Annotated in this window: 54 protein-coding genes, 1 tRNA gene and 5 pseudogenes (1 of these 60 cut by a window edge); 25 read left to right on the top strand and 35 right to left on the bottom strand. The window is 49.6% G+C overall.

What is annotated here, in order from left to right; translation table 11 throughout:
* Positions 1-178: 178 nt before the first annotated feature.
* From VSQ30_RS14340 to VSQ30_RS14245, 20 genes and pseudogenes are all read right to left on the bottom strand, one after another.
* Complete coding sequence (locus tag VSQ30_RS14340; RefSeq protein ID WP_334464747.1) at positions 179-358, bottom strand: DUF6440 family protein; 180 nt, start codon at positions 356-358, stop codon at positions 179-181.
* Between the two features lie 126 nt (positions 359-484).
* Entirely contained in the window at positions 485-1,222 is a 738-nt protein-coding gene (locus VSQ30_RS14335) for a LytR/AlgR family response regulator transcription factor (protein WP_334464746.1), read from the bottom strand.
* A complete protein-coding gene (locus VSQ30_RS14330; RefSeq protein WP_334464897.1) occupies positions 1,219-2,532 on the bottom strand; it encodes a sensor histidine kinase in 1,314 nt (437 codons plus the stop codon). Before VSQ30_RS14330 ends, VSQ30_RS14335 begins: the two co-directional genes overlap by 4 nt.
* A gap of 405 nt (positions 2,533-2,937) precedes the next feature.
* Positions 2,938-4,005, bottom strand: coding sequence for an FkbM family methyltransferase (locus VSQ30_RS14325; RefSeq protein ID WP_334464745.1), 1,068 nt, complete (start codon positions 4,003-4,005; stop codon positions 2,938-2,940).
* Between the two features lie 355 nt (positions 4,006-4,360).
* Complete coding sequence (locus VSQ30_RS14320) at positions 4,361-5,332, bottom strand: hypothetical protein (protein WP_334464743.1); 972 nt, start codon at positions 5,330-5,332, stop codon at positions 4,361-4,363.
* A gap of 67 nt (positions 5,333-5,399) precedes the next feature.
* A complete protein-coding gene (locus tag VSQ30_RS14315) occupies positions 5,400-6,503 on the bottom strand; it encodes a glycosyltransferase (protein ID WP_334464742.1) in 1,104 nt (367 codons plus the stop codon).
* 567 nt (positions 6,504-7,070) lie between these two features.
* Positions 7,071-7,622 (bottom strand): hypothetical protein, encoded by a 552-nt coding sequence (locus tag VSQ30_RS14310; RefSeq protein ID WP_334464740.1) that lies wholly within the window; start codon positions 7,620-7,622, stop codon positions 7,071-7,073.
* Between the two features lie 4 nt (positions 7,623-7,626).
* A complete protein-coding gene (locus VSQ30_RS14305) occupies positions 7,627-8,580 on the bottom strand; it encodes a glycosyltransferase family 2 protein (protein WP_334464738.1) in 954 nt (317 codons plus the stop codon).
* Positions 8,581-8,598: 18 nt separating this feature from the next.
* Positions 8,599-9,243, bottom strand: coding sequence for a NeuD/PglB/VioB family sugar acetyltransferase (locus VSQ30_RS14300; RefSeq protein WP_334464736.1), 645 nt, complete (start codon positions 9,241-9,243; stop codon positions 8,599-8,601).
* Positions 9,240-9,416: pseudogene (locus VSQ30_RS14295) on the bottom strand (dTDP-glucose 4,6-dehydratase); the annotation flags it as partial. The pseudogene VSQ30_RS14295 and the gene VSQ30_RS14300, both read right to left, overlap by 4 nt.
* Positions 9,417-9,472: 56 nt before the next feature.
* On the bottom strand, positions 9,473-10,501 hold the full coding sequence (locus VSQ30_RS14290; RefSeq protein WP_334464734.1) for a radical SAM protein: 1,029 nt from the start codon (positions 10,499-10,501) through the stop codon (positions 9,473-9,475).
* A gap of 30 nt (positions 10,502-10,531) precedes the next feature.
* Entirely contained in the window at positions 10,532-11,416 is an 885-nt protein-coding gene (rfbA, locus tag VSQ30_RS14285) for a glucose-1-phosphate thymidylyltransferase RfbA (protein WP_334464733.1), read from the bottom strand.
* Between the two features lie 10 nt (positions 11,417-11,426).
* Positions 11,427-12,533 (bottom strand): DegT/DnrJ/EryC1/StrS family aminotransferase, encoded by a 1,107-nt coding sequence (locus VSQ30_RS14280; RefSeq protein ID WP_334464731.1) that lies wholly within the window; start codon positions 12,531-12,533, stop codon positions 11,427-11,429.
* Complete coding sequence (locus VSQ30_RS14275) at positions 12,530-13,579, bottom strand: NAD-dependent epimerase/dehydratase family protein (RefSeq protein ID WP_334464729.1); 1,050 nt, start codon at positions 13,577-13,579, stop codon at positions 12,530-12,532. Before VSQ30_RS14275 ends, VSQ30_RS14280 begins: the two co-directional genes overlap by 4 nt.
* A gap of 2 nt (positions 13,580-13,581) precedes the next feature.
* Positions 13,582-14,277 (bottom strand): IspD/TarI family cytidylyltransferase, encoded by a 696-nt coding sequence (locus VSQ30_RS14270; protein WP_334464728.1) that lies wholly within the window; start codon positions 14,275-14,277, stop codon positions 13,582-13,584.
* Entirely contained in the window at positions 14,274-14,795 is a 522-nt protein-coding gene (locus VSQ30_RS14265; RefSeq protein WP_334464727.1) for an adenylyl-sulfate kinase, read from the bottom strand. The genes VSQ30_RS14270 and VSQ30_RS14265 overlap by 4 nt, the downstream gene beginning before the upstream one ends.
* Before the next feature lie 14 nt (positions 14,796-14,809).
* Positions 14,810-16,837 carry a hypothetical protein gene (locus VSQ30_RS14260; protein WP_334464726.1) on the bottom strand — a complete coding sequence of 676 codons (2,028 nt, stop codon included), beginning with the start codon at positions 16,835-16,837 and terminating at the stop codon, positions 14,810-14,812.
* 117 nt (positions 16,838-16,954) lie between these two features.
* Positions 16,955-18,625, bottom strand: a complete 1,671-nt coding sequence (locus VSQ30_RS14255) for a flagellin N-terminal helical domain-containing protein (RefSeq protein ID WP_334464724.1) — start codon at positions 18,623-18,625, stop codon at positions 16,955-16,957.
* 143 nt (positions 18,626-18,768) lie between these two features.
* Positions 18,769-18,945, bottom strand: a complete 177-nt coding sequence (locus VSQ30_RS14250; RefSeq protein WP_334464722.1) for a carbon storage regulator — start codon at positions 18,943-18,945, stop codon at positions 18,769-18,771.
* A 200-nt stretch (positions 18,946-19,145) separates the two neighbouring features.
* Positions 19,146-19,379, bottom strand: a complete 234-nt coding sequence (locus VSQ30_RS14245; protein ID WP_334464720.1) for a hypothetical protein — start codon at positions 19,377-19,379, stop codon at positions 19,146-19,148.
* Positions 19,380-19,815: 436 nt separating this feature from the next.
* Here VSQ30_RS14245 and VSQ30_RS14240 point away from each other — a divergent pair, with 436 nt between their 5' ends.
* Positions 19,816-20,214, top strand: a complete 399-nt coding sequence (locus VSQ30_RS14240) for a hypothetical protein (RefSeq protein WP_334464718.1) — start codon at positions 19,816-19,818, stop codon at positions 20,212-20,214.
* 300 nt (positions 20,215-20,514) lie between these two features.
* Here the strand turns inward: VSQ30_RS14240 and VSQ30_RS14235 are convergent, their stop codons facing one another.
* The 3 genes from VSQ30_RS14235 to VSQ30_RS14225 all read right to left on the bottom strand — a co-directional run bounded on the left by VSQ30_RS14235 (position 20,515) and on the right by VSQ30_RS14225 (position 22,225).
* Positions 20,515-21,561, bottom strand: coding sequence for a DNA cytosine methyltransferase (locus tag VSQ30_RS14235; protein ID WP_334464717.1), 1,047 nt, complete (start codon positions 21,559-21,561; stop codon positions 20,515-20,517).
* Positions 21,554-21,721, bottom strand: a complete 168-nt coding sequence (locus tag VSQ30_RS14230) for a hypothetical protein (protein ID WP_334464716.1) — start codon at positions 21,719-21,721, stop codon at positions 21,554-21,556. Before VSQ30_RS14230 ends, VSQ30_RS14235 begins: the two co-directional genes overlap by 8 nt.
* Before the next feature lie 258 nt (positions 21,722-21,979).
* Positions 21,980-22,225 carry a hypothetical protein gene (locus tag VSQ30_RS14225; protein ID WP_334464715.1) on the bottom strand — a complete coding sequence of 82 codons (246 nt, stop codon included), beginning with the start codon at positions 22,223-22,225 and terminating at the stop codon, positions 21,980-21,982.
* Positions 22,226-22,298: 73 nt separating this feature from the next.
* Here VSQ30_RS14225 and VSQ30_RS14220 point away from each other — a divergent pair, with 73 nt between their 5' ends.
* Complete coding sequence (locus VSQ30_RS14220) at positions 22,299-22,520, top strand: hypothetical protein (protein WP_334464714.1); 222 nt, start codon at positions 22,299-22,301, stop codon at positions 22,518-22,520.
* Position 22,521: 1 nt separating this feature from the next.
* Here the strand turns inward: VSQ30_RS14220 and VSQ30_RS14215 are convergent, their stop codons facing one another.
* Positions 22,522-22,908, bottom strand: coding sequence for a hypothetical protein (locus VSQ30_RS14215; protein ID WP_334462527.1), 387 nt, complete (start codon positions 22,906-22,908; stop codon positions 22,522-22,524).
* Between the two features lie 31 nt (positions 22,909-22,939).
* Positions 22,940-23,227: a helix-turn-helix domain-containing protein gene (locus VSQ30_RS14210; protein WP_201751309.1), complete on the bottom strand. Its 288-nt coding sequence runs from the start codon at positions 23,225-23,227 to the stop codon at positions 22,940-22,942.
* 191 nt (positions 23,228-23,418) lie between these two features.
* On the opposite strand from VSQ30_RS14210, the gene VSQ30_RS14205 reads away from it, so the two are divergent.
* A tRNA-Met gene (locus tag VSQ30_RS14205) sits at positions 23,419-23,495 on the top strand.
* Between the two features lie 101 nt (positions 23,496-23,596).
* Here VSQ30_RS14205 and VSQ30_RS14200 read toward each other — a convergent pair.
* Both VSQ30_RS14200 and VSQ30_RS14195 read right to left on the bottom strand, forming a co-directional pair.
* A complete protein-coding gene (locus tag VSQ30_RS14200) occupies positions 23,597-24,787 on the bottom strand; it encodes a tyrosine-type recombinase/integrase (RefSeq protein ID WP_334464711.1) in 1,191 nt (396 codons plus the stop codon).
* Positions 24,780-25,385, bottom strand: a complete 606-nt coding sequence (locus tag VSQ30_RS14195) for a helix-turn-helix domain-containing protein (protein ID WP_305117423.1) — start codon at positions 25,383-25,385, stop codon at positions 24,780-24,782. The genes VSQ30_RS14200 and VSQ30_RS14195 overlap by 8 nt, the downstream gene beginning before the upstream one ends.
* Positions 25,386-25,543: 158 nt before the next feature.
* Here VSQ30_RS14195 and VSQ30_RS14190 point away from each other — a divergent pair, with 158 nt between their 5' ends.
* The 4 genes from VSQ30_RS14190 to VSQ30_RS14175 all read left to right on the top strand — a co-directional run bounded on the left by VSQ30_RS14190 (position 25,544) and on the right by VSQ30_RS14175 (position 27,900).
* The gene (locus VSQ30_RS14190) at positions 25,544-25,696 is read left to right on the top strand and encodes a phosphatase (RefSeq protein ID WP_305117422.1); all 153 of its coding nucleotides are present in this window, start codon (positions 25,544-25,546) and stop codon (positions 25,694-25,696) included.
* Positions 25,696-25,881, top strand: a complete 186-nt coding sequence (locus VSQ30_RS14185; protein ID WP_305117421.1) for a hypothetical protein — start codon at positions 25,696-25,698, stop codon at positions 25,879-25,881. Before VSQ30_RS14190 ends, VSQ30_RS14185 begins: the two co-directional genes overlap by 1 nt.
* Complete coding sequence (locus VSQ30_RS14180; protein WP_334464709.1) at positions 25,878-27,278, top strand: DNA primase family protein; 1,401 nt, start codon at positions 25,878-25,880, stop codon at positions 27,276-27,278. Before VSQ30_RS14185 ends, VSQ30_RS14180 begins: the two co-directional genes overlap by 4 nt.
* 292 nt (positions 27,279-27,570) lie before the next feature.
* Positions 27,571-27,900 carry a plasmid mobilization protein gene (locus VSQ30_RS14175; protein ID WP_334464707.1) on the top strand — a complete coding sequence of 110 codons (330 nt, stop codon included), beginning with the start codon at positions 27,571-27,573 and terminating at the stop codon, positions 27,898-27,900.
* A gap of 135 nt (positions 27,901-28,035) precedes the next feature.
* On the opposite strand, the pseudogene VSQ30_RS14170 reads toward VSQ30_RS14175, so the two are convergent.
* Positions 28,036-29,249 (bottom strand): annotated as a pseudogene (locus tag VSQ30_RS14170) (IS256 family transposase).
* Positions 29,250-29,672: 423 nt separating this feature from the next.
* On the opposite strand from VSQ30_RS14170, the gene VSQ30_RS14165 reads away from it, so the two are divergent.
* Together VSQ30_RS14165 and VSQ30_RS14160 are read left to right on the top strand one after the other, a co-directional pair.
* A complete protein-coding gene (locus tag VSQ30_RS14165; RefSeq protein ID WP_334464706.1) occupies positions 29,673-29,924 on the top strand; it encodes an ATP-binding protein in 252 nt (83 codons plus the stop codon).
* Between the two features lie 3 nt (positions 29,925-29,927).
* Entirely contained in the window at positions 29,928-30,197 is a 270-nt protein-coding gene (locus VSQ30_RS14160) for an ATP-binding protein (protein WP_334464896.1), read from the top strand.
* Here VSQ30_RS14160 and VSQ30_RS14155 read toward each other — a convergent pair.
* The 4 genes from VSQ30_RS14155 to VSQ30_RS14140 all read right to left on the bottom strand — a co-directional run bounded on the left by VSQ30_RS14155 (position 30,118) and on the right by VSQ30_RS14140 (position 33,273).
* Positions 30,118-30,846, bottom strand: coding sequence for a hypothetical protein (locus tag VSQ30_RS14155; protein WP_334464704.1), 729 nt, complete (start codon positions 30,844-30,846; stop codon positions 30,118-30,120). The genes VSQ30_RS14160 and VSQ30_RS14155 overlap by 80 nt on opposite strands.
* On the bottom strand, positions 30,830-31,144 hold the full coding sequence (locus VSQ30_RS14150; protein ID WP_334464702.1) for a hypothetical protein: 315 nt from the start codon (positions 31,142-31,144) through the stop codon (positions 30,830-30,832). Before VSQ30_RS14150 ends, VSQ30_RS14155 begins: the two co-directional genes overlap by 17 nt.
* A 55-nt stretch (positions 31,145-31,199) precedes the next feature.
* On the bottom strand, positions 31,200-31,742 hold the full coding sequence (locus VSQ30_RS14145; protein WP_334464701.1) for a hypothetical protein: 543 nt from the start codon (positions 31,740-31,742) through the stop codon (positions 31,200-31,202).
* A gap of 145 nt (positions 31,743-31,887) precedes the next feature.
* Positions 31,888-33,273 carry an ABC transporter substrate-binding protein gene (locus VSQ30_RS14140; RefSeq protein WP_334464700.1) on the bottom strand — a complete coding sequence of 462 codons (1,386 nt, stop codon included), beginning with the start codon at positions 33,271-33,273 and terminating at the stop codon, positions 31,888-31,890.
* Positions 33,274-33,547: 274 nt separating this feature from the next.
* On the opposite strand from VSQ30_RS14140, the gene VSQ30_RS14135 reads away from it, so the two are divergent.
* Both VSQ30_RS14135 and VSQ30_RS14130 read left to right on the top strand, forming a co-directional pair.
* Positions 33,548-33,718 (top strand): hypothetical protein, encoded by a 171-nt coding sequence (locus VSQ30_RS14135; RefSeq protein ID WP_237076389.1) that lies wholly within the window; start codon positions 33,548-33,550, stop codon positions 33,716-33,718.
* 4 nt (positions 33,719-33,722) lie between these two features.
* Positions 33,723-34,559: an IS5 family transposase gene (locus VSQ30_RS14130; protein ID WP_334464697.1), complete on the top strand. Its 837-nt coding sequence runs from the start codon at positions 33,723-33,725 to the stop codon at positions 34,557-34,559.
* 190 nt (positions 34,560-34,749) lie between these two features.
* Here VSQ30_RS14130 and VSQ30_RS14125 read toward each other — a convergent pair whose 3' ends face one another.
* The 3 genes and pseudogenes from VSQ30_RS14125 to VSQ30_RS14115 form a co-directional block, all read right to left on the bottom strand.
* Positions 34,750-34,962: a type II toxin-antitoxin system YafQ family toxin gene (locus VSQ30_RS14125; RefSeq protein ID WP_334464695.1), complete on the bottom strand. Its 213-nt coding sequence runs from the start codon at positions 34,960-34,962 to the stop codon at positions 34,750-34,752.
* Positions 34,955-35,194 (bottom strand): hypothetical protein, encoded by a 240-nt coding sequence (locus VSQ30_RS14120; RefSeq protein ID WP_160644149.1) that lies wholly within the window; start codon positions 35,192-35,194, stop codon positions 34,955-34,957. Before VSQ30_RS14120 ends, VSQ30_RS14125 begins: the two co-directional genes overlap by 8 nt.
* Positions 35,195-35,565: 371 nt before the next feature.
* Positions 35,566-35,739: pseudogene (locus VSQ30_RS14115) on the bottom strand (tyrosine-type recombinase/integrase); the annotation flags it as partial.
* Positions 35,740-35,996: 257 nt separating this feature from the next.
* On the opposite strand from VSQ30_RS14115, the gene VSQ30_RS14110 reads away from it, so the two are divergent.
* The 14 genes and pseudogenes from VSQ30_RS14110 to VSQ30_RS14045 form a co-directional block, all read left to right on the top strand.
* Positions 35,997-36,521, top strand: coding sequence for a DUF5720 family protein (locus VSQ30_RS14110; protein WP_004056100.1), 525 nt, complete (start codon positions 35,997-35,999; stop codon positions 36,519-36,521).
* Positions 36,522-36,550: 29 nt separating this feature from the next.
* Entirely contained in the window at positions 36,551-37,423 is an 873-nt protein-coding gene (locus VSQ30_RS14105) for a DUF6017 domain-containing protein (protein ID WP_334464692.1), read from the top strand.
* 72 nt (positions 37,424-37,495) lie between these two features.
* Positions 37,496-38,479, top strand: a complete 984-nt coding sequence (locus VSQ30_RS14100) for a toprim domain-containing protein (protein WP_334464691.1) — start codon at positions 37,496-37,498, stop codon at positions 38,477-38,479.
* A gap of 16 nt (positions 38,480-38,495) precedes the next feature.
* Positions 38,496-38,777 carry a helix-turn-helix domain-containing protein gene (locus VSQ30_RS14095; RefSeq protein WP_160275319.1) on the top strand — a complete coding sequence of 94 codons (282 nt, stop codon included), beginning with the start codon at positions 38,496-38,498 and terminating at the stop codon, positions 38,775-38,777.
* Complete coding sequence (locus VSQ30_RS14090) at positions 38,778-39,587, top strand: DUF6674 family protein (protein WP_087418115.1); 810 nt, start codon at positions 38,778-38,780, stop codon at positions 39,585-39,587. It begins immediately after the preceding gene.
* Between the two features lie 29 nt (positions 39,588-39,616).
* Entirely contained in the window at positions 39,617-40,516 is a 900-nt protein-coding gene (locus tag VSQ30_RS14085) for a hypothetical protein (RefSeq protein WP_334464688.1), read from the top strand.
* A 30-nt stretch (positions 40,517-40,546) separates the two neighbouring features.
* The gene (locus VSQ30_RS14080) at positions 40,547-41,218 is read left to right on the top strand and encodes a hypothetical protein (protein ID WP_334464686.1); all 672 of its coding nucleotides are present in this window, start codon (positions 40,547-40,549) and stop codon (positions 41,216-41,218) included.
* Positions 41,219-41,327: 109 nt separating this feature from the next.
* Positions 41,328-42,635: an IS4 family transposase gene (locus VSQ30_RS14075; protein ID WP_334461212.1), complete on the top strand. Its 1,308-nt coding sequence runs from the start codon at positions 41,328-41,330 to the stop codon at positions 42,633-42,635.
* 77 nt (positions 42,636-42,712) lie between these two features.
* On the top strand, positions 42,713-44,047 hold the full coding sequence (locus VSQ30_RS14070) for an LPD1 domain-containing protein (RefSeq protein WP_334464685.1): 1,335 nt from the start codon (positions 42,713-42,715) through the stop codon (positions 44,045-44,047).
* A gap of 4 nt (positions 44,048-44,051) precedes the next feature.
* A complete protein-coding gene (locus VSQ30_RS14065; RefSeq protein WP_334464683.1) occupies positions 44,052-44,819 on the top strand; it encodes a hypothetical protein in 768 nt (255 codons plus the stop codon).
* 89 nt (positions 44,820-44,908) lie between these two features.
* Positions 44,909-45,514, top strand: coding sequence for a hypothetical protein (locus VSQ30_RS14060; protein ID WP_334464681.1), 606 nt, complete (start codon positions 44,909-44,911; stop codon positions 45,512-45,514).
* A 137-nt stretch (positions 45,515-45,651) separates the two neighbouring features.
* A pseudogene (locus VSQ30_RS14055) lies at positions 45,652-46,806 on the top strand (VirD4-like conjugal transfer protein, CD1115 family); the annotation flags it as partial.
* A gap of 241 nt (positions 46,807-47,047) precedes the next feature.
* Positions 47,048-47,182: pseudogene (locus VSQ30_RS14050) on the top strand (Maff2 family mobile element protein); the annotation flags it as partial.
* Between the two features lie 136 nt (positions 47,183-47,318).
* Positions 47,319-47,387, top strand: the start of a protein-coding gene (locus VSQ30_RS14045) for a Maff2 family mobile element protein (RefSeq protein ID WP_482558736.1). The gene runs 273 nt beyond the window's last position; 69 of the gene's 342 nt are visible here — the first part of the coding sequence; its start codon is at positions 47,319-47,321; its stop codon lies off the right edge, out of view.

Raw genomic sequence — 47,387 nt, 5'->3', positions numbered from 1 at the left:
AGATTTTCCGGGGCGTATTTGACGATGATGCAGCGGTTTTCCAGCGGCTTATATCCGGCCTCCTGGGTGAATTTCTGGACTTCTCTTGCCATGGTTATGTGCCTCCTATATCATTGCAATTCGTTTCGGTGCGGACAGGCGGAATAAATTCAATGTGGCGCTGTGTATCGCAGTTTTTTCAGCCCACGGGGGTGACGATGGGCTTGCCGTCGGCATCCACCAGGATGCTCATGCCGCAACCCGCAGTCAGTGCGGACGAGGCCAGCACATAATTCACGCCGGTCTGGGTGTCCACGATGATTTTCTCCGCATTGGTAACTCCCTGGGAGTAAACTTCCACAAAGCGGTCCTTTGCCATAGCGGTTCCCTCCTTTCGCATCCCGCCTGCCTGTGAACAGAAGAATAGCACAATGCGGCCCCGCTGTGGGCAAATCTTCCTAGACAGCACAAATCGTTCCTGAGCGGCAAAAACAAAGAGGGAGCCTCAAACGCTCCCTCTCAGTTTCTTCTTCAATTCGGCTTTTCCAGTTCGGGACAGCAAACACATGCTACCGCCCACCCGGACTTGATTTCCCTTTCCATCCACTGCCTCAATTTTGTCCCACGCCGCCAGAAAGGACCGGTGAACCCGGACAAATCGTCCATCCAGTTCCTTTTCCAGCTCGTTCAAACTACCCACGAAATCCAGACGGCTGTCCGCCGTATGAAGATATACATGGTGGGCTTTGGGCGCGGCCTCAAAAAACAAGATGTCGGTCAGGGGAATGTGGCGGGTTTCATCACCCGTTCGTAAAGAGAACATCTCTGCCGGGTCATGGCGCTCGTCCAATAAGCGGGCGTGGACCGCCTCCAGGCAGCGGGTGATGGCAGGGCCGATCTGCTCTCCCTCCTTCACGATGTAGTCGAATGCCTCCAAATGGTATTGGAAGGTTTTCCAGGCCAGATCGCCATAGCTGGTAATGTAGACCAGTGTGCCATGAGGATCCCGCCGCCGCAGTTCCCGCCCCAGCGTGAAGCCGTCCCACGCTCCATCCTTCAAATCCACGTCCAGGAAGTAGACGCCTCGGCGGCTGTTCTGGGCTGTTTCCAGCAGTTCCGGGGCGGCAGATGCGGCGCATACCACTTTCATGTCGTAGTTCTCCATGAAAATCTTCCACTCCAGAGCGGTTTTGAGCTGGTGGCGGACACTTTCTTCATCGTCACAGAGATAGATTGGAATCATGCTTTTTCCTCCACCGTCAATTCCTGGACAAATACGCCGTCCGCCCAACTTGTGGATGCTGCCGCATTGGAATAGACCGCCAACATCCGCTGGTAGCTGGGCAGCCCCAATCCCCGGCCCTCTCCCTTGGTAGAAAAGCCCTCCGTCCAAATTTTATCCGGGTTGATAGTCCCAGCGTAGGGGTTGGAAATCCGAAGGGACAGCCTGTCCTTTTGAGACAGCAGGATAATCTCCACCCAGGGCGTTTCCGTTTCCAAAGCGGCCTCGGCAGCGTTGTCCAGCAGGATGCCCAGACAGCGGGTAAAGTCCCATGGGTCTATTCCGACCCGCTCCACAGGGTAGAGTGCCTCCAGGCGGCAGTTGATACCCTGCTCCCCCATAGCGGCCAGCTTGGACAGCAGGAGGCTGCGCACCTGGGGAACGTGCACATTGCCGATTTGAGTGGATGCCTGAATTTTCTCTCCTATGCGCCGGTCAAAGCCCGTGTCCAGTTCCGACAGGGCGGCGCGCAGTTGGTCCAGCTCCCCCTCGTCCGCCTGCTCTGACAGCCCCGCCAGCAGGTTTTTGTAGTCGTGCCGGAAAGCCCGCACCTCCTGTCGGATGGCCTCCAGGTCCCGCTCGTAGAGTTGCTGCTGTGCGATGACATCCTGCTGGGCCGCTACCTTCCGGGCGGCGTCCAGCCGCTGGGCCAAATGGATCACCAGCCCCGCCTCCAGCGCCGCCATCGCCAGCACCAGCATAAAGTAGGGACCCAGATATTCCGGTTGAATCCCCGCCTGTAGGATTAAGAATGTTTCCATAGCCGCTTCCAGGGCGAAAAGAAACAGGGCCGTCCGGCGCTGGCCGAAGCCCTCCTCCAGCAGAAAGCGGAACCAGCGCCCGAAGCGCAGACGGTGCAGCAGGAGGGCTGAGATCGGAACCACAACCAAATACACCACCACTGTAAACTGGAGTTCGCTGTTCAGAAGCAGGATCTGGGATAGACAGGACGTGGACACTTGAAACACGCCTCCCATACATACGGCGGAAAAGGCCCTCCAGAATTCGGTTCGCCAGGCCCACTGGACCCAAAAGGTACACATCAGCAGGACGGCGAAGGAGCTTATGTAGTAGCGGACCAGCACGTGGTCGGGGATGAGCACATACAGGCCCACCTGTAGCAAGGAGGCCGCCAAGGGGGAGAGCAGCAAGACGGGCAGCTTTTTCAGTATCCGCCACCCCCGCACATCCATCATCACAAACAGGTAGACTGCCAAGGCGGCATGGGCTGCCAGAGAACCGACAAATGCGGTCAGGTAATCCTCCAGCATGAGCACAGAAGTCGCCTCCTTTCTGCGGACTATCATACCACAGGAAGGGAATTTTGTCCACGGATAAGCCAGCTCAGCAGTGTATCAACTCCGCAAAAATAATTTCCTCCACCTGGGCTTTGCAGCAATTCGTCAGTCCAGCCCAGCGCATGGGGTCACGGGCGCTAAAGTGTTAGGTAAACCCCGGCCTCCTTTGCCATCCCTGGCATCATGCTGTCCAACAGGTCTTAACGAATACTTCCGCTGCCTGACCCAGCAGGAAATACTAGCAAAGATTTTCGTGGCGGCGCAAAATGAAGAGAACTTACCTGCACAGGAAACATTCATGGTGTCTACACCGGAAGAAATCGAGAAATTTAAGGCTGAGACGTTTAGCAAATCCAGTAACGGCAAGCCCAGAAATAATTATATTACCGCATATAGTATCGTGGCGCACCAACCGTTTGAGTGATGCCGTATATATAAGTGATATTCAGGCACCAGAGATTTTATATACAAAGGTATTTTTACCATATCTTCAGGCTTATGATATATGCAAATTGCTAGCTTAGGCTTATATTTACGGATAGTGTTTTTTGCACCCTTTAGCGACTCTAATTCCGCACCTTCCACATCCATTTTAATAAATGTAACTCTATCATTTGGATCCACTATTTTATCAATAGCTTCTACTGGCACAACGCTGCCATCAACTAAATTTTGATTTATGTGAGCTGCTACATCCCCTGAAGCATCAAATAGTAAAGTATCTTTTTCACTCCATGTACCAATTGGAAAAATTTTTGCTTGTGAAAGGTGCATTTTTGTTTTAGTCTCTATGCATTTTTCAAAATTATTTGGATCAGGTTCGAAAGCATATATCGATTTTACACTTTTGCAAAATTGAGTAAATTGCAAAGAAGTTTGTAAATCAAAACACCCCGCGTCAATAAGAATCTCATCATCACCATATTGGAAAAAATCTTGTTCAAAATATTCTTCTTCATCCGCTTGATCCAGATATCCGTGATATCCATTTAATCGAAAAATCAAGTGTTCAGGATATTGGGCTTTTTGCAATATATCTAGAATCTCCTCTTCATATACGGTGGTACAAACGATAACACTCTTATCCTTGTTTTTCAATAATTCTTCTGGACATATAACTGGATATCCTAAATATCCCTTTTCTTGCTTTGATTTCGTTCCACTACAAAAACCAATAAATCTTTTGTCGTTTTTAACAAAAGGCAGGATATCACGCGCCACTTTGCCAGCGCCATACAAAATGATTTCTTGATTTGGGGACATCAGCATCAGCAAATCTTCCACCTTTTTCAAAACAGGAAGATGAGGAAGATAGTTTTTGACAATGTCATCTATATACATATAATCTCCCGTAATCAAATAGTTGAGCCGGTTTATGTACACATATCGAGACTCCTCATCCTCCAGCATTTGGTAGACACTCTGCAAATCTTTTAAAACATCCATTCTTTACACCGCCTGTTCTATAAGTTTATGTTAGCATGTCATCTTTAGTTCAATTTGCCTTAAAGTTCTATGTTTTTCATAAAATATTTGCATCAAAAATTATAACTATTATACCTGTACTCTTCGTCCGCTATGCGGAACATCAGGTTTTTGATAAAGCACGCCAGATAGTATTGCCGTAATTTGATATCCAAAAAATCTTCAAGAGCAAAATCCGTCCTCTTTCTGATTTCTACTGCTATTGCCTGTTCTATTCTGGGCCCCATCACCCGCCGGATATTGATATCGGCTACCGATTTGAGTTGTTCGGTGATGTCAATAAAGTTGACGTGATTATATATCACTAAATGAGAATCTACATCACTAAATGAGAATCTACATCACTATCAATATTCCATTTATGCAATCCTGCATATCCTTCAAAAAGCGCCTCTGAACAGCGATGAAAAAGGTGCAGCCTGCCGCCTTTTTTCAAAATATAAAGGCACTCCACAATACTCCTATACGGATCAATACAATGATCTAAGGCATTATCTATAAGAATCAAATCGCAGAATTCTTTTTCAAAGAATCCCGAAATAAACTCAAACAGTCCAAAAGAATGATCCCCTTTCTCGCCAGGAAAAAATTTTTCAACAATTTTGTTATAGAAAGGAGCCAGGGCATCAACTTGGAGCAAATTGATTCTTTGTTGCGTAGGGAGAATATTGCCATATTTTGAAACAAGTCCACACCCCAAATCCATGACAACAGAACCTTCTGTTAAGTCAAATTGATTTGATAATAGCATCGCATTTGTCAAAAATGGATGAATTCTCTCGGAACTTATAAAGTTAGTGTTTTTTAAGCGCTTTTGGCAATTCTTATGCTCCAGTCCCTCAGGGTTTGCCGCCGATAATAGCCAGTAATCAATTTCCTCTGAGAAATGATTTACCCATATCTCTGATTCTTTTTCAAAATCAACATTCCAAATATGTTCTCTGCCTTTAAAATTCTTTCTTGTTTTATCAAGCAGATCTTCCTGAAAACCTTCATCCTGCCAAGTGATAACTTCGATTCCGGTTGGAAAGTCCCAGGATATCCTATCTTGTATTTCTTTCAAATGGCATTTATGTATAACCCCAATTAAAATGCTGTCAACACGTTGCTTTTCGCACATTTCTTTTAACTCAGCAGGAGAAACAACCCTTTTCCCATTAACCGTCTTGTCAGCATACTTTTCGAAATTACTGCTGCAATATGCGACAACTTCGTATGGCATATTACATAAATCCGCAATGATCGCTTTGCCTACCTGCCCTGTTCCCCAAATAACACATCTTTTCATTTCTATTGTCCTTCCTTCACGCACGCCAATGTCGTTAAAATTACAAGCTTATTCTGCCAGCCTGCTTTTATAATTTTCCCAAATAAAGATCTTCCAGCACTTTTACCTGTTTTTTAATGTCATATCCGGCTGCCCGCACTACCTCAACCCCCTTCGGCCTAGATATAGGTTTGTCTATCATACGATCTAAGGCTTGTATCCAAGTTGGGATATCAAGGGGTAATCGAGTAATATTCTCCACTGTTTCGACTTCCTGCGTAATACGGTCCGATGCTAAACATGGAAGACCTGCGGAAGCTGCTTCTATAAGCGAGATGGGCATGCCTTCAAATAATGAAGGCAATAGATAACAATCCATGGCCTGCAAAAAATCCTGAATATTTTCTTGAAAACCCAAAACTAAAATGCTGTCTTCTAAATTTAATTCTTTTATATGATTTTCTATTTCTTGCTTTTTGGGGCCTTCGCCAATATACAAAAGCTTAGCATCCAAATGTTTATGATGAAACTCTCTAAATACTTCTAGCAGAAAATAAGGGTTTTTAGAATTCCAAAAGCCTCCTGTAGTGCCTAATACAAAAGAGTCAGAAATACCTAGTTGAGAACGCAGTTTTATTCTTGTATCCGAATTATATCCATATAATTCGACGTCAATCGCATTTTTAATCAGATGTATTTGTTTTTTCGGAATCCTTGTGCCAAACAGCCACTCACTTGCTTCTTTCGAGCACGCTAAAAAATCTGTAGCAACTTCTGGAGACAGTTTTTCTCTCAGGATAAAATGCCGCTTTCGCAATTCTTCTCGCCGGGTCTCTTCTTCTATCCCGGCTATAGACGTACTATGGGAATGCACTATTATCTTAGGTATACCAACTTCCTTAGCTTTTTCTTCTAACCAAAAGCCTTGCCAAAAACTTGTGTGAATATGAAATGCATCATACCCACTTGCTAAGATCTCTTTAACTACTTTATCTTTGTCAGGGCTTGATTTTTCCGGTAGATGCTGTATACCAAAGTCTCTCGCAGAAAACTGAGAAGGTATTCCAAGCTCATTGCCTCGTGTCAACAAATCAAAATGGAATTTCTTTCTATCTATATGTTGATAATAATTGAGCACAAATGAATGTACTCCACTGAATTTTGCAGAAGGCACTAAGTGTAATATGTTCAAAATACCCGCTCCCTTTTATTGTTTTTTATTTTTTTAACACATTTATGCGCAATTGTATAGGGAACACAAAGGAGCCATTTTATGGAAAGCACACTTCAAAAGAGTCTGAAGGTTCTTTTGAAATAGGCAGAAAAGCAGCAATAGCTGCACCGCCCAGCTTAAAAATCGTTAAATACCGATTTTTAAGTGTGTTTACTATAGGATGCTCTGCCCCGATATGTCAGATTGTATTCATACAAAATCACCAGGGCTTATTTGAAAACAGTTAGGGCTTGTTTGAAAAATTGTAAACGCCGTCTTTTTGCCCCAAACGGGCGGTTTCTGTGTTGAAAATCCTCGAAATACGACAGTATTTCTTGCGGTTTCCGCCTTGAAACCGCTCCCTTTGGAACAAAAATTCCGGTACTTCCTCTATTTTCAAACAAGCCCTAATTTGCCGAATCAATAGTTTTTTGCCGCCATACTTCACCATCTTTTCTTAGAAATACTCCATTCAATATTCCAGTGAAGATTGTGTTTTCCTGGCAGAAAAATCCCGCACTCTGCCCTTCGTTCTTGACTTCTGATTTATCTTGCAGGGCGGGATGATGTTGATTGTCCCACCCACTGCTTAACGCCATGCCTGTCCATTAGCCATTCTAAAACCTCTTCCAACATAACAATCTTTCCGAAGAATTCTTTTCCCGCCATTGCGGTTTTTTCTTCTGTTCGGACTAGATCGCATACCACCAAGCAATCTGCCGCTGGTAATTCATCTTCGCCCAGGCGGTAGACTGTCAGCCTTTCATGCACAGAACCCAGGTAGTCGGCCTCCACGCCATAGGCCGTAGTGACCTCATTTTCTTTTGCCAACTCATCTAGCAGATACCGCCCCTCCCGGCCCATGCCCAGGATAGCTACACACTGCAAATTATGTTCCGTGAAGTATTCGCTGAACCGCACCTCATTCTGTCTTAGCTTTAGTAAAATATGTAGGAGATCCCGCTCGTGGCTGGCCGTTGCCAGATCCACCTTTTGCTTGTGGTATTTCTTCAGCCACAGCTTTTTTACAAATGCTCCACCTGCGGTAGCACTTAAAACTGTGCCCAGAAACAGTACCGCCATATGCGATTTCTTCATGCTGTCACTCCATTTCTATCAGCGTTTTCAACACATACCAGATGTATTTCATAGGCTGATGGCTGTGGGCTATCATCTTAAATAAACACCGGAACCTCTTGCGCCCCGGTCTTTTTACACATTCCTCTACAAACCGGGCAAACCGGTATGGACTGCGCTTCCCAAAGTGTTTATTGCGTGGTAATTTTATTTTTTCTCTAGCCCAGCTTTCCAGTTTGCATGGGTACATGAACATATCATAGTGGCGATAAGGGTTTGCATGGTGGATAGAAAACCAGTTGTTTCTCCCTTTTTTGTCCACAAATCGGTAGGCAGAGAGTACTTCATTACTACAATAGAATGATCCATGAAAGAGTATAAACAGTAAAATGGTCTTATCGCATACCATGGGATGCGCCTTATATAAAATATTATATGTCTCTGGATTTACGCCAAGGAAAATATTCCGAAACATCATCGTTCCCAATTGACCCGGCAACTGCCAGCTTTCTGCAAAATCATCTAACTCAAATACTTTTTTATTCCAAGCGATATGGCAACTCCGTTCATAATCCGGCTTGCTGTTTTCGTCTACAATCAGACATTTACCGCAACAACCCATATACTCCGGCTGGTTCTCCAAAAAATCAAACTGCTTTTGCAGTTTATGGTTATCTACCCAGAAATCATCACCTTCCAATAAAGCGATGTACTTACCTTTCGCCTGACAAATCAAATCAAATAAGTTGTAACTTGCCCCCACATTCTCTTTTCGAAATGTCGGCTTAATGTTTGGATACAATTCTGCATATTCCCGGATAATATCAGCAGTTCCATCTTTTGACGCATCATCCCCCACTAAAACTTCATAGCACAAGCAAGTTTGTTGATTAAAAATACTCTCCAGGGCTTGTCTGATATAGTTTTTATGGCAATAACTCAGAAGAACAATAGTTACCTGCAAATCAGCCTTTTCCATTATGATAAATCCTTTTCTTCATTTAAATACTTTGCGAATCCCGTCTTGCTTGAAATTTTTTGCCGGCTGCCCCATGGCAATACTATCATCGGGAACTCCCTCTATAACAACTGCCCCCATACCTATGATAACCCTTTTTCCAATGGTTATCCTATCCCTGACAGAAGCCCCCAACCCAATAAAGACCGATTGTCCCATAGAAACTTTTCCACCGAGGGCAGCTTTACTGGCAAAGACACAATGGGAGCCTACAACAGAGTCATGACCTATAAACACGCCTGGCTCTATGTGAACATTATCTCCAACTGTCACATCACACCCAATGAAAGCGCTTTTCTGTATCATTACGCCTGTCCCAAGTTGAGCAGATGAACTCACATGGGAACCTGGGTGAACCAAGTTTACCAGAGAATAACCTGCTTTTTGGACTCGCAGAAACAGTTTTTTCCTATCACTTGGCTCCCCAATAGCAATGATTATCTCTGCACTTTCAGAAGAATATCGCTTTTGAAAGTGCACAAAAGGCATTCGCTTGACATTATGAAATATTCCAGGGACTGCTATATCGTCAATAAAAACAATTTCATTCCACTTTTTCAAAATCTGCGCTAACTCTTCAGCCTCACGGCCTACGCCACCTGATCCATATATTCCTAACGTCATCTTACCTCTCCGTACATCTTCTTATGATATTCTTGATACTCCCCGGAAACGATGTCCTCCCACCACTCCCGGTTCTCCGCATACCACCGAACTGTCCGCTTCATGCCGTCCTCAAACTTTGTCTCCGGCAGCCAGCCCGATTCATTATGTATTTTCTTCAGGTTTATGGCATACGCCTGCCGTATCCTTTGATGCCGACTACATTCATTCTCAATATCTCTTTTTTATATCATAAAAATTCAGAATGTACAACATCTTCAAAGAGCCTTTCTAATGTTCTATTAAATGCGTCATTTCTGCACATGTTCGGACACAGAGAACAATCTATATTCTCATAAACTTGCCTCATGCGTGCACTCCGAAAAATGTCTTCCAGGGATATTTGCTCATTAATCTCGCCTAAATAGTAGTCCTTTTCTTGCCGATGGTGTAGACAGGCAAAGACTTTTGCGTCGGCTGTTACAACCGTAGAAAAAAACATACCGTGGCATCGACTATAACTCCTTGTTCCTCCACTTTGCATTTCCTTATATTTTTGCAAAGATGCTCTCACTCCAAAATCAGGCGTTTCATATTTCTCCTTGATTTGTAGATACTTCTCTGTGATATCAAATAAATTTCCTGTAAATGGTCTAAACTGTGCAAAATCCGCTCCGCATCTCTTGACCAAATCCACAAAGTCGCTCATCTCTTCTGCAGTATCTTCGCTCGTTAAAAACCCCACACCGAAACTCACTTTGCTATGGCACGCCCTTTTAATTCTTGAAAACATTTCTATATTTTTCTTCGTCTGTTCAAAAGCACTGCTTGGCATACCATGTGTTTTCTGGTACATCTCAGCACTAGCTGCATCCAGACTAATTCTAAAATACTCACAATTATCTGCAATAAGCTGAGCTAATTCTTCTGTTAAGGCCAATCCATTCGAATTTATTCCAACCTTTAAACCGTGTCGCCTTAATTCTATCAGAGCATATATAAAGTGTGGGCTAATCAAAGGTTCACCGCCACCAGATAAAATTACTCCTTTACAGTCCATTGCAGACAAGCTTTGGATTACTAAATTAATCTGCTCTTGTGACAATTCTGCACCATTTTCCTTTACGCCACAACAACCAGGACAATTATTGTTACACCTATTAGTCAAATCCAATTCCGTAACAATAAGAGTTTTATGTCCATTAAGATAGTAATCAATTTTATCTGTATATTTCAGTATTTTTTGCTCTGAGTTAAAGTTGTTTATTACAGTATCCACTATGCTTGCCTCCTCATTCTTTGTCAGTTCCTAATTTATAAAGAATCCTTGTGCTACCCGAAAGAGATGCTGACCATAAAGTGATTTTCCATATAAATTTGCTGCATCAACTAGTTGGTTATGATTTATCCATCCAGCGTAATAGGCAATTTCTTCCGGCGCGGAAATCACAACCCCCTGCCGGTTCTGCACTGTCTCCACAAAGATGGCGGCTTCCATCAAACTGTCCACTGTGCCTGTATCCATCCAGGCAAACCCCCTGCCCAGCACCTGGGCCTTCAGCCTGTTTTCCTGCAAATACAGCCTGTTTAAGTCCGTGATTTCCAGCTCCCCCCGGGCCGACGGGTCCAGCTTTTTTGCCAGCTCTGAAACCCCGCTGCTGTAAAAATATAACCCGGTTATGCAGTAATTGGATTTCGGATTTTCCGGCTTTTCCTCTACGGAAACTACGTTGTGATGGGAATCAAATTCCACAATCCCAAACCGCCGGGGATCCCGGACATAGTATCCAAAAATGGTTGCAAAACCGTCATAAGCATTCTTTACAGCCTCGTCCAGATTCTTGCTGAACCACCCGCCATAAAAGATGTTGTCCCCCAGAATCATGGCACATGGTTCGCCGTTCAGGAAGCTTTCCCCAATGAGAAACGCCTGGGCGATCCCTTCCGGTTTTGGCTGCTCCGCATAGCTTAAATGGATGCCAAACTGCCCGCCGTCCCCCAGCAATTCCTGGAATTTGGGAAGATCCTGGGGCGTGGAAATCAGCAAAATATCCCGTATCCCCGCCAGCATCAAGGTGGACAGGGGATAGAAAATCATTGGCTTGTCATACACGGGCAAAAGCTGTTTGGATATGATTTTCGTCAGCGGGTATAGCCGCGTACCCGAGCCTCCAGCCAAAATGATTCCCTTCACGATTTCCACCTCACTTTTTGCAATTCAAAATGATATCGCAAACCCTGTCCACATCCGCCAAATCCAAGTCCGCGTACAGCGGCAGCGTCAAAACTTTTCGACTGATTTCTTTTGCAAGAGGCGTTTCCTGTACCTCAAATTTTCCTTTATAACAGCTGAATTCGCTTGTCAGCGGATAGAAATATTTTCGGGCGTGTATACAATTTTCTGCAAGTTTGTCCATCACACAATTCCGGTTTGCTCCAAAGATTTCCTCATGGAAAACCACTGGGAAGTAGGCAAAATTCTGCCGCACATTTTTCTGTACGGGATTTAATTGCAAGCCCGGAATATTTTCCAAGCGCTCCCGGTAGCGCTCCACAACACGTTTTCTTTTCGCGATTTCCCCATCCACATACCGCAGGTTGCACAGTCCCATAGCGGCCCTAAACTCATCCATTTTTGCGTTTGTGCCGATTTCCTCCACACTTTCCTGACCAGCCAAACCAAAGTTTTTCAGCTTAGCCAGACGCGCCCCAAACTCTCCGTTTTGGAAGCATGCGCATCCGCCCTCAATGGAGTGAAAAACTTTTGTGGCATGAAAACTGAAACAACTTACGTCACCAAAATTTGCAGTACTCTTGTCCTCATATTTCACGCCAAAAGTGTGGGCTGCGTCGTATACAACTGCAAGATTATACTTTTTCGCGATGGCTTCAATAGCCTCTACATCGCACACATTCCCGTACACATGCACGGGCAGAATGGCGCTGGTTTTCTCCGTGATAAGCGGCTCTATTTTCTCCGGATCCATGCAGAATGTTACCGGGTCAATGTCGCAAAACACAGGTGTCAAGCTGTTTCGCACGATGGCCTGGGTGGTGGAGGCAAAGGTAAAAGGCGTAGTGATAACCTCCCCAGAAAGCCCCAAAGTCTGCAAAGAAACTTCAATAGACATATGCCCATTTGTAAGCAGTTCCAGGTGCCCTGTCCCCAAATACTCCTGCAATTTTATTCGTAACTCTTCATGCTTCTGGCCCATGTTGGTCAGCCACCGGCTGTCCCACAAATCTTTAATTTCTGCGCAATATTCTTCATAAGGCGGCATGGAGGAGCGGGTTACGTTGATTTTTTTCATTGGCTGCACTCCCTCAGAATCCGTATAGCCTCCGCTACCCCATTTTCTATGGAATAACCCGGCTTCCACCCCAACCCTTCCAACTTCCCCGCATCCAACACTTGTCTGGAAACCCTGGAATAGCCTCTGCTTTCCATATCGCTTGGCAAATCAAAAACCACCCTGCAGCCGCCAGCCTCTGCTGCCTGCTCTGCAAACGCCCGGATTGTCATCTGATACCGTCTGTCCGCAATGTTATACGCCTGCCCGGATTCGCCCTTTTCCAGCGCAGCCAGCAAGCCCTGCACCGCGTCCGCCACATAGCAGTGGGAGCGTTCCTTCAGTCCATCGCTTTTCAGCACAATATCCCGTCCCTCCGCCGCGGCCCAGAGGAACTCCGCCACCGCCCGGCTATCACTCCGCGACATGGTCGGCCCAAAAAGATGACAGGGCCGTACAATCACCACGTCCGCGCCAAACTGGCTCCGGTAACTCTGGCACAAAACCTCGGCGGCGCGTTTGCCCTCCGGATAGCAGGAACGGGGGCTGGTTAAATCCAGCGGCCCGCAATAACCCTCTACGAAATCGTCCTGATTTTCATCCGGCTGGCCGTAAGCTTCCCCGGAAGAAACAAAGAGGAAACGTTCCATGCCCTGTGCCAGACCGTATTCCAGCAGGTTTTTTGTACCCAGCACATTGGCCAGCAGCGTGTCCGCCGGGTATTTTGCCATGTTCACCGGGTCAGCCGGGCTTGCGGCATGGATGATAAAATCAACCTGTGCCGAAAAATTTTCAAATGGCTTGCATACATCTTGTTGAATAAATATAAAGTTCTTATTATTCCAGAATGGCTCAAACCTTTCCCGCGTCTTTTCTAAATTGCGCCCAACTGCCACCATCCTGCATGGTTCTGCCTGCTGCCGGTTCCACACCATAACAGCGTCTGCCAGACAGCTTCCCAGCATGCCAGTAGCTCCCGAAATGAGGACAGTTTTTCCTCTAAGGAACTCCAAACCTTGTATTCCCTTTAAGGAATTTATGTACGCCTGATTTTCCAGTAAATCCATGGTCACTCCCTCAGCGCCAGCAGGGCCTTGAAAATCTTCAAATCGTCCGGTGTGGTCAGCTTGATGTTCGTCTCTGCACCAATGGAAAAGTGGACAGATTCCCCCAATTCTACCATCAGCGTACAGCTTGCAATAGAGTTTGTAATGCCTGTTTCAAGGGCTTTGCGGTGAGCGTCCGCCAATTTTTTCAGAGGAAAAGCCTGAGGCGTCTGGGTCAGCGCCAGCCTGTCCCGGGGGACTACCTCAGACGAAAGGTGGTCCGTTGTCCGCCGCAAAGCAACTGTATTGCAGGGCACAATGGAAACTGCAGAGCCATGCTTTTTACACTGCACAATGCAGTCTGAAATGATCTCATGGGAAACCATCGGCCGGATAGCGTCATGCACTAAAATTATGTCCTGCTCCCCATATAACTGCTCTGCATGGAACACCCCATTGCGGATGGATGTCTGCCCGTTTTCCCCGCCGGAAACCACCCATTCCAGCTTGTCGATTCTGTACTGCCGGGCATAGGCACGCAGAATATCATGCCAGCCATCTACACAAACCACGCCAATCCTGTCAATATCCGGGTGGGACTGGAAGGCCTCCAATGTATAAATCATCACTGGCTTGTCGTTTACATTCAAAAACTGTTTGGGGATTTCCTGCTGCATCCGCTGGCCCTTGCCGCCCGCAATAATCAACGCAATGTTCATACTCTGTCCTCCAAACCGAATTCCCTGAAAAGCATGTCCACAATAACCTCCGGGGCTTCCTCCCGGTCGTTTTCAATGACCACGTCGGAGCTGTCCGGCTCATCCCAGGGCAAATCTACCCCTACAACCTGTTTCACGCCAGGAGAGTAAAGGCCTTTTTGGTTGCGCCTATACAATGTCTCCATGGATACTTTTATGTAGATTTCCCTGTAGTTTTCGATGTTTTCCCGGCACCAGGCCCGCACATCCGCATACATGCCGATGCCGCAATAAACAGCGTCCACGCCCCGATCTGCATACGCCTTGCACCGTTGTAATATGCCCTTTGCTCCTGCTCGCCGTGATTCTGTCGAATAATCCTGCGGCGTTCGTGCTTTGGCATTATCCCGGTTCCTGTCCCCATCAATTAAGACTGCGTCAGGTTTTATCTGTTGCAGCCTCTCATAGAACATGCCGCCAATGGTGGTTTTCCCTGCCCCCGCCAGGCCCGTAAAGAAGTAAACCGTTCCTTTTCCCATGTGTGTTTACCTCCTCAGTGGTACAGCGGCTGCTCCAGTAGCGCTGGGTCTGGTTCCAGCTTCGGCATCATCCGCAAAGGCTGGCCGTTTTCGTTGATGAAATTCAGCCCTCTAAGCAGCACTTCCGCGTTTTCAATCCGATGTTTTTCTACGTCTTTCATGTAGTTCCCCAGCATTTCGGCCTGAACCTTTTCCTCAATATCTGCCTCAACCGGCATTCCATTGGCAGAAACTTTCGCCTGCTGGAAAATAATCTTCCAAGTCTCCGCAATATATTGGTTCATTTTGTCAAATCCGCTAATCCATGAGGAAACCGCCCCATGATCAACCGGCTTGCCATCATAGTAAAGGAAATCATATCCGTAATACTCGTAAGCATCCCGTAGGAAGTATTCGATGAACTTCCCTTCGTTTCCATTCATGTATTCGTCAACGTTTCTGTATACGCTGGCCAGGCTGAACCCAGTGGCATAGTCGCCGCCTAAGTTCGGATCCCTTTTTCCCTCTGATGAGCAGTACGTCATGCTCTCTGTGTATGGCAAATCCAGGAAGTGCGCCAAAGCGGCAAACGTTGCCCTGGGGTTTATCTTGCCGTCCTCCAGGCGCACCACCACACCGTCATGGTAGAGCCTGTCATCAGGATCCACCATAAAGCTGCGGTTTAGGACGCGTTCCATCACCGCATCTGTCACCACTGTAACGGCGTCATCCCCCTTTGTGTTGTTTTCATTTGCAAACTTTGCCATGATATTCATGAATTTCACGGTAGAGCCATGGCTGGTGGTAAACCTACGCATAGGCGTAAAAGTCTTAATATACTTGAAATTCCGGAATATGGGCGATTTCTGCACTTCATCATATACAGCAGAGGATAGGGTTGTCTGATTCCTGCCCTCGTACACATTCAGCCGATAGTGGATATTGTAAAAGTGGGGCTGGAAAAAGAGGGCAGGCGCAATCCGCGAGCCTGTGTCCAGGGAATGGACATAGTAGCTTTTTTGGTGCAGAAAAAGTGCCACAAGCACATCTTTTTCATTCCGCCCCCGGTTTGTGTATAATTGCTGCACTAATTCCGGTTCCATGGATGGCAGGGAACGCTGTGCCTCAGCCAGGCTGCCCGCTATCCGCAGCGCTTCCATAATTTCCGCAATATTATTTTGCGTATTATCCATCATAACGGAAGGCATTGCCAGCAAGTTGGGGTGGGAGTCAAAAATCTCGTTGAAAAAGTCGCCGCCGTTGTGGGAGGACAGCTGCGTATGCCAGATCATCTTGCTGACTTCCCGTATGCGGATAGGCTGCAGCGTAAACTTGCTGTAGTCAATATTAAACCGCTCTTTAAAATCAATTGGATACTGGCTGATTTCCTCCTCAAACAGGAACACAATCTTCTGCTCTTCCAGCAAAGGCTTCATGTTCAGACAGGGCAGGTAAGAGCAGAACTCTGCCCAGCTTGTGTAGTGCAGGTAAATGTGGTTTTCCTTTGCCACGTCCTCGCTGCGGCGCACATTGTCCCGCAGGTATTCCAACTCATACTGGGAAGTAACATCTGTGGCCAGGATAGGTTTTTCCAGATCCTTGAAAAAATAGTGCTTGATAACTGTATCTTTAAAGTCAATATATGCCCCGAACCGCTCCTCTGCAGGGTAATAGGGCGTATAGCTTGTATCGTCAAAGGGATAAAACTTGATGGGCAAATCTTCAAACTTCAAAAAATCTTTCCGGAATATGTAGGGGTATTTTTCCAGCAGCGCACAATTCTTCTTATAATGCGCCTTCATCAGCTTCATATTGGGCGCGTAAAACGCCTCTTCCATGATTTCCAGAATGTTCTCTTTAAAAATCCCCTGGTTATATAAATCATGGAACATCGTATAGGAAATCTTATAGTCATCGTCTTTGCCGAACTGCAAAATATATACGGCGGCTTCCATTTTCACCGTGGGATCCGCTTCCTCCGCAAGGGCCAGCTTGTATGCCTGCAAGGCGCTTTCCGTTTCATTTAACTGCGCCAGTCTCTGCGCTATCTCAATCGCTTTCATCCTTCGATACCCTTTCAGGATCCCCGACAAAAAGGGGACAGGCACATGCCTGCCCCCTCTCCTTGTGCGTGGGATTTACTTGTAGAACAACATTTTCCTGCTTTTCAGCTAACGGAATCAGCCCAAGAGCTGCAGCACACCCTGGGGAACCGCATTGGCCTGAGCCAGCATAGCCTGTGCGGACTGGATGAGGATGTTGTTCTTGGTGTAAGCCATCATCTCTTCGGCAACGTCTGTGTCGCGGATGGTGGACTCAGCGTCCTGAATGTTCTCAGCCATGACGCTCAGGTTGTTAGCGGTGTGCTCCAGACGGTTCTGGGTTGCGCCCAGGTCGCCGCGGACGCCGGAAACATAGTTGATAGCGTCTTTAATGGTCTGGATAGCGGCGGAAGCGCTCTCAGGCTTGCTGATATCAACGCTGTCAATGCCCAGAGCAGTGGTGTGCATGTCGCCGATGACAACGTTCAGCTGGTTGTAGCTGTCGGAAGTATCACCGATCTGCAGGGTCAGGCCGCCGCTGCTGCCCAGCTCGCCGTTCTTGCCCCACATGACAAACTTAGTGGCATCTGTGCCGGTGGCGTTCCAGTCAGCGTCTTTAGCAGTAGAAGTGCCGACCATGTTGTTCTTATAAGGCCGCTCGCTGCCATCAGCGCCAAACTTTTCAGTCAGATGGATGGTGCCGCCATCGTTCTGCGTGGTCACCTTGAACCAGCTGTTGTTTGCGGCAGCCTTGGACAGGGCACGGCCAGCTTCCTTAACCAAATCAGCGTCGCCGTCTTTCATGTGTCTCAGATCGATCACATTGCCGCCCTTGAACTTGCTGTCTTTGCCCACAGCAAAGGTATAGACGTCCTTGCCGATCTTGATCTGGTTGCCGTCCTTTATCATTTCGGTTGTCAGAGCAAAGGTTGCGGAAGCGAACTTCGAGTCTTCCTTGGCAATGGCAGGAGTTTCCACTTTGACAGCGCCGGAAATAGCGTTGTTTTCTGTGGCGTTTGCGCCTGTTGGAGTAACTGTAACCGCCATGCTCGAATCAAACTTGGTGGTAGGCACGCTCTTCATGGTCAAAGTGATCTTACCGCCGTCCAGCTTGACCTCGAACTTCACATTATTGATAGTGGCGCTCGATGCGGAAAGCTTGATCGCGCTTGCATCGCCCGTCTTACCAGCAGAAATGCTGGCCTTTGCAATGGTTACGCCGCCAATTACAATAGAGAAGGATGCTTTTGCAGCAGAGCCCGCGCTGCCAGACCACTTGGAAATATCAATGCTGTAAACACCCTTTTGGCCGCTGCCATTGCCTTCCACAGCGTCTGTGTCTGCATTCAGCCTGATAGCAGTGCCACCAGTGGCAGTAGAAGCGCCCTGGGTGCCGTCCAGCAGCTTGATGCCGTTGAAGTTGGCGGAGTCCGCGATACGGTTGATTTCAGACTTCAGCTGATCCACTTCCTTCTGGAGGTTCAGGCGGTCAACTTCATTGTCATAGGTGCCGTTGGCAGACTGGGTGGCCAGGTAGTCCATGCGGTTGAGCATGTCCTGGATTTCCTGCATAGCGCCTTCAGCGGTCTTTACCAGGGAGATGCCGTCCTTTACGTTCTTCTGGGCAGCGTTCAGGCCGGTGATCTGTGCACGCATTTTCTCAGAAATAGCCAGGCCAGCAGCGTCGTCGCCAGCGCGGTTAATCTTGTAGCCAGAGGACAGCTTCTCCAGGTTCTTTGCCAGGGCAGAGGTGTTGGTGTTGTAGTTCCGGTAGGCGTTCATCGCCAGGATGTTGTGTTGAATACGCATAATTTTTCTCCTTCAAAATTATTTTAGCGTTTTTTACCTTCCGGCGTCCTTCGCCGGGTTTGCGCGCCATTTAGGCAAACTGGCCAAGTTTGCTTATCCAGCGCTGTATATTTCAACCAGCCTAGGACTGGCAGAAACCAAAATTATTTTTCGCGCAATAAAATTTCCGGCGCTTCCTCCACCCGCTTCCGCCGCACCGCGATTTCCTTGGGCGCGTTCACTGCCAGTTCTACAGAGTCGCCCCGCCAGCGGTATACGTGGACAGAAATGTTGTCGCCGATGGTAATGCATTCACCTGCTTTGATCCTCAAAGTCAGCATACCGGGTTCCCTCCCGCTGTTATAGTTTTACTCGTTATTGGCACTTTCCGCCCGCTGAACTGCGCCATAATAATGTAGGCGGGACCATCCTGCAGCGCTCAGCGGCATCCTTCATCTTCAGTTTGTGGCTGTGCCACAGCAGCCGGGCTTCTTCAAAATTCTCCGGCAAAGGGTTCCGTTTGCGGCCAAAGTCTACGCCTTCAGCTTTGGCTTTTGCGATACCCTCGGCCTGCTCGCCTGTTCTCTTTGATGGACTGTTTGGTGGCGGACATAAACAAATCGCCTACAAACCCGTTCAGCAATTCGTAGCTGTGCTCGGTGCCGCTTCCCACAATAAGCGAAACGATCTCCTGTGCTAAATCACTTAACCGGGCCTTCATTTCATCCGGCTGCAGGGAGGACTCCCCATCAAACAATACATCCTGTATCTGCATGGACTGATGCCCTCTTTTCGCAGTTTTTCGGTTAAGTATAATTTTCCGGACAATACTTATCCAGCATTGCATCCCTGCTTACACACAGTATATCGTCGGTTTTTCAGAAAAGATAAGGGAGTTTTCAAACTTTTCTACATTTTCGAAACCTATACTTTACAAGATGAGGCGGAAAAATTTTTCCTTATACACCAGGTTGGGATTGGGATATATTTTGCTTACTATTTGATAGTGTGCTATAGTTAAGTAAAACAAATGCCGGAAGCGGAGTTATCATGTTCAGAAATACAGACAGGCCATTGAGCGGCTGACGGAGGACACATTTGGCACAAGGCGGTATGTTGACGGCCTGAGCGCCTTTATTCTCAACAGCGATACACCAATGACGATCTCTATACAAGGTGATGGGGGCAGCGGCAAGACAAGTAGGATGAACATGATAAAGGAGAAGATTTCTTCGGAGGTCTATCCCATATGGTTCAATACCTGGCAGTTTTTGAGAGCCTGTATCAATATATTGTTTCCTGTGCGGATTTCGTGTATTACCAATTCCGAAGAAATCAATAGTGAACTTGAAAAAAGAAAATCTCATTCAGACTGTTATCCCAAATTGTTTGATGAAATAGATACAACTAAATTTAGAAAAGATATGGATATTGAAATGTGTAAACAAATTATTCTTTGGTCTAATATCGGATTTACAAATCAGCTATTACATGAAATTCATAATGATGAAATAAATGTCAATTCTGCTACTCTGCGAAAAAAACTTGACAGGTATTTTAATGAATTAAAGAAAATCTTTTATGGAGTTGGTAATGAACAGGCAATATAAAAGTGTTTTTATAATTCTTAAAAAACAGATAATAGAACACAAAAAATAACAATATATTTTTGTGTATTTGTACTGATTTTTTCTAATTGTATTTCAAAGTGGTTTGACAGGAGGGACGTTATGCTTGAAATGTGTAATCCGATTATTGTTCAATTTCCATTACGGGGAGAATGGCTTTCTCCTAATACACCGGGGACAAAAATACCCAGTCATGGTACAAACCAATTAGGAACAAGGTACGCATACGATTTTATTCAAGTAGACTGGAACCGTATCGGAAACCCTGCTTATCGCGTTGGTTTAATGCAATATCTTTTCTTCATTTTTCGGTATTCCGGCCAGCGCATGGGAAAGAATGTGTATAATAACTTCCGCCGTCCACCCGTTCCCCAGCCCTCGGTATGCGTGTGACTTTTTCGCCATCCAGCAGTAATTGTCCGGCAAGGTCTGTAATCGGCAACACTCCGTAACGGTCAGCGGACGAATGGTGTAAAACCCGTCCGGCAATGCAATTTCATATCTAACGCCGTTGAAAAGGATTTTCCCATTTCTCACTTCGTAAATCTTGCGTTCCTTTACCGTGTCGTTTGCTTGAATTGCTATCATGTTATCTTTTACAACTGTTGAAATTGTGTTTGTCTTTTGCGGGTCGATGTTTACTTCAAAGCGTTGTATGTGCGGAATATCCGGGTTGTAGTTGTCCCTATGCCCCGCTTCATTGATACGCCGCCCTACAACACGCCCCGCAAACGCCGCCGGGGGAATCACTCTTTCAGCGACAAGCGTTCTTTTCCGACTTCCTACCGTTTGTTTGATATTGCTTCCTTTCGCATAGTTCGACGTAAGGCAATACGCTTTCTCGTCTGTTGTAGTTCCCACGGGAAAAGCCCTTTGCTCTGTTACAGGCTCAAATACCATTTGCCCGTGATTTTTCTTCAAATAGTTTCTTGCCCCTGCATGGTCGTATGTCCCCAAAAGGCAAGTTGCTTTTTCGCGGTCGCATATCCCACTTTCCAGAATATCCGCCAGCATAATGTGACGATCTTCCGGCTGTTCAACTCCCGGTATGTTATGGGCGTAAAACCGCCAGCGGTTCTGCGCCGACACAAGGGCGGAATTTATGTACTGCAAGGGCGTTTCTAGCTCTTCCGAAATTCGGTCTTTGATTGATTGCGCCGCGCTCTTGTTGTTTTCATAAAGGAAAAAATCAGGCCGAAACTTTTCTTTTGCTATAAGATAATTCTTGAACAACTCCCAGCCGATTCCGTCCGGCTCTGTTTCCCTCGCCTTGCATTGCGCTATACTCCAATGGGTGCAAGGGGAACCGCCGATTAAAAACTTAATCATTTTTTGCCCCCTTTCGGGAAATTTCATAGTCGGTTCCATAGCGGCGGCGTTTGCACCGCCAGCACGTGATTTTCTGATTCCTGCCGCCCACGCGCTTTATGCTGTGCTTTCCGGCCTTTTGCAGTTCAAGAAAGCAAGGCAAGCAGAATTGACGCTTCATGCTCTCACCCCCTCCCGCTCCGCCGGAAATCCCCTGCATTCGGGCAAGTTTTCCAATGCGGCACAAAGGCAACGGGAAGATCGCGGCTTTCCTCTTCCGGGCGGGCAACCCGCCCGACAACCACCGCGCCGTCGTCCGTCACGAAACGGTCGCGCCCGTCCCCCTCGATCACGAATACGGGTTCAGGGTCAACGGGCATATTCTTTCCGGCGGTCGTCTTTATCCAGTCGATAGCACGCCCGCACCCGCGGCAAACGCTCATACAACGCACCTCCGTTCCGCATAGGCTTTCGCGCCGATCTCCAGCATTCCCTGAATAAAAATCAGGGTGTCGCGGTTCGCTTCCGCCTGTTCCTCCCATGCCTTGATCTCTTCCAGTGTCAACCGCCGGGCGGTCAGGTCAGACAGGCCGCACCAATAGTCGCTGGGGCTTATCCCGTATTCCCTGCAAAACTCCCGCTTTGCGGTACTGTTCGTACCGCCGCCGAAAGAAACAATGTTCATCTTTTCACCGTCTTTCTTTTTCCTCCGATCTGTGGTAAAATACAATAAAATACAGAATGGAGGGTTCGCGCCTATGAACGACGCTCAATTTCTTAACCTGATATGTCAAATTCAGCCCACTATGTATAAGGATATAGGGCTTGCTGTCGGCTTTGGGAATATCTACAAAGCCTTGTCGCCGTATGGAGAAGATCAGGATTCTATAAAATGGAGGGTCGAACAGTTAGAACGCCAGCAGAAACTTGAAGTTTTCCGGCTTGATTCGGTTATTAGTGCCGTTCGCGTTCTCCCGTGAACTATCCCCGGTCATAGATTCCTATTGACTGCGCCGCGCTGATAGCCATTGCCCAATCAATGTCTTTTTCTTCGTTCAGAATTTTTGCCGCATTCAAGGATATATCCAGCAGTTCTGCGGCTTCCAGCGCGGAATATCGCTTTACAAGGTCTGCAAGCCTTTTCGCCGCCTGTCTTGTCCCCTCGCTGGGTTCGTCCCTCAACTTCAACCACCAAAGGGGATTGTTGCGGTATTCCCCATACTGGCAGTTGTCACAATCTTTCGCCGGACAGTAATTGCAGAACCGTTCGTGAAAGGCTTCGTCCCACGGCCCCTCAATGCAGGGCAAGGACGCAAGGAACGCCGCCAGCGTTTCCGGGCTTTGCGTGATTCGTTCAAATTCTGTCACTGTCAAAACCTCCTGTTTAATTCTCGCGGGCTTATGCTCCCGCCGTTTCCGTCGCTTCCTCCGCCGCGACGCGCCCGCGCCGCTTGAAGTTCGCTTGTAACCTCTGCTGGGCAAGAACGGGGTTGTATGCGGGCCGCTGGTTGCGGTCAAGGATAACGGCCCCGCTTTCGTCCGTTTCTTCCCCGCGCTTTAATTCAAGGTAGATCGTTTTCACGCTCATACCCAGCCGAACCGCTATGTCCGCCGCACGGTCGTTTGACTGATACCATGCGGAAATCTGCTTTCGGTCTGCGAATGTCAAATATCTGTATTTCCGCAAGATTTCTCACCCCCGGTTCTGTTGTTCTCCTATTTCTTTGCAAAAAAATTAGGCTACACAGGCCGTTTGACCTTGTGTAACCTAATTGTAATGCTTGCACGCGCTAAAAAAATTTCAAAAAGCACTTGCAATTTTCTTTTCCTTGTGCTATAATAATCAAGCACTCAAAGAGAGATAAGAAAATTATATTTCGCGGGGTGGAGCAGTTCGGTAGCTCGTCGGGCTCATAACCCGAAGGTCGTAGGTTCAAATCCTGCCCCCGCAACCATGAAAAACCTAGGAAACAAGCGGTTTCCTAGGTTTTCTATTTTTATGCAAAAGGGCGCAGATTCCCCTTGATTTCCAACTTTTTGTCAACTCCCTTTTTCCTTATGCTTTTTTGAGGAACACATCAGCCAGAATATCCGCGCTGCGCTGGTCAGCTTCCTCCATGACGTGGGCGTAAATATTTGCTGTGGTGCTCACCTGCGCGTGGCCCAGCCGCTTGCTGATACTCACGCTGTCCACGCCGTTGAAGTAGAGCATAGATGCCATAGTGTGACGGAAAGCGTGGGGATTGATGTGTGGCAGGCCGTGGCGTTTGCTGAATTTGTTAAGCCAGTCAGTCACGCTGTCCGGGTGCATCGGTTTCCCAGTGTCTTGTGCAAACACAAAGGCCTGGTCTTGGTAGTAGGAACCCAGCCGCAGGCGTTCTTGGTTCTGCCATAGGCGGTATTCCTGCAGGAGCAACACAGTCTCATGGGGGAGGGATACGAAGCGGTCGGAGGTGGCGGTTTTGGGTGTACTTTCATATATGCCGATGTCTTTCGAGTAAAGGACAGAGTTACAGATGTGGATGTGGCCCCTCTCAAAGTCCACCTTATCCCATTTCAGTCCTAGCACTTCCCCGCGCCGCGCACCAGTAATCAGCAGTAAGTGGGTGATGGTTTTCCATTTAATAGGCTCTGTGTCCAGGGCCTCCCGGATTGCGGCAACTTCTTCCGGCTGGAAATAGTTGACTTCTTTCTGCTGGACTTTCGGCAGCGATGCCCGGTTTGCCACGTTGAAGGGGATAAGGCCCTCTTTCTCCGCTTGGTCGAGCACAGTGGAAATCAGGCGGTGATGCTCTATGATGGTCTTTGGAGAAAGCCCGCCGCCAGTACGCTTATTTTGCCCTGGCTTGCCCAATTCTGTATAGAGAGTGTTCAGATGATCAGCGCGCAAGTTCTTTAGCTTGATATGCCCGATAGCTGGGTAAATGCGTTCGGCCAAGTCCTTATAGCGGGCTATGGTGGAGTGCTTCGCCCCCCGACTCTCCTTTAACTCCAGGACGTAAGCACAATATGTCTGGAAGGTCTGACGGCTGTCCGATGTGATTCCCTCCCGGCATTCCTTCTCGAAGGTCGCGGCAAAAGCCTCGGCCTTTTTTCGTGCGCTCTTTTCTGTCCAGGTGGGCTTGACCTCGAAGGTGGCAATATAGGGTTTTAACTGCTTGCCATCCGGGCCGCGGCCTCGGTGGACGCGGATGTAGTAGCTTATCAGTTTGCCGGATTTGTCCCGGTGCTCTCGGATGTTAGCCATTTTCCTCCTCCTTCATGCCTAAAATTTCCCGATAATCAACCTCCGTATTCGTGCCGCGGAATTGAATATCCCACTCTTTTAGCATCTCATTCATTCCGGTCGTGGAAGAAAAATGCTCAAAGAAGATGGCGTTTGACCATTGGATTCGGGCTTCTTCGTCACCTGCTTTTTGCAATGCCTGCTCTTGATTTTCTAAAAGCCAGCGGTATTTTATGACGCTGCGCAAAGATTCCCGGAACTTGGGATGAGTGAAGAGAGCGTGGAGAGTGTTCGGGTATTTTTGTGAAAATGCCCCTAAATCCTTGAGAAAAGCCACGCAATCCTCGTCCATGCCCAGGAAGCGGCAAGCCCCCTCCATGTCCATATCGAAACTTTTAGCCCCGCCTTGTCGGCCTACGAGCCAGTCTACAGACACGTCAAAGAACTCCGCCATTTGCAGCAGTTTGTCGGCATTGGGCTGGCCGATGCCCATGGTGTACTGACTTACCGCCTGCCGGGAGATGCCCAGTTCACGGGCTACCGCTGTGATAGTGGTGGGCTTTTCCTCTATCAGTTGGCGCAGACGGGTCGGGAATATATCGTTGTATTTGTCAGACATAAATTTTACCCTCCTTGCAAATGATTGATTTTCTTGCGATTTGAGTTTTTCAGAAAGATATCTTGACTTAATATTTTTCTTGCTCTATACTTAGTATAGCAAGCTGATTGACCATTGTCAAGGCAAAACAGAAAAAAATACAGAAAGCGAGGAATTCTATGGACAAAAACACGATGGAACAGAAGGCGCGAGAGATGCAGCGGGAATACCAACGTCAATGGCGCAAGAAAAATCCGGATAAGGTGAGGGAGAAAAACCGCCGTTATTGGGTGAAGAAGGCCCGAGAGCAGGCAGAAAAGGGGGTGGATTGATGGAACGACGCTTTATGACCATCCGTCAAACCGCCAAGCTGGGGCTTTTGAGCGAGTACCAGTTACGGCTCTGGCAGAAGCAGGGCAAACTGCCGGGGGTGTACTCCGGGGTGAAATTCATGGTCAATGTGCCCCAACTGGAAGAAAAGCTGGAGGAGATAAGTCGGAATGGGGGCGCGGCATGAGGTTAGAAGAATTTCAGCCAAACTACAACCCCCGCTATGCCCGGAGCGACATCGGCAATGGGAATCTTTTCGCTGACTACTACCGTGACACGGCCCGGTATGTACCCGAAAGGAAGCTGTGGTACGTCTACTCTGGCAAGGTGTGGGAGCCGGATACGGGCAGTCTGAAAGCCATGGAGTTGTGCAAAAAATTGGCGGACGAACTGGCCATATATGCCCTGTCTCTACCAGAAAGCCCCCAGCGGGACAGCTATCGTAAGTTTGTGGAACGCTGGCAGATACGGCGCAACCGGGAGACGATTTTGAAGGATGCAGCTAGCGTTTACCCGGCAAATTTGTGTGACTTTGACAGCAAGCCGCACCTGTTCAACTGCAAGAACGGTACGCTGGATTTGCGCACAAGGGCCTTTCACGAACACACGCCAGATGATATGCTGGCAACCATGTCGGGTGTAAAGTATGATCCGGACACCCGCTCGGCCCTGTGGGAGAAGACTGTGGCGGACGTAATGCAGGGCGATAAAGACTTGGCAGCTTATCTCCAAAAGGCGCTGGGTTATGGCTTGACTGGCAACACAAGCGAGGAGTGCTTCTTCCTCCTGTATGGCCCCACTACTCGTAACGGCAAAGGTACAATTATGGAGACGTACATGAAAATGCTGGGTGGCTACGGCAAGGCGGCTCGGCCTGAAACGATAGCTTTGCGGCAGAATTTTAACAGCTCGGGACCATCGGAGGACATAGCCAAGCTGGCTGGTGCACGGGCGGTGAACATCAGCGAACCAGACAAACAGATGGTTTTGTCGGCGGCGCTGGTCAAGACCTTGACGGGCAACGACACCATGACGGCCCGGTTTCTTAACGAAAACAGCTTTGAATTTAAGCCACAATTTAAGCTTTTTATCAACACAAACCATCTACCAAAGGCAAATGACGTGACGATTTTCAGTTCGGGCCGGGTGAAAGTTCTGCCGTTTAACCGACATTTTGACGAGGACGAGCAGGATAAGTCACTGAAAAAGGAACTGGGAAAGGAGTTGTCCGGCGTGCTCAACTGGTGCTTAGAGGGCCTGTGGCTGATGAAAGAAACGGGCTTTGAACCACCACAGGCAGTGCTGGATGCTACGGGAAAATATCAGCATGACAGCGATAAGTTGACGAGGTTTGTGGAAGAAATGCTGGTGGCTGATCCGGCGGGAGAGGTCAGAGCGGAAACCGTTTATCAGGAATACCGGGAATGGTGCACACGCAACGGGCAGTTTGCGGACGCTTACCCGGCATTCAAGCAGGGAATGGAGGGGGTTGCGCAGATACGGAGAAAGCGGCCGAAGGGGGCCGGAAAAGCCATAAACCCTACGGCTATGTTCTGCGGTGTACAGCTTAAAATGGGAGCATAAGGGAAGTGGTGTGCCGGGTGTGTCTGCGGAATATAGGGGTAAAAATATTTGCTCTCGCGTAGAGAGGACTGTTTTTGTCTGACACACCTGGCACACCACTCGTTTTTGGCAACAAAAAGGGGAGCCGCAGGCCCAAAATTCTGAACGGCGGGAAAACGGCGTTCAGAATCCCAGCCAGCATCGCATTTGTACACACAAATGTAAGGACATTTGTGCGGACAAACGCCTGGGTAGGGGATTGCCCCCCATAACCCCAAAACCATAAAGCGCTGACGCGCAAAGGAGGGATTTTTTGACAGACAAAAGAAAATTTGACATACGGATTTCGCAGAGGGATTTCAAGCTGCTGGAGAGAAACGCCCGCAGGTGCCAGGTGAGCAAGTCGGAGTATATGCGCCGGTTGCTGAACAGGTGTGTGCCCAGAGAGGCCCCGCCCGCGGACTACTATGGCATGATGAGTGAGCTGCGTTTGATACGGGAGGATTTGGATACGCTTGCGCAGATGGCGGCGGCAACGGGGATGATGGATGCTGCTGCCGTTGAAGCAGAGCTGCGCAGGCTGCGGGAAGTCTCGGAGAAGATTGGGATGGCGGTAGCGGGGGAGTATGACGGGGACGAATAGAAAATGGTGGCCGAATATTTTTCGGTCACCAGAGAAAGGACGTGACGGCGAAGAGCGCCGTCACGTTGCACTTTCCTCTTGCGGTAGTGTCAAGAGTTTTTCGCAAAATAGTAAGCAGGTTCTGTGGGAAAGAAGTCAGCCGGCGATAGATGCGCCTTCCAGGCTTGCCTCTAAGTGCTTCATATTCATGTACCTCTTACTGCCCCACTGAGTACCGGCTACATGGTGCAGCCTGGCACAGACCAGCATGAGGGCGGAGTTTCCGTCCGGGAAACAGCCCACCACACGGGTGCGGCGGCGGATTTCCCTGTTAAGCCGTTCAATGACATTATTGGTGCGGATGCGCGTCCAGTGTTCGCTGGGAAAATCGCAGTAGGCAAGCGTCTCTTCGATGCCATCTTCTACCTTCTTGGCGGCTTCTTTCAGTTTCATGGAACGAAGTTCCTCTACAACTGCTTTCGCCTTCTCCCGGGCGGCTTTTTTGCTCTCCTGAGCATGGATCGCCAAAGTTTGCGAAGCAAATCTTTTGAGCATCTCTTGGCTACCAGCTTTACCTTGGAGCGAGGTGTTACCGAGAACACATTGCGGTAAAAGCGGACCGTACAGCGCTGGTACTTGGCCTCCGGGAACACTTCTCCCACAGCCTCCAGCATCCCCAGGCACTTGTCCCCAACCACCAGCTTGACCCCGTCCAGACCGCGGCCACGCAGCCATTGGAAGAAGCTGGCCCAACTGGCCTTGTCCTCCTTCATCCCCTCGGCGGCACCCAAAACCTCACGGTATCCATCCTCATTTACCGCAATTGCCACCAAGATTGCCACATTTTCATACTCTCCGCCCCAGTTCCGCCGCAGATAGATCCCGTCCACATAAATGTAGGGATATCTGCCGCCCTGCAAGGGCCGATTCCGCCAATCCTCAATATGGACGTAGGCTTTCTTGTTCAGTTCGCTGATGGTGGCCGGAGATACCTTGCTGCCCCACAGCGCCTCGGTGATATCCTCCACCCGCCGGACTGACACCCCAGCCAAATACATCTCGATAAGCGCTTCCTCCACACTGCTCTCCCGTCGGCGGTACCGCTCGATAATGGCAGTCTCAAAAGAGATCCCCTTGAGTTTGGGCACCTTCAGGGTGACATCACCGGAAGTCGTGGTGAGATTACGGCTGTAGTGGCCGCTGCGGTACCCCTGCCGCTGCTCATTGCGCTCGTACCGCGCCGCCTGGGTCAACTTCTCTGCCTCTGCCTCCAGCAGCTCGTTCAGCGTTTCCTCCACGCTGCCTCGCACAAGTTCCTTGATCTGACACTTGATTACTTCCTCGTTTAGCTGTACAATCTTCTCAGACATGGTTTGCTGTCTCCTTTCGGAATGGTGTGTGGTAACTTCATTCTACCAGAATTCTGCAAACTATGTCTCTTTTCCTTTTTGCGAAACTTATTCTACCTTATCCCTCTTGCTGGGGCCATGGCGTTTCGCGCCGTGACCTCTTTTCATCCAAAATATAGCAGTCTTTCAAAGCAACGTCAACGTCGCGGAAAAATGTCTGCAGCGAAAATAGTCCATCCATCGGTTTCAAGTGAAGCATGCCCCAGGAAAAAGAACGAGTAAGCCAGAAATGCACCTCTGCTCTACTGACTGGTTGCAGACAAAAAGGCCATGACCTTCCCTTAATTCCGAAACGAACGTCCAGCACACTTTTGACCACAAACTCTGTCTTGAACCCCGCCGCCTTATCTGGTGTGAGCTGAGAGACGGCTATGATTAAGCGCCATGGCTGCTGAATTTGAGAGCCAGTTGACCGATTCTTCTTACAAAGACCTGAGCTTTGCGGAACGCCTGGGCCTGCTGGTAACTGCCGAGTGGAACCGCCGCCAGACCAGCAGGGTGAACTGGTTTATCTGCAACGCCAAGTTCTCCACACCCTCTGCGACTGTGGAGAAGATTGAATATTATGAGGACCGGCAGTTGGACAAATCTCAGATGCTTCGGTTCTCTACCTGCCAATATGTTAACGATGGGTAGCACATTATCCTCAAGGGAGCCTCTGGAAACGGAAAAACCTACATAGCCTGCGCGCTGGGGAATGCTGCCTGCCGCCGGTTTAAGTCTTTCCTTTACATCCGTATGCCGGAACATCTGGACGAGCTGAATATTGTCAAGAGCAGCGGCGAGCTGCAAAAGCTGCTGAAATCATATAAAAAGGTTGCGCCTGGGATTAAGCTTTTTCTTTCATATCCTCTGTTCCAAAAAATTCCAAAATTTCTCTATATGCCGCCGTTACATTTTGTTTTCTAAAATCAATCAGATAGTCGGCGCACTCTTGTATGGAGTCTAGGCCGTTTTCAGCATCTATCAGCAGAATACCAGCTTTCTCCAGTGGTTTTATCCATTCAGATAAATTTTCGAATGCAGTGTAAAGCACCATCCTTATCAAATCTGTTTCGCTTCGGGAAGTCAGTAATGCTGCCTGATAGCTTTCTTTTTGGAGCAATTCCAGCAATTCTTTCATCTGTTGTAATGGGCCGCATAATGCAACAACTGGCATAGGCCATTCGCCTACCTTTTTGGGGGAATTACAGCCTGCCCACATAGGCAGATCAGCCAGCGTCAAGTCTTTTGACCGCATTTTTCCCAAGGCATATGGAGCAGCCATACTGTTCGTGCGGCGCTTGAAAAAACTGTTTTCCGCAGCAAGCCGTTCCAGTACAGGGGCAGTAAAATTGCCCACAATAAGGTTGCTGCCAATGGGAGAGTTTTTTTCCTGATAAAGACAGGCAGTTCCCGGTTCATAACGGACACCTGTCACCCATGGGTATGCCGCTGGAAAAACAATATGTCCGTTGTTGGCACAGGCGGCAAAAATACGGGTACCCTTATCTGCAAGCTGTTTTGTCAGCTTCCCCAGTTCCTCCGTTTCCAGCCAGTTTTCACTGCCTATGCTCATGCAAAGATAATCGGGTGATTTTTTTTATGTTATCCTGAAGGGCCATACAGACTTTCTCAAGTGCGACTTTCCCATCCCTGCCGGAGCAAGAATATCCAATTAAATGAATATGTCGTGACATGGCTTCTGCCAAAATAGAAGCGCATATTGTGCCATGGGATCGGATTCCCTGAAGTGGGGATTTTTCTACCCAAGCAGTGTCGTCATTCTCATATATCAGAATATGATTTCCAGATAAATCATATACGGCCTGAGATGAAAAATCATTATCTATAACAGATACTAAAAGTTCCTTCACAAGCCTCTACCCTTTATATTTGCAGCCTGTTGGCAATAATTCCCTCAATAGAGATCTAAAACGCCGGCTGCTCTATCCGAAAGATTCTTTGAACGATTCGCTCCACACAGTACAACAGACCTATCGACCACAGCACAAGGGCGCACCCGAAGAGAGCGCCGGGCAGAATGTGAGAAATGATGTGCAAAGGGAGTATGAAAGACTCTGTCCCCTCCCGGATAAAAGGCTCCTCTGTATACGTCAGAAGGAAAGGGTGCACTGTGTCAAGTGCCCAGAACAGCAGGGATACGCAGGCTGTGATATGCACCAAGTACCCCCTGCGCAGTATGTAGCGGCAAAACGCCAGGGCCAGTAGCGCCAGCAGGAACAAAATACCTAGCCCGATGATCCACACATAATCCATCTCTGTTATGATTCTGTCCTGAGTAAACTCCCAGTCGGGGTGCTTCAGGCGGGTTTCAATGTCCAACCAATAATTTTGAACCGTGCAAAGGACATAAATAGAACTGCCTATGCCGCAGAGGATGAAAAAGCTCCTCGGCCCTTTTTCAAGAGGGGCAAACCAGTTTGGCAGCGCCCTTTTCTCTCGCTTATTCATCTGTTTGGACACCTCCTGTTAAAACCCATGGTTTTCAACTCTTTCCTAAAATCCCGCACCCAAAATCCCACGCTTCAACCATGTTTTACTGTATATAAACCGCCTGTGCAATTTTCCTGATCTATCAGCATGACTATAAGCCGCATTATTCCCTCAAGTAGATAAACGCCATATCCTGCATCTGTTGGGCGCACTCCTCCGCGGTTAGCAAGTCCCGCATGTACTGGCTGCAAATTTCGTTAAGCTTTTCCAGCAGCTCCCGGCTGCGGTCATAGAAAACCACTGTGTCCACTTCCCCGCACCACTTGTCAATAGCCTGGATTTCTTCCCCTTGATCCTTCCCATAGTAAACCTCCATAGCCCGCTTGTTTACGTCACGGTTCACAGGGGCAAAGGCTGTGCGCAGATAATTGTCCGGATCCAGCTTCCGCTCGCTGTCCAGCACAAATTTTAAAAAGGCGAAAGCAGCTTCCTTGTTCTTGCAGGATGAAGTGACTGCCAGGCTTTTGGCTGTATACAGCCTGCCCCCTTCGTCTGTCTCCAGGGCCATCATGGGCGTGACGCTGGGGGAATCCAGCATATCCAGATAGTTTCCTGCAAACATCTGGTTAGCCGTCCAGAGGTTGACTATGCTGCAAAAGCCTCCGGAAAGGTTCCCGTCATCCGGCATCAGGGCAGCCCCTATCTGGGCATTTTCGCTGTAGAGCAGGGCTTTCAAGGCAGTGAGATACTGGATAAAGCTGTCGCTGTCCAGATCCGCTGTTTTTTCGTTTTCGTTTATCCGAGAGGAAAGCTCCGCAAAGTTGAAGCCGTCCCACAGGCAGTAGCCTAAAACAGGCAGCTCCGCGTATTCCGGCATCTCATTGGCCCGGGCCGCAAGCGCCAGCACCTCCGAAACCTTGATAGGTTTCCCCGTCCTATATTCCGCCTCCAACGCGTCCGCCGCCTTTTTGTCCAAGCGTATGCCCACCGGGGCAAACTCATAGGGCATGGCATAGAGCTTGCCGCCGCAGCGCATCCCATCCAGCACATTGGTGTAATACTTGTCCCCGGCAAAGTCTGGGTCAGCTTCCATCAGGCTGTCCAGTTCAGCTAGCACGCCGCTCATGGAATACCGCTGGGCGGGCAGCCACTCCATGTCCAGAATGTCTCCAGCCTCGCCGCTCATCAGTTCCACCGTGGTGCGGGTGATATAGCCGGACACATCGGAAACGGCTTCGCTGTCCTTCACCTCAATGTGGATATTCGGGTAGGTTTCGTTAAACTCCCGGATGTAGTCCTGCCATATTTCCACCGTCGCGTCAGAGGTGTAAGTGCACAGCACCAAGTCAGCCTCCAGTTTCGTGTCCGGCTGGGGCTTTTCCTCTGGCTCTGCCCCGCCGGAAGTGGCAGCAGCTTCCTGGGAGGATGGTTCAGACACTTTGGAACCGGAAGCAGTAAGCGCATCATACACCTTGTCCTGTTCGCTTTGGCAGCCTGCCACGCACAGCAGCAGAAGTATACACAAAGTCAGCGATAGCAGCCTTTTCATAGGAAACCTCCCTATTTTTGCACGGATTCTTTATTTAAAATTTTATCCCATCTAACGCACTTTGTCAATGCTATTGTCAATACTATAAAATTTAAAAGCAGAGATAAAGCTAGAAAAACATAATAGATATGTGATTTTACACACTGTATCTTTTTGATAAAATTTATAAGTGCATAAAAACTGATACCAATATCAAGGAACCCCTGATTTAATCTTCCCAATGGCAGGACAGGAAATGATATAATAATAAAATAGGGAAAAAGGCTGTCACGAAATGAAACAGGAAAGCTTCAGTGACATGGAATACTGCTGCCGGAAAAAGAAGACAAAGCGGGAAGAATTTCTGGAAATCATGGACGAGATTATTCCATGGGACGAATGGGTATCTCTGATTGTGCCCGCACCATCCCGCCGGGAAACGGGGCCGTCCGCCCGTTGGACTTGAAATTATGCTGCGGATGTATCTGCTGCAATGCTGGTTCAGCCTGTCCGACGAGGGCGTGGAAGACGCCATTTATGACAGCTATGACATACGCAGATTCATGGGGATCAACTTTTTTGAGCAGGATGTCCCGGGTGCCACGACCCTGCTTCACTTCCGGCATCTGCTGGAGGAGCAAGGCATCGGCAAGCTGTTTTTTGACGCCATCAACCGCTGCCTGGAACAGGCTGGACGGATGATGCATGGCGGCACGATTGTAGCCGCCACGCTGATAAGCGCGCCCAGCTCCACAAAAAACACGGAGAAAAAGCGTGACCCGGAAATGCACTCGGCGAAGAAGGGGAACCGGTGGCATTTTGGTATGAAGTGCCACACAGGTGTGGATGCCGGGAGCGGCTTTGTCCACACGGTAAAGGCTACCGCCGCCAATGTCCACAACGTCACGGTGGCGGCAGGGCTTCTGCGGGAAGATGACGAGGTAGTCTACGGGGACAGTGCCTACCTTGGGATAGAAAAACGGGAAGAAATCAAGAACAGTCCCCAGCTTTCTGCCATTACATACCGTATCAACTGCAGGCCGGGCCGGCTGCCCAAGATTTCAGACAACGCCATCGACCGGGAGCGGTATATTGAGAACCGCAAATCTTCTGTACGCTGTAAAGTAGAACATCCCTGCCAAAATTGTGTTACTATGATAAAGCGTGTTCAAAATAGAGCTTTGATTCATAGAATAAGCCAATGTGGTCAGCAAATATTTGCCGCCGACCACATTGGCTTGAATAGACTATGTAAAAATTGTCATTTCCCGAACAAATCGGCGTGGGTGTCCGTGCGAGCCAGATAAAGCTCATTCCCTTCACCCGGTAAATCGGGGAACCACTGAATAAATCGCGTTTGACGGCTTGGCACACATCACGCTGACATCCTTTTCCGTCATTGCACACAAAGTCTGCTTGACATACGTCAGTATGCCTGTACACCCTTTATGCACTCTGACAAAAAATCTGCCGACACGATATGTGCACCAGATTTAATCAGCGCTTCCTCAGGAGCCAATCTGGAGATAGGTGGCGCTCCTGGAAACCCGCCCAGTTGCCCGTGAGGGCATGGGCACGGTTGCGGGGCGGCAAGGCAACAGGGACGCGCAACGTGTTTAGCGCGTCCAGCAGAAGCTTCATATTGTAGCCGCGCCGGGCGCACAGGCGCTGGTCGCGCTTGAACTGTGCGCTGAGCCGCAGGTCAAGCATCGGCGGCCTCCCTCTCCAGCATGGCAAAGAGCTCTTCCGTGCCGCCCGTCCAGACATCCCCGCCACCATTTTCCAGCTCTTCCATGGCGGCAATGGTGGCGGCGTTAGGGGTCTCATCCTCCAGCGCGTCCGCTATGGCCTGCTTCATAGTCTTGAGCATAGCGGTCACATTGACAAGCTGGGCCTCTGTGAAATCGTCCAGCAGGGCTACACACTGTTCCTTGTTGCTCATGACCAAAACCTCCTTCTTTCCGCGTTCTCCTGCCATTAGTATAGCACATGGTGGATGGATATGCAAGGCGGGTTTCGTTTCCAACAAATTGTCAACTCCATTATAAAAACACGCCCAATTTGGCGAAACGACGCGAAACGGAAAAGTGCCGAAAACCCAGTGATACCAACGGTTTGCGGCACTTTGTATAACGATGTATAACGACCCCATGGAAACTCATAACCCGAAGGTCGTAGGTTCAAATCCTGCCCCCGCAACCATGAGAATCCGCATGAACACTGGGTTTGTGCGGATTCTCTTTTTGTTTTCTTCTGTGTGTTTTTGTCTGCCGACCCATTCCTTGACCCATACGGGGATACCACCGGGTACCCCTAAACGCTGCCGGATAGTAAGTTGGCCATCGTTTTGGCGGCTTCTTTCTGGGCGGCGGTTGTAACGTGGGCGTAGGTGTCCAGAGTAAAGCCCGCACTATAGTGACCCAGCATCCCGGAAACCGTCTTGATGTCTACCCCGTTTTGGAGTGCTAGGGTCGAAAACGTATGCCGTTACGGTATAATAACGACAAACGGAAAAAGCCTTTATTTTCAAGGGGTTTGAGCGTTTGCCGTCATTTATTCAATTCCTTTTCCAAGTTGAAATCTGACGAGAAAAATATCGAAAAAAGGAGGCTGTTTCATTAACGACAAAATTTAATAGCGCCAGCGGTCCGGTGTATTGCCTGGCCGCTGATTGCCGTGGGCGTTTCACTTTTATAGGTGGGCGTCCTTTTTTTGTACTCATTTTCAGGAGAAAGGAGATTCACATGGAACTGAACGAAATGGAAAAGCGCCTGATATTCCAGACGGAGGGCTATGGGAAATCAGATGTCACATATGAGCTGCGCATGTGCCTCCCCTATATACCGGACCCGGTAAGGAGGAAAACGGCGGCGGAGCTTGTGCGAAAGCTGGATGCCATGCCGGAAAAAGACTGCCTGGCTCTTATTCAGGATATTCGGAAAAACTACCGGATTCCGGCAGGGCCTAAGACGATGGGGGAACTACTGGCGGAGGCCAGGCAGAAATCCGGTGCGGAGAAATTGAAGGGGCATGACATCATGGCCCTGGAACGCTTCGACCCGGAAGTAAAGCACATGATCGTCTTTGACGTGCTTTCAGGTAATGCCCCTGTCGGGGATAAAGGAGATAAGATGCGCCTGTTCCTTACGGATGCCGGCTACCAGAAATTCATAGACAGCCAGGAACGGGGCGAAGTCAAATTGAAAAACCATGCGAAGGTTGCGCCGGGCGGCCATCTGCACTATGACCGCAAGGACCGCGCCTTGTAGCCCGGAGGGAAAGGAAGGAGGTTTTTGTTATGGCTGTATTCCGGGTAGAAAAAACAAAGGACTTCACGATCATGTGCAACCACCATCTGCGCAATACGGAACTGTCCTTAAAGGCAAAGGGGCTCCTCTCGCTCATGCTGTCGCTGCCGGAAGATTGGGATTATACCACAAAGGGGCTCGCCCATATCTGTAAGGACGGCGTGGATTCGATCACTACCGCCCTGAAAGAGCTGGAGCGGCACGGGTATCTCACCAGGCAGCGCCTCCGCTATGGGAACGGGCAGCTCGGAGACATCGAGTATACGATCCATGAAAAGCCTGTAAATGCTGAAAAACAGGGGGATTCACCTAAACGGGAAAATCCAAGACAGGCAAATCCAGGACAGGCAAAACCTGAACAGGGGGAACCTGGACAGGGAAATCCCGCACAATTAAATACTAATCCATTAAAAACTAAAAAATCAAAAACGGATATATCAAGGACCCATCCATCAATCTATCCGTCAGGGCCGGAGGCGGCAGGCCGATCGGATGGGATGGATCGGATAGAGCTGGCAGACGCTTACCGTGAAATCCTGAAAGAAAATATTGAGTATGGCTGTATGGTTTCCCGGTATGGGAAAGAACGCTTAGACGAGACGGTGGAGCTTATGCTTGAAGTGGTTTTATCCAAACGTCCATATATCCGTATCGCCGGGGATGATTTTCCCAGGGAGGTGGTAAAGGGCCGCTTCCTGAAAATCAATTCCGGCCACCTGGAGTATGTCTTTGACTGTATTGACCGGAACACTACCAAAGTCGGGAACATCAAGGCATACCTGCTGGCGGCGCTGTATAATGCCCCGGCAACAATGGACAGCTATTACCGTGCAGAGGTCAACCATGACCTGTACGGCTGTTAGGCGCCTTCCGGCGTCTTTTTTCATCACAGAAAGGAGGCGGGGCACGATGAAAAGAATTTCTGTGCCGGTGTCATGCCCGGCGTAACAAAGGAGCAGATTCGGGCGGCGCGTGAGGCGGACCTGTTTGCCTACCTGCAGTTCCATGAGCCTGGGGTGCTGAAACGGGACGGCCCGAATTACCGCCACAAGGAGCATGACAGCCTGGTCTATGTGACCGGGAAAAGGTACTGGTACTGGAACAGCCGGGGCCGGAGTATCAACGCCCTGGATTACCTGGTCCAGATACGGGGCTACGGGCTGGTGGATGCGGTCCATACGCTGGTCGGCGGGGAAATCCAGCAGACGCCGGCCTATCGGAGCACGGCAGCGGCAGGGCGTGTGTATAAGGAACCAGAGAAGAAAGCATTTTCCCTCCCCTGGGCCAGACGGTGCGCCACTTCTGCCGTTTCTTATTTGCAGCGGCGCGGGATCAGCCCGGATGTGATCAGCCGGTGTTTCCGGGACGGGCTGTTCTATGAGGCGCGGCATCATGGCGAGCCGGTCTGTGTGTTTGTGGGAAAGGATGAAGCCGGCAAAGCAAAGTTTGCCTGTATGCGGAGCATTGCCGGCAGCCTTAGGAAAGATGTCTACGGCAGCGACAAGGAATACAGCTTCTGCTATCCACCCAGGAATCCGGACAGCCGGCATGTGGCGGTATTTGAGGCGCCCATTGACGCCCTCTCCCATGCCACGCTGCAGGAATTAAAAGGCTGGAAATGGGACGGCTACCGTCTGTCTTTGGGCGGCACTTCCCATGTGGCGCTGACCGCATTTCTGAAACGACACCCGGAAATCCGGCGTGTCAGCCTCTACATGGACAATGACCTCGGCGGCCTTAAAAATGCCAGGAGGATCAAGGCAATGCTCCATGAAGATCAGCGGTTCCGGCATATCCGTGTGGGCGTCAACCCACCCCGTACAGGAAAGGACTACAACGAAATGCTGCTCCACGTTATAGGGCAGATGAAAGACCAACAACGGCAATGCCGCCAAAAACAGGCGGCTATTTCAATTTGACAGGAGGATTTCAGAAATGACGAACACAGAGAACACGGCTTTACAGATGATTGCCGAAGCTGCCCGGTGCCCGGACTACGGCCCCGATATGGTTAAGGCCCTGATGAAAAAGCTGGATATGAACGAGAAAGGCTTTGCGCTTCTGATGAATGTCGCCCCTTCCACGGTCCGGCTCTGGACCAGCGGCGCCGCTCAGCCAAGCGGAACGGCCAGGCGGCTCATGCAGATTTACGAGACCGGTCCGGAGATTGTCGGCAAGATTGCCGGGGAGCCCTCCGCAGACAGGAGGGATTCATAGATGGCAGATATGGAACTTCTGGCAGCGGAACCAGTTGCGCTGCAGGCAGCCCAGGACGTGCTTGCAGACGAAAATGAGCAGGTGAAGGCGCTGATCGTCCTGCTGATGGGGAATGACCCCGCGGGCGGCAGGGAGCTTGAAGAACTGGCCGGCCAGGTGGCGTCCATGGAGCGGAGGCTTGATGCTGCACTGGAGGAACTGGGGGAGATGCGCCAGAAGATACAGGAGGTGCAGGACCGCTCCCTGAAAGCCTTGCTGCAGAAGAACTGTAAGGCTCTGGAGGGGAATGTGGATGCCATGCGCCAGCGCATCCTGGAGCTGAAAGGGCAGGTCGTGGAAGGATGCAAGAATATCCTTAAGGATTTCGCCGACCGCGGCGCCGTGGCCCTGAACGGCGTCTCCCGGTTCCTGCGCCTTGGGCCAGCGCTGGAGGCGGTGCAGGCAGCGGCGGAAAGGACCGTGCAGTCCAGTGACCGTGCGGTCTCCAGGATCGATGCGTTCAGCACGGAATTCCATGAGGCAGGCCGGCACCTGAAGAACATGGGGCGCTCCATCCAGGGGAAACCCGCACAGGCGGAGGCGAAGGAAAACGGCAGGGTCGCAGATGCCTTCAAGGGAGCTTTCAGGATAGAGCGCGCTTTTGCGTCTGCCATCGGCGAGAATGTAGGGCTTTCCCTGAATGCCCTTGCAAGGCTGGAACAGCGGGCACAGCGCCGGCCCTCCGTCCTGGAGGCCATGCGGGAGCAGGCGGCGAAGGCAGCGCCGGCAAAGCACCAGCCGGAGGCGTCCCATGACAGGGGCAGCCGGTGATAAAAACAGAACGAAGGGAGGAAATGAACTTGAAACAGGAACCACTTCCGCAGATTCACTTAGTCCACGATACGGATTTAGGCGTATTTGCCTATGAGCTCCATATCCTGGCCGGGGATTTCCTGCGGAACAGCGAATATAACCTGCGCGCGCTTGCCACGAATACCGGGGCGGATTCCATTGCCGTCATGGGGAAGAATCACATGTGGCTTTCGGACGCGCTGCTTGCCTACTGCCCTTCGGCGGAGCTTTACCGGACAGCTGCCATGACGGAATATCCCGGCGCAAGGGCCTTCCTGTTCCACACGGAGCGCAAAGAGGACGGACGGCTGTACGGGGATGTCCTGATGATGGGCCTTGACACGCTGCGGCAGGACATAGAACGGAATACCCTCTACCCTTACGGCGTCAGCATGGAATACCGGGACGGCACGAAGGCGGAGGCAGGCATTGAAAAATGGGAATCAATGGAGCTGTGCGAAAAGGACGCCCTGAAAACCTGGCGCTACCTCTATGCGCCGGAGCAGGTGACGGAATGGCAGTACCGCTATTCTAACCGTTTCAGCCAATGGAAGGAGCAGGCATTTTCCTATATGCCCCAGGATTTGGAGGAACGTCTGAATGTGGAGTATATGGAGGAGGCGCAGAACCCGGACACAGATATGTACCGCATACCCCTGGGGACAGCCAAACAGTTGCTTCTTGATGGGGCCCCGGTCTACCGCCTCCTACCAGGAAGAACGGAAAAAGTTGCGCCTGTTGCGGCTGTCCGGGCGGGTCTCTGGTATGAGAATTACCGGGAGTTTGCCGTTACCCCGGAGGACCTGGGCGCGCTTGACCGGCTGGTCCGCAGGGAGACGGACCGGATCATGGGAATACGCCCGCAGCATGATAAATTACAGGAACGCCGCCCTTCCCCGGAGCGGTGATTTTTTATGACAGACTGGAGGTGATAATGATTGGCGGATAACATGCAGCATGAAGATTTCGGGGAAAAGATCGGCGGCGCAAAAAAAGATCTATGGAAGGACCGGGGGCTCTATGTGAATGACCTGGATGCCATGAATGAGCGCGAGGCCGAGAAATTCGTAAAAAAGGATAATATCTGGAAGAAACCGGACTATGGGGCCATGCTGGAGGACGGGGTTCCCCTCGGCGTGGTCTATTTCATCAAAAAGGCGCGGGACGGGTTAAATGCCTCCCCGCAGTATTACCGCAAGGACGACACGCCGGAGAAGCGCCTTGCAAGACAGAAAGAATATATCCAGACGGTACGGGAGCTGCAGAGCGTGGTCTCGGAAGTCCGCACCGTGGAGGATGCCATGAAAGCCTATGACCGTTTCTTTGTGGAAAACGGGTATCTGGAACAGGTGCAGGGCTGGGGCAGCGGCATCCATTACCAGGCGACGGAAAAGGGCCGGGAGAACCCGGCCATTACAAACAAGCTGTCCAATGCCCTGATGGTCCACTCTGCCGCGCATTTTGAGCGGAACTTCACACAGAAAGCGCAGAAGGAACAGTTTGGCGTTTCCAAAGACCAGAAGGTGCCGAAGGGCTATGCGATCCATTTCAACGACGGGAAGAATACTTATTCCAAAAATAATGACTGGAAACCTGACCAATGCCATTAAGTTAAGCATTTTGTAAAAAGATAAAGAAACCGGCAAAAAGCCCTTGACAAAATGAGAAAAATATGCGGCGAAGCCCCTTGAAAAATAAAAACTTCAAGGGGCTTATAAAATGAAACAAACCGCAAAAAACTTACGAAAAAAGCTGCTGTCTCAGGTAAGGAAAATGGGAAAGAATCCCCAAATTTACGCCAGCCGGCCGGGACGGGATTTCACCCGCCGCAGGGCGCTGGATTTTGAAAATATCATTTTCTTCTTGCTCACCATGAGCTGTGAAAGCGTGGGCAAAAATCTCATGAAAGCTTTCCGTTTTCAAGAAAAAACACCTTCTGCCTCCGCCTTTGTGCAGCAGCGGAAAAAGCTTTTGCCTAAAGCCTTGGAGGACTTATTTCACAGCTTTTCAAATTCACTTACCCCCGAAAAGAAGTACCGGGGATATCGGCTGCTGGCAGTGGATGGAACGTCCTTGAAATCATCAGCATACCCTGCAGATTTGCTTTCTTATCTGCCCGGAACAGACCGCCAGCACGGTTGGAACAAGCACCTGATAAACGCTCTTTTTGACTTGGAAAACGGCATTTATACAGACTTAATTGTCCAAAAGGAACACGAGAAAAATGAAGGCAAAGCTCTGTGTGAAATGACAGACCGTTCGCGGATTTCAGAGCCGGTTATCCTTTTAGCTGACCGGAACTATGCGTCCCTGAACAACTTGGCGCATCTGGAAAACCGGGGATGGAAATATGTCATCCGCCTGAAGGAAAGGGATTCGGTTTTTGGTGTAAAACTTCCTTGTTTTCCCGAATTTGATATACCCGCAAGCCTCACTTTGGGGCGCCTCACAAAACGAAAACTGGAAACAAGAAATATCCCTGTTCCGGCAGATTATTATAAGCTTACAAGTCAGCGTGTTTTCGATTTCCTGCCTGTAGAAAGCGTTGGCTTTTACCGGCTTTCTTTCCGTATCGTACGCGTAAATTTCTGCAATGGAAAAACGGAAACCTTCCTGACAAATCTGAATAAAAATCAATTTCCGCCCGAAACTTTGAAAGCTCTTTACGCCAAACGCTGGGGCATCGAAACATCTTTCCGCAGCCTGAAATATTCAGTGGCGCTCATTCATCTCCACTCCAAAATTCCAGAACTTATTTTACAGGAGGTTTTTGCTGCTTTCCTGATTTTTAACTTTGCACAGGCAGCAGCCTGGAACGTGAAGCTTTCCTGCCACAACACAAAACAAAAACAGCGCCTCAATTTTTCCGACGCTGTCTTTGCCTGCTGTGCTTTCTTACGGAAACCTTTTCGAGAACTGGAAGGGTTGCTTTACAGAAAACGCTTTCCGGTAAGGCGGGGACGGGCTTTCCAGAGACCTGTTTCCTCGGGTAATCGGATTTCTTGGTTTTATCTTCCGGCACGATAGCGGGGCTCTTTGGGGGCGCTTAACTTAATGGCATTGGGAAACCTGACACCTATTATGTGACGAAGGGCTATTCCATCTTGCAGACAAACTTTGAATCGCGGGAGGCCGCCCTGAAATGGGTGCAGGCGTTGGCAAAAGGGCGCAGCAAAAGCGGAAAGACGCGGTTTGTGCCTCCCCAGCTCTCCCATGTGCGGCGCACCGGGCCGGATTACAGAAACGGCATGGAGATCACCGGGCAGCACTACCTTGATGCCTTCGGGTTCCGCGGCGGTGAATTTGGGAACTGGATGAACCAGAATGACCGGCAGGCTTCCCTCAACATGGGATTTGAGGCGCTGAAGGATCTGGCGTCGGCCTTGCAGATCAGTGATAAAGATATTGCCTATCAGGGAACGCTTGCCATCGCTTTCGGCGCCAGGGGCAGCGGCAACGCGGCGGCCCATTATGAACCGCTGCGGAAGGTCATCAACCTTACGAAGATGCACGGGGCCGGCTCTTTAGCCCATGAATGGTGGCACGGGTTTGACGATTACCTGGGTACGAAGATGGGCGCGAATGGGATGCTCTCGGAACAACCCCGCCTCTATGCGCCGTTCCAGAAGCTGATTGATACCATGAAATATAAGCCGGAGACACTGGAGCAGGCTGCGGCCCGCACCGAAGCGCAGACAGAACGAACCCGGAAAAATGCGGCAGGCTGGCTGGATTCGGCGGTGCTCGGTTCCCTGAAACGGCATGGCAATGAGGAACAGATGAAAACCTACGCGGTTCTTAAAGAGTCGTTCCTGTCCGGCGAGGCCGGTTCCGTGGAGCAGATCAGCGCTTTCAAGAAGTCTGTCACCGGGCGGGTGATCCCCAAAAGTGAGCGGGAACGGCTGGAAATATTCGAGCACATGCTGTCCGGGATGCAGGCACAGGAGGCGCCGCAAATCGGGCGGGTGGAAACCGATTTTTACCGGAATTCCATGCGCATGGGTAAGGAGTGCGAAAAGGACGGCGGCTATTGGGACAGCAATACGGAAATGACCGCCAGGGCTTTTGCCTGTTATATCAAGGATAAGCTGCCCTGCCAATCGGATTATCTGGCGGGCCACGCGGACTGTGCCGTTACCTTTGTGGCAGACAAAGGCGGGGAAATGGCAGTCCTGAAAGCCTTCCCGGAGGGTGCGGAACGGAAAGCCATCAATGCGGTATTTGACGAGATCGTGGCAGACCTGAAACGGGAGCAGATACTGACCCATTCGGACGAAACGCTGCCCCTTCCGGCGCAGCCGCTGGCGGAGAATGAACAGATTTCCATATTTACGTCGGACCGGCCTTCGGTCATGGCGCAGCTTGCAGCGGTGAAACCGGCAGAAAAAACTACCCCGGCACAGGCGGCACCGAAAAAGAGCCATGCGCCGGAGATTTAAGGAGGTGGAAGGATTGGAGGAAAACAAAGATTACCGGGTGCACCGCTCCGGGGACCTGTCGGAAGGCTACAAGCTGCAGGTGGAACACACGGTATCATGCGAGAACACAGATATTTCAGCGTTGATTGCGCAGGGGGCAGAAACGGTACAGGCCATGCGCCAGGACAGCATTGAGGGAGAAAAGAAAGCCTATGACATCGTGGTGGCGGCAGCGAAGCAATGGGAACAGCAGGCGGCGGCCACGCAGCGGCTTGACCGGGCGCTGGCATACTTACGCACCCCGGAGGTAAAGCATACCGGGAACTGTTGGCAGCCCTTTTCCAACAACAAGGACTGGATGGAGATCAGCAACCGGGTTTATAAGATGTTCTGCCAGATCAGGGAACAGACAACATATAACAGGGAGGCAAAACAGGATGTTCCGACTGCCTGGTATGTAACATGGGACCTGTATATCAATTCACCCAGGAAAGGCTACAACATCCACCTTGCAGGGCAGGATAAGAAACGCTACACGGACAAGGCCGCCGCCGAGAGGTACCTGGACGGGAGAAAGAAAGCCTATTCCCATCTGTTCGCGGAGATTTCACCGCCTATTCCGAAAGAGCATGAAAACTGTTTTACGGTCAATGGTGTGCTTCTCCCTGGATATACCGTGGAGGGCCGGGAACCAATAAAACCAAGCCATGCCGCCGATGTTTCGGAGGGCGCTATTTCCGCGCCCGGAAAAGAGGAAAAGCCCTCCGTGCTGGGAAGACAGCAAGTAATATAAAGAGCAACATTCACGAATACAACGCCAAAGTCATAGGTATGCAGAACTATTATTGCATTGCTACGAGGATAAATCTGAATTTCAGCCGAATGGCTCATGTGAATAACGGTCGTTTTCTCCATCGGATAGATGGATATAAAAAGCAGGGCGAGCTAAACAACAAATATTTAAAAAACCGGTATGGAAAATCGAAGCAAATGCGCTGGATTGGAGATACACCAGTAGTACCTCTGGCATATGTGCAGTTTAAAATACCAATGCGCAAGAGCAGGAAAATCAATCCATATACTCCGGACGGAAGAATGGAAATCCACAGCAATCTGAAACTGAACGTTGAAGATATGCTCTGGCTCATGCGCCACCCGGTAACAGGAGAAACGGTACAGTTCAATGATAACCGAATCTCTCTCTATGCCGGACAGGAAGGTAAATGTGCAATCACCGGGGAACATCTGGAAGTGATTCACTGTATTTGTTACAGAAAATCGAATGAGTGTAAAAATGGCAGAGACAGTTACCGTAATCTGTTGCTTTTATCACCTACTGGATATGAACTTATCTCAACAACAGACAGTATAAAGTTCGCTACACTGACAAAGAAGTATGATTTGAATAAGGCACAAATTACTAAAGTAAACAAACTGCGTGTTGCCGCAGGATTGGCAGAAATGTCAATGCAAATCGTAACAAACTGATTTAGCTAATGTGAAAGAGTGAGTGTGTATCACTGCTGAAACTATGCTTGATGGGGCGCCGGATGCGGTGAAAGTCGCATGTCCGGTGCTAGCCGGGGGAAAAGCCGGAGATAACATCAAAGGCTTACCTATCGGAACCTTTTGCTTACATCCACAATGAGAAGGACATTCTGAAACTGGTAACGGTGCTGATTGCAAACACCAAAGGGGAAGGAAAATCCGGCGACGATTTTTGGGTCAAAGCCGAGACCCTGCTGTATACGGCGCTGATCGGCTATATCTATTATGAGGCCCCGACAAACGAGCAGAATTTTTCCACCCTGGTAGAAATGATAAACGCTATGGAGGTCCGGGAGGACGACGAAAGTTTCAAAAATGCCGTTGACCTTCTCTTTGATGCGCTGGAACAGAAAGACCCGGACCACTTCGCCCTCCGTCAGTATAAGAAATATAAATTAGCGGCGGGCAAGACAGCGAAAAGCATACTTATTAGCTGCGGCGCCAGATTGGCGCCATTCGATATTAAGGAGGTCCGGGAGATCACCATGTATGACGAGCTGGAGCTTGACCTGGTCGGGGACAGGAAAACGGCGCTGTTCTTTATCATCAGCGATACGGATGCGACGTTCAATTTCCTTGTCAGCATGGCCTATACGCAGTTGTTCAATCTGCTGTGCGAGCGTGCCGATGACAGGTACGGCGGCAGGCTGCCGGTACATGTGCGGTGCCTGATCGACGAGGCCGCCAATATCGGGCAGATTCCGAACCTGGAAAAGCTGATGGCGACGATCCGTTCCAGGGAGATTTCAGCCTGCCTGGTATTGCAGGCGCAGAGCCAGCTAAAGGCGCTCTATAAGGACAACATGGACACCATCATCGGGAATTGTGACGCTTCCCTTTTCCTGGGAGGCAAGGAGGAAACCACGCTGAAAAGCTGGAATTCCCTGCTGGGAAAAGAGACCATCGATATGTATAACACCAGCGTCACCAAAGGAAATCAGGAATCCCACGGACAGAATTTTCAGAAATTGGGAAAGGATTTGATGTCGGTGGACGAGCTGGCCGTGATGGACGGCGGGAAATGCCTCCTGCAGATTAGGGGCGTCCGGCCCTTCCTCTCCCGCAAGTACGATATTACGAAACACCCGAATTATAAATACCTGTCGGATTATGCCCCTAAAAATGCTTTTGACATTGAAAGATTCCTCTCAACCAGGCTGCCCGTCAGCCCTGGGGAGCTGTACCGCAATTATGAGGTCACGGCGGAGGATTTGGAGGCGCCGGCTGTATGATGATGTAGCTGCCTGTTAAAGTCTCTGGCTTTGGCGGGCTTTTTCTTTTCACCGGAAGGAGGTTCTATTGAGGATTCGCGCCCCTCCCTGACAACTGTATACCTTTCCAGGATGCTCCTGGACTATGCCGCCCCTGTGCTTTATGCAGATTTTCTTAAAGCACAGGGGCGTTTTTTCGTTTCCGGCCAGATACGGCCATACCACAAAACCAACATTTCTCAAATTAAAGGAGGACAACTTTATGGCTTTTTTTGCAAGTGCGATTGATACTTTGAAAATTCTGGTGATTGCTTTGGGCGCCGGCCTCGGTGCATGGGGCGTCATCAACCTTCTGGAAGGTTATGGCAATGACAATCCCGGAGCCAAGTCGCAGGGGTAAGCTACGCCCTCCACGGACAAGTAATTGCCGTGCAGCGTATGGTGGAAGTCCATACGGCAACAGGCTGAATTGCTGGGAACCCCTAAAGCCGTGCGTACCAAAACATGGGGATGAAACATGCCCGGATGAGACGGTGGCGAAAGCGGAAAAAAACGCACGGATGGCGCAGGGTGCGAACCTAAACGCCGGGACAATGGGCAAT

It is taken from the genome of Acutalibacter sp. JLR.KK004 (assembly GCF_036941085.1).
Taxonomy (GTDB): domain Bacteria; phylum Bacillota; class Clostridia; order Oscillospirales; family Acutalibacteraceae; genus Acutalibacter.
Note: the sequence above shows the minus strand (reverse complement) of the source record. Positions and strands in the feature narration are given on the sequence as shown.

Excerpts from the sequence above, each read along its gene's own strand:
- VSQ30_RS14190 (WP_305117422.1), top strand. The coding sequence starts at position 25,544 with ATGGACAAAAACACGATGGAACAGAAGGCGCGAGAGATGCAGCGGGAA.
- VSQ30_RS14145 (WP_334464701.1), bottom strand. The coding sequence starts at position 31,742 with ATGAATAAGCGAGAGAAAAGGGCGCTGCCAAACTGGTTTGCCCCTCTT.
- VSQ30_RS14330 (WP_334464897.1), bottom strand. The coding sequence starts at position 2,532 with ATGCTGGAGGATTACCTGACCGCATTTGTCGGTTCTCTGGCAGCCCAT.
- VSQ30_RS14280 (WP_334464731.1), bottom strand. The coding sequence starts at position 12,533 with ATGAAAAAAATCAACGTAACCCGCTCCTCCATGCCGCCTTATGAAGAA.
- VSQ30_RS14265 (WP_334464727.1), bottom strand. The coding sequence starts at position 14,795 with ATGGGAAAAGGAACGGTTTACTTCTTTACGGGCCTGGCGGGGGCAGGG.
- VSQ30_RS14200 (WP_334464711.1), bottom strand. The coding sequence starts at position 24,787 with ATGGCTAACATCCGAGAGCACCGGGACAAATCCGGCAAACTGATAAGC.
- VSQ30_RS14075 (WP_334461212.1), top strand. The coding sequence starts at position 41,328 with ATGAAACAAACCGCAAAAAACTTACGAAAAAAGCTGCTGTCTCAGGTA.
- VSQ30_RS14245 (WP_334464720.1), bottom strand. The coding sequence starts at position 19,379 with ATGCAGATACAGGATGTATTGTTTGATGGGGAGTCCTCCCTGCAGCCG.
- VSQ30_RS14100 (WP_334464691.1), top strand. The coding sequence starts at position 37,496 with ATGCCCGGCGTAACAAAGGAGCAGATTCGGGCGGCGCGTGAGGCGGAC.
- VSQ30_RS14140 (WP_334464700.1), bottom strand. The coding sequence starts at position 33,273 with ATGAAAAGGCTGCTATCGCTGACTTTGTGTATACTTCTGCTGCTGTGC.
- VSQ30_RS14195 (WP_305117423.1), bottom strand. The coding sequence starts at position 25,385 with ATGTCTGACAAATACAACGATATATTCCCGACCCGTCTGCGCCAACTG.
- VSQ30_RS14230 (WP_334464716.1), bottom strand. The coding sequence starts at position 21,721 with ATGAAGCGTCAATTCTGCTTGCCTTGCTTTCTTGAACTGCAAAAGGCC.
- VSQ30_RS14310 (WP_334464740.1), bottom strand. The coding sequence starts at position 7,622 with ATGAAGAAATCGCATATGGCGGTACTGTTTCTGGGCACAGTTTTAAGT.
- VSQ30_RS14185 (WP_305117421.1), top strand. The coding sequence starts at position 25,696 with ATGGAACGACGCTTTATGACCATCCGTCAAACCGCCAAGCTGGGGCTT.
- VSQ30_RS14235 (WP_334464717.1), bottom strand. The coding sequence starts at position 21,561 with ATGATTAAGTTTTTAATCGGCGGTTCCCCTTGCACCCATTGGAGTATA.
- VSQ30_RS14260 (WP_334464726.1), bottom strand. The coding sequence starts at position 16,837 with ATGAAAGCGATTGAGATAGCGCAGAGACTGGCGCAGTTAAATGAAACG.
- VSQ30_RS14155 (WP_334464704.1), bottom strand. The coding sequence starts at position 30,846 with ATGAGCATAGGCAGTGAAAACTGGCTGGAAACGGAGGAACTGGGGAAG.
- VSQ30_RS14105 (WP_334464692.1), top strand. The coding sequence starts at position 36,551 with ATGGCTGTATTCCGGGTAGAAAAAACAAAGGACTTCACGATCATGTGC.
- VSQ30_RS14300 (WP_334464736.1), bottom strand. The coding sequence starts at position 9,243 with ATGACGTTAGGAATATATGGATCAGGTGGCGTAGGCCGTGAGGCTGAA.
- VSQ30_RS14275 (WP_334464729.1), bottom strand. The coding sequence starts at position 13,579 with ATGGATTTACTGGAAAATCAGGCGTACATAAATTCCTTAAAGGGAATA.
- VSQ30_RS14250 (WP_334464722.1), bottom strand. The coding sequence starts at position 18,945 with ATGCTGACTTTGAGGATCAAAGCAGGTGAATGCATTACCATCGGCGAC.
- VSQ30_RS14120 (WP_160644149.1), bottom strand. The coding sequence starts at position 35,194 with ATGAGCAACAAGGAACAGTGTGTAGCCCTGCTGGACGATTTCACAGAG.
- VSQ30_RS14270 (WP_334464728.1), bottom strand. The coding sequence starts at position 14,277 with ATGAACATTGCGTTGATTATTGCGGGCGGCAAGGGCCAGCGGATGCAG.
- VSQ30_RS14090 (WP_087418115.1), top strand. The coding sequence starts at position 38,778 with ATGGCAGATATGGAACTTCTGGCAGCGGAACCAGTTGCGCTGCAGGCA.
- VSQ30_RS14060 (WP_334464681.1), top strand. The coding sequence starts at position 44,909 with ATGGCTCATGTGAATAACGGTCGTTTTCTCCATCGGATAGATGGATAT.
- VSQ30_RS14340 (WP_334464747.1), bottom strand. The coding sequence starts at position 358 with ATGGCAAAGGACCGCTTTGTGGAAGTTTACTCCCAGGGAGTTACCAAT.
- VSQ30_RS14165 (WP_334464706.1), top strand. The coding sequence starts at position 29,673 with ATGGCTGCTGAATTTGAGAGCCAGTTGACCGATTCTTCTTACAAAGAC.
- VSQ30_RS14255 (WP_334464724.1), bottom strand. The coding sequence starts at position 18,625 with ATGCGTATTCAACACAACATCCTGGCGATGAACGCCTACCGGAACTAC.
- VSQ30_RS14320 (WP_334464743.1), bottom strand. The coding sequence starts at position 5,332 with ATGAAAAGATGTGTTATTTGGGGAACAGGGCAGGTAGGCAAAGCGATC.
- VSQ30_RS14220 (WP_334464714.1), top strand. The coding sequence starts at position 22,299 with ATGAACGACGCTCAATTTCTTAACCTGATATGTCAAATTCAGCCCACT.
- VSQ30_RS14335 (WP_334464746.1), bottom strand. The coding sequence starts at position 1,222 with ATGATTCCAATCTATCTCTGTGACGATGAAGAAAGTGTCCGCCACCAG.
- VSQ30_RS14180 (WP_334464709.1), top strand. The coding sequence starts at position 25,878 with ATGAGGTTAGAAGAATTTCAGCCAAACTACAACCCCCGCTATGCCCGG.
- VSQ30_RS14240 (WP_334464718.1), top strand. The coding sequence starts at position 19,816 with ATGATAAAGGAGAAGATTTCTTCGGAGGTCTATCCCATATGGTTCAAT.
- VSQ30_RS14110 (WP_004056100.1), top strand. The coding sequence starts at position 35,997 with ATGGAACTGAACGAAATGGAAAAGCGCCTGATATTCCAGACGGAGGGC.
- VSQ30_RS14135 (WP_237076389.1), top strand. The coding sequence starts at position 33,548 with ATGAAACAGGAAAGCTTCAGTGACATGGAATACTGCTGCCGGAAAAAG.
- VSQ30_RS14325 (WP_334464745.1), bottom strand. The coding sequence starts at position 4,005 with ATGGATGTTTTAAAAGATTTGCAGAGTGTCTACCAAATGCTGGAGGAT.
- VSQ30_RS14125 (WP_334464695.1), bottom strand. The coding sequence starts at position 34,962 with ATGCTTGACCTGCGGCTCAGCGCACAGTTCAAGCGCGACCAGCGCCTG.
- VSQ30_RS14305 (WP_334464738.1), bottom strand. The coding sequence starts at position 8,580 with ATGGAAAAGGCTGATTTGCAGGTAACTATTGTTCTTCTGAGTTATTGC.
- VSQ30_RS14130 (WP_334464697.1), top strand. The coding sequence starts at position 33,723 with ATGCTGCGGATGTATCTGCTGCAATGCTGGTTCAGCCTGTCCGACGAG.
- VSQ30_RS14095 (WP_160275319.1), top strand. The coding sequence starts at position 38,496 with ATGACGAACACAGAGAACACGGCTTTACAGATGATTGCCGAAGCTGCC.
- VSQ30_RS14225 (WP_334464715.1), bottom strand. The coding sequence starts at position 22,225 with ATGAACATTGTTTCTTTCGGCGGCGGTACGAACAGTACCGCAAAGCGG.